Genomic DNA, 55,734 nt, shown 5'->3' with positions numbered 1-55,734 from the left:
CGTCGAGCGTCGTTTTTGGACATATCCGACGTCGTGGCGAGATGAGCCCGCAGGCCCGCACATGCGCATTGTCGCACTACAGCGCCGCGCGTCATATGAGAGGCGCAAAGGTCGCTGTAGCGCTTTAGAGTGCTGCATGTTCTTGGCCTTTGGTCGGAGCCGATTGAAGGAAACATGCAGGGAGGAGAACAACACCCGATGGCAGATCGCATTATCGTCTACTGGCGCGACATTCCGGCCCAGGTCATCATCAAGAAGGGCCGCACGACGGCGAAACGCGAACTGTCGCTGCGCTTCACCGAGGCGATCGACATGTGCGCGATGCGCACGGGTGCCGCCGAAACCGACGACTATCTCGCCGAGTGGCGCAAGGCCGATCCGGTGGCGGTCTCCGACGACCTGGAAACGGAAGCCGACCAGGCTGCCGCCGAACTCGAAGCCGCCTATGACCGCGAGCGTCTTGTGGCTCTGGTCAAGGCCGGAGGCCGCGACAATGGCTGACGCCAAACCGGCAGGCGAACCGAAGATCATGAAGGGCAATGCCGCGCCGGCCGCCAAGGCCGCGACCGGCGCGTTTACGCCATCGGGCGTCTCGCCGAGCCGCCGCTCGCGCCACAAATACACCGTCCGCCTCTGGGCGGTCAGGAACTCCCGTTTCCTCGAATGGTTCTACAACCGCTTCGCCGACCTGTTCCTGCTGCTTCATCCGCTCTGGAACGCCATCGGTTACGGCCGGGTCGAGCGGCCGGTCACCTTCGTCGAGCGCCACGTCAAGGGTTTCCTGTTCGACTGTCGCATGTGCGGCCAGTGCGCGCTGTCTTCGACCGGCATGTCCTGTCCGATGAACTGTCCGAAGCAGTTGCGCAACGGCCCCTGCGGCGGCGTGCGCGCCAACGGCAATTGCGAGGTCGAGCCGGATATGCCCTGCGTCTGGGTGCAGGCCTGGAAGGGCTCGCAGAACATGACAAAGGGTGACGCGATCATGAATGTGCAGAAGCCGGTCAATCAGTCGCTGCGCGAAACCTCGTCCTGGCTGCGCGTGACGGCGGAAGCCGCAGCCCGCCGTGAAGCGGCATCCAAGGAAGGCCAGGCATGAGCCCCGATATCAATCCCTTCGATCCCGGTGCGCCGCTCGAGCCCCTGCCCGGCCATTCCTCCCGCGGCCGTCTGGAACGGGTGCTGCGCCGTGGCGAGTTTGCCGTAACCGCCGAGCTCAACCCGCCCGACAGCGCCAACCCGCAGGACGTCTATGAGCGCGCCGCGATCTTCGACGGCTGGGTCGACGGCATCAACGCGGTGGATGCCTCCGGCGCCAACTGCCACATGTCCTCGGTCGGCATCTGCGCACTTCTGACCCGCATGGGCTATGCGCCGATCATGCAGATCGCCTGCCGCGACAAGAACCGCATCGCCATCCAGGGCGACGTGCTCGGTGCGTCCGCCATGGGCGTGCAGAACATCATGTGCCTGACCGGCGACGGTGTGCAGGCGGGCGACCAGCCGGGCGCCAAGCCGGTCTTCGACCTCGACTGCATGTCGCTGCTCGAAACCGTGCGCATCATGCGCGACAACTCGAAGTTCCTCTCGGGCCGCAAGCTGACGACGCCGCCGCAAGTCTTCCTCGGCGCCGCCATCAACCCCTTCGCCCCGCCCTATGACTTCCGCCCCTATCGGCTCGCCAAGAAGATCGAGGCCGGCGCCCAGTTCGTCCAGAGCCAGTACTGCTTCGACGTGCCGATGTTCCGCGAATACATGAAGAAGGTGCGCGATCTCGGCCTGCACGAGAAATGCTACATCCTCGTCGGCGTCGGGCCGATGGCGTCTGCCAAGACCGCCCGCTGGATCCGCTCCAACGTGCCGGGCATCCATATTCCCGATAGCGTGATTACGCGTCTGGAAGGCGCGCAGGACCAGAAGAAGGAAGGCAAGCAGCTCTGCATCGACATCATCAACGAGGTGAAGGAGATCGAAGGCGTCTCCGGCATCCACGTGATGGCCTATCGCCAGGAAGAATATGTCGCAGAAATCGTGCATGAATCGGGCGTCCTGAAGGGCCGCAAGCCCTGGAAGCACGAGACGCTGCCCGAGGATGCGATGGTGGCCGAGCGGCTGGAACATATTCGCGAGGGCAAGGAAGAAAACCAGCAGCAGATGGCCGAGGCCGCGGCCCATCATCCGCCCCATCATTCACATTGAAACAACCGGCGCCGAGCAAAAGACGCCTATCATCGACTTCACGGGCATGATTACATAGCCCCCGCCAGGACAAAGGACCCTTAATGACCCGGACCATCGTCGCTTCCGCCACCCGCGAGATCATCATCGGCTTTGACCAGCCGTTCTGCGTCATCGGCGAACGCATCAACCCGACCGGCCGCAAGAAGCTTGCCGCCGAGATGATCGAGGGCAACTTCGACACGGTCATCAAGGATGCGCTGGAGCAGGTCGCAGCCGGCGCCACGATGCTCGACGTCAATGCTGGCGTGACCGCCGTCAACCCGAACGAGACCGAGCCGCCGCTGCTGGTCAAGACGCTGGAAATCGTCCAGGGGCTCGTGGACGTGCCGCTGTCGATCGACAGCTCCGTCACCGCCGCGATCGAGGCCGGCCTGCGCGTCGCCAAGGGCCGCCCGCTCGTCAATTCCGTCACCGGCGAGGAAGAAAAGCTCGAAGCGATCCTGCCGCTCTGCAAGAAGTATGACGTTCCGGTCGTTGCCATCTCCAACGACGAAACCGGCATTTCCGAGGATCCGGACGTTCGCTTTGCCGTTGCCAAGAAGATCGTCGAGCGCGCTGCCGATTATGGCATCAAGCCGCACGACATCGTCGTCGACCCGCTGGTCATGCCGATCGGCGCCATGGGCACGGCCGGCCAACAGGTCTTTGCGCTGCTGCGGCGTCTGCGCGAGGAGCTGAAGGTCAACACCACCTGCGGCCTTTCCAACATCTCCTTCGGCCTGCCGCACCGCCACGGCATCAATGCCGGCTTCATCCCCATGGTCATCGGCGCCGGCATGACGTCTGCGATCATGAACCCCTGCCGTCCGCAGGAAATGGAAGCCGTGCGCGCCGCGAACGTCCTGAACGGCACCGACCCGAACTGCACCCACTGGATCAAGACCTACCGCGACCACAAGCCGGCCGAAGGCGGCCATGTGGTTGCCGCATCTCCCGCTCCGGCAGGCGCTGGCGGCGGTCGCCGCGGCGGTCGCGCAGCTCGCACGGGTGCCGGCGGAGCGCGCGAATAGGTTCTGTTTCAGCATTGAGCTGACCCCAAAAAGGGAGAACGACGTTGAAAGGCAGCCATGCCTCTTTTCCGTCCTTCTCCCTTTAGCCGTCGAGAAGCCAATTTTCGCAGCGATGGCGACAGACTTCGAGAATCCATCTGGCAATGCAAAATGGAGACCTCCCATGACACGCCGCCTTCGCCTTGACGCAGCATCCCTCTGGTTCGAAGCCCCTTTCGTGATCGCCGTCCGCCTGCAGGAGATGCAGATGGCGGCGCTGACCGGCAAGACTCAGGACGTGACCGAGCTTCACCGCATGGTCTCCGAGAAGATGGCGGCAACGGCCGAAAGTATCATGGCGGTCAACATGGCGCTGTGGAAGGCCGCCTTCGACAACACGATGCGGCTGATGACCGGGGGCACCGCGTCCGGCCACGGAACGGCGATTGCATCGGCAGCGCTCAGGCCCTATGGCAAGCGGGTGCGCAGCAACGCCCGGCGTCTGTCGCGCAAGTGACCCCCATCTGCTGCGACCTAACTGTTTGAAACAGATGCTTCCATGTCGGGATTGGACAACTATCGGGCGTCGTTCCGGTGCAGTCTGAAACCGTTTAGCCGTGCTTCGCTTGCCCCAGTGAAGCGACCTGATGAAAGACCTTAAGCATGCGCATCGAAGGCACCTCCGAGATCGAGACCAACATGAGCGAAGCCGCGCAAAAGGAACCTCTGGTGCTGTTCATGCCTTCGGGCAAGCGCGGCCGCTTCCCGGTCGGAACCCCGGTTCTCGATGCGGCGCGCAAGCTCGGCGTCTATGTCGAAAGCGTATGCGGTGGCCGCGCCACCTGTGGGCGCTGTCAGATCGAGGTGCAGGAAGGCAATTTCGCCAAGCACAAGATCATCTCGTCCAACGACCACATTTCTGAAAAAGGCGCCAAGGAAGAGCGCTACGAGAAGATCCGCGGCCTGCCCGATGGCCGGCGGCTCTCATGTTCCGCCCAGATCCTCGGCGATCTCGTCATCGATGTGCCGCAGGACACCGTCATCAACGCCCAGGTGGTGCGCAAGGCCGCGACCGACCGGGTGATCGAGCGCAATGCCGCCGTCCAGCTCTGCTATGTCGAGGTGGACGAGCCCGACATGCACAAGCCACTCGGCGATCTCGACCGCCTGAAGGTGATGCTGGAAAAGGACTGGGGCTGGAAGGATCTGTTGATCGCGCCGCACCTGATCCCGCAGGTGCAGGGCATCCTGCGCAAGGGCAACTGGGCCGTCACCGCCGCGATCCACCGCGACATGGATTCGTCGCGCCCCTTCATCGTCGGCCTCTGGCCGGGCCTGAAGAACGAAGCCTATGGCGTTGCCTGCGACATCGGCTCGACCACCATCGCCATGCATCTGGTATCGCTGCTTTCGGGTCGCATCGTCGGCTCGTCCGGCGCCTCCAACCCGCAGATCCGCTTTGGCGAAGACCTGATGAGCCGCGTCTCCTACGTGATGATGAACCCCGATGGCCGCGAGGCGATGACCAAGGCGGTGCGCGAGGCGGTCAACGGCCTGATCGGCAAGGTCTGCGCCGAGGGCGAAGTCGACCGCCACGACATTCTCGACATGGTCTTCGTCGGCAACCCGATCATGCACCACCTGTTCCTCGGCATCGACCCGACGGAGCTTGGCCAGGCGCCCTTCGCGCTCGCCGTGTCAGGCGCGCTGCAATACTGGGCGCATGAGCTCGACATCGACGTCAATCGCGGGGCGCGGCTCTACATGCTGCCCTGCATCGCCGGCCATGTCGGCGCCGATGCCGCGGGCGCAACGCTTTCGGAAGGCCCCTATCGCCAGGACAAGATGATGCTGCTCGTCGACGTCGGCACCAATGCCGAGATCGTGCTCGGCAACAAGGACCGCGTCGTCGCCGCCTCCTCGCCGACGGGCCCCGCCTTCGAAGGTGCGGAAATCTCGTCGGGCCAGCGGGCAGCACCCGGCGCAATCGAGCGCGTGCGCATCGATCCCGTTACGCTTGAGCCGCGCTTCCGCGTCATCGGCGTCGACAAGTGGTCGGACGAGGACGGCTTTGCCGAGGCGGCAGCAAGCGTCGGCGTCACCGGCATCTGCGGCTCGGCGATCATCGAGATCGTCGCCGAGATGTACCTTTCCGGCATCATCTCGCAGGATGGCGTCGTCGACGGCGCGATGGCCGAAAAGAGCCCGCGCATCATCCCGAATGGCCGCACCTTCTCCTACCTGCTGCATGACGGCGAGCCGCGCATCACGGTGACCCAGAACGACATCCGCGCCATCCAGCTTGCCAAGGCCGCCCTTTACGCCGGCATCAAGCTGCTCATGGAAAAGCTCGACATCGAACACGTCGACACCATCCGCTTTGCCGGCGCCTTCGGCTCCTTCATCGACCCGAAATACGCGATGGTGCTGGGCCTCATCCCCGATTGCGACCTCGACGAGGTCAAGGCCGTCGGCAACGCCGCCGGCACCGGCGCGCTGATGGCTCTGCTCAACCGCGGCCACCGCCGCGAGATCGAGCAAACTGTCAGCAAAATTGAGAAGATAGAGACGGCGCTTGAATCAAAGTTTCAGGAGCATTTCGTCAACGCCATGGCGATGCCGAACAAGGTCGACAGCTTCCCGAAGCTCTCGACGGTGGTGACGTTGCCTGAGCGCAAGGTGGGTGCGGATGATGGCGAGGGTGGCGGCAGACGGCGCCGACGCAGCAGGGAGTAGGACCGAGCAAGGTTCTGACAAGGCACGGGGCTTGGCCCCTAAGCTTCCAGACAAATCTCGTCCCTCACGCGCCTCATCGCAAGTTTCGCCCCTCACCCTAACCCTCTCCCCGCACGCGGGGCGAGGGAACGAGACCGCGACATGCTCGGCAAGCCACAGCAATTATCGAGATGGCGGCAAGCCCAGCGGCTCGGGAGCCGAGCGGGCGCGACATGCCCCTTCTCCCCGTCTGCGGGGAGAAGGTCGCGGCAGCGGGATGAGGGGCGGAGCCAGCCGCAAGGCTTTCACCCGGCCAATAAAAAAGGCCGGGGCGAAATCGCACCGACCTTCCTCATCATCGCTCTTACACCAGTGCCAGTACATCCGTGGTCAAAAGTCTAAAGCGACGCGGCAATTTGCGAGCGGCGAATGCATTCAGCGCTCATAGCTATGCCGGTGATTGGCTCTATACGGGGCGATTGTGTTCGAAAAAAGTCCGTAAATGAGCCGCCGACCTCGTACGCAAGCAGACCGGAACCTCACCCGGCCTTTGCCGCAAATGCCTGAAGCAGCCCGGCCCAGCCACCTTCGGTATCGAGCGAGCCACGCGCTTCCTCGGCCTTTGCACCATAGTTCGCGAGGTCGCGGTGCTCCAGCCGCACCGTCGTTCCCCCATCCGCGATGGCCTCGAACGTCACCTCCACTTCGGTCTGGAACTGCGGATCGAAATCCCAATCGGCATTGAGCTGCCAGGCAAACAGGATGCGATGTGGCGGCTCATAGGCAAGCACCCGTCCCCACTCCTTTTCCTCGCCTGCTGTGCCGATCTCGTACCAGCGTCCGCCGGCTCTCGGCTCCACGACGACGGTTTTCTGGCCGCTTGTCGTCAGGCTATGGGTCTTCAGCCACCAGTCGCCCATGCCGGATGCAAAGATCTCGAAGGCGCGCGCCGGTGACGCGCTGACGGTGACGGATTTGACCACCGGGGCCGGTTCGATCCTGTGCATTGTCCTCTCCTCCCGTTGCTCGACGGCTGCAGTTTCCTTGCGGCATGCGGCTGGCCTATGGCTCCGGTTTCGCAGGCCCCGCTGCTGCCGCCGCGTCGCTGTCGGCAAACGCCTTGAAGGCGGCAAGCTGGCCTTCCCAGAAACGGTCGAGCCATTGCCGCAGCGGCCCGAGCCCCGCCGGATCGATCGAATAGATGCGACGGCGGCCCTCAGGTTCGTCGCGGACCAACCCCGCCTCCTTCAGCACTTTCAGATGCTGCGAGATCGCCGGCTGCGAGACCGGCAGCGATCGCGCCACATCGGCAACTGACGAGCCGCCCGTGGCAAGCTTCTCGAAGATCGCCCGGCGTGTCGGGTCCGCCAAAGCCATCAACACTTTGCCTTCATAAGTCATGACTTATTATAAGCCTACACTTATGAAAATCAAACTGGGAACATCCAAACGAAAGTGCCGCGCGTTCGTCGGAACGCGCGGCACCTGGATCAATTAGGAAGATCAGTGGGTTATTGCGGTGTCAGGTCGAAGCCGAACCACTTTTCCGACAGGCGCTTGACGGTACCGTCGGCCTTGGCCGCGGCAATGGCGTCGTCAAACAGTGCCTTCAGCTCAGGATCGCTCTTGCGCAGGCCGACGGAGCTGCCGGCGCCGAGGAAGCCGCCCTGGAAGCGCGGGCCGACGATGACCATGTCGCTGTTGGCAGGCTTTTCGACCGTGGTCTTCAGGTAGCCCATCGAGGCCATGACGAAATCGACGCGGCCGGCAACGAGATCGAGATCATGCTGCTCGGTGGTCTTGTACTCGCGCACCTCGACAACGTCCTTCAGGTATTCCTCGATGAACCGTGCGGCAATCGAGGCGGTCTGGACGCCGATGGTCTTGCCTTCGACCAGCGGCTTCAGTTCGTCGACCGCCTTGCGGGCGCCCGCCTCGTTGGAGGCGAGCGAGAAGAGTTCGCCCTTCATCGGCAGCGTTTCGAGTTCGCCGCCCTTCAGCGTGGCGAAGGCCTGGCCGGTGCTGCCATAGGACATCGAGAAGTCGATGACTTCCTTGCGCTTTTCGGTTGCCGACATGCCGGCCATGATGGCGTCGAACTTGCCGGCGTTGAGCGCCGGGATCAGCCCGTCGAAGGACTGGGCGACGATGGTGCATTCCACCTTCATGTGGGCGCAGAGGATCTTGCTGAGCTCGATCTCGTAGCCGTCGAGCGTTCCGTCCGCCTTGGTCAGGTTATAGGGCGGAAAGGCGCCTTCGGTGGCGATCGTGATCTTCGTCCACTTCTTGTCTTCCGCCTGTGCCGGCATCGACATCAGCCCCGCGGCAACGGCCAGCGCCGAAGCGATAATTGCGGTCGTCTTCTTCATTACAGCATTCCCCTTTTTGTAGATGTTGATTGGCTTGTTTGGCCTGCCTTTGGATGATTGGAGCGGATGCGGGCGGAAAACCGCATACACTTTTCCTCATCCGCTCCCGACAGACCTCAACTCTTGATGAACTGGCGGAACCGTTCGGATTTGGAGCGGGTAAAGACCTCGTGCGGCGGCCCCTCTTCCTCGATCATGCCCTTGTGCACGAAGACGACGCGGCTCGAGACGTCGCGGGCAAAGCCCATCTCGTGGGTGACGACCAGCATGGTGCGCCCCTCCTCGGCAAGGCCGCGCATCACGCGCAGCACCTCGCCGACCAGCTCCGGATCGAGCGCCGAGGTCGGCTCGTCAAACAGCATCGCCTTTGGCCGCATGGCGAGCGCCCGGGCAATCGCCGCCCGCTGCTGCTGGCCGCCGGACAGATGCGAGGGATAGTGGTTGCGCTTGTCGGCGATGCCGACCTTGGCAAGCAGCGCTTCGGCCTCCTCGATCGCTTCCCGCCGCGGCCGCTTCAACACGTGCACCGGCGCCTCGATGACATTTTCAAGCACGGTCTTGTGGGACCAGAGATTGAAGCTTTGGAACACCATGCTGAGTTCGGAGCGGATACGGTCGACCTGCTTCTGGTCGGCCGGGCGGCTGCGCCCATCGCTCAAGGTCTTCAGCCGGATCGCCTCGCCGGCGACCTCGATCGTGCCCGAATTCGGCACTTCCAGCATGTTGATGCAACGAAGCAGCGTCGACTTGCCCGATCCGGTCGAGCCGAGGATGGAAATCACCTCGCCTTCGCGCGCCTCAAGCGACACGCCCTTCAGGACCTCGACCGGGCCGAAGCTCTTGTGCAGCTCATGCACGCGGATGGCGACGGGTGCGGTGACAGCGGCGGACATGTTCAATGCGTTTCTCCCTTGAGTTCTGCGGAGATCGGAAGCGGCGCGCGCAGTTGCGGGCTCAGCCTGTGCTCGGCAAGCGCGACAATCCGGGTCAGCACGAAGTTGATGGCGAGATAGATCACGCCGGCGACGACGAAGACCTCGATCACCCGGTAGCTTTCGGAAATGAGCTTGGCGGCAACGCCGGTGATTTCCATCAGCGTGATGATCGAGGCGAGCGAAGTCGCCTTGACCATCGAGATCATCTCGTTGCCATAGCCGGGCAGCGCCTGGCGAAGCGCCTGCGGCCAGACGATGCGGCGGAAGATCATCAAGCGCCCCATGCCGCAGGCCCTTGCGGCCTCGACCTGGCCGTGCGGCACCGAGATGAGCCCGCCGCGGATGATTTCGCTGGCATAGGCAGCCGTGTTCAGCATCAGCGCCAGCACCGCGCACCAGTAGGGTTCCCTGAGGAGCGGCCACAAGATGCTGTGGCGAACGGCCGGAAACTGGCTGAGGCCGTAGTAGATCAGGAAGATCTGCACGAGCAGCGGCGTTCCACGGAAGAGGAACACGTAGGCGCGGGCAAAAAGATCGAGCGCAAGAATGCCCGACAGCCGCGCAAGTGCCAGAGCCAGAGCCAGCACCGAACCGAGCGCGATCGACGTCGCGGCGAGCTCCAGCGTCAGCGGCAGGGCCGAAAGCAGGCTCCAGAAGGTTTCAAGAGCGAACTGGATATCCATCAGCCCCTCCTGACGCCGCGTGAGAACCGCCGCTCGGTCGCCTGAAGAAGCAAACCCGAGACGGTGGAAATCGCGAGATAGATCATGGCTGCGATAAAGAAGAAGTCGAAGGGACGGCTGGTCGAGCCGGCGCCGATCTGCGCCTGGCGCAGCAGTTCGACCACGCCGGTGACCGACACCAGGGCCGATTCCTTCAGCACCACCTGCCAGACATTGCCGAGACCCGGCAGCGCATAGCGCAGCGTCAGCGGCGCGGTGATGCGGCGAAACTTGAGGAGGCGCCCCATGCCGCAGGCAGTTGCCGCCTCCAGTTCGCCCGGATGCACGGCACGGAAGGCGCCGCGATAGACCTCGGTCTGCTGGGCGCCCGAGGTGATGCCGACCGCAAGCGCGCCGGCGAGGAAGCCCGGGAAGCTGACGAAACCCTCCGCGCCGAACAATTGGCCAACGGCGGTCACGACGGCGCTGCCGCCGAAATAGAAGAGATAGATGACGAGCAGATCGGGAATGCCGCGAAGAATGGTGGTATAGGCCTCGGCTGAGCGGCGCACGACTGGGCCACCCGAGATCTTCGCCCAGGCGCCGAAGGTGCCGATGACGCCGCCAATCGCAAACCCTGCGATCGCGATCAGGATCGTCATCCAGGCGCCGGCCGCAAGCGCCGGCCCCCAGCCGTCAGGCCCAAAGCTGATGATGTCAAGGAAACCGGGCTCAGTCATCGCAGCGCCTCCCTTCGCTTGTGATCGATGAGCTAGCCATGATTGCCCCCGGGGATCGGCGGGTCGACGTCATCAGGGATCGGGTTGACGAAGGGTGTGCCCTCGAGCCGTGCGGCATGGTCGGCCTTGGCGGCGGCAATCAGTGCCGGGTCAAGGATCAGTTCGAGTGCCGTGCTTGCCATCACCTTTGCCGCATGTTCCATGCCCTTGTGGGCTGCCGGCAGCTTGCCTTGGGCGACGAGCTGCCAGGAATGGCCGGGCGTCCCGATGGCATAGGTCGCGCCACGCATCTGCACGGTCGGCACCACCCAGCTCACCGTTCCGACATCGGTCGAGCCGACGAGCGTACCGGCGCCGTTTTCGGGCGGGAAGATGGTGTCGCAGAGAGATACGCCGCGGCGCAGCTTCAGGCCGAACCGCTCGAAGGCCGACGCGATGTCCTCGCCGGTAAAGGTCTCCTGGAACCGCGCGGCCATCGCCCGGTCGCCCTCATCGAACTGAGGCGGCCCCAGACGCTCGAGCTGGCCGTGCATCAGCGTTTCCAGCGGCGTGTTGCCGACCAGATTGGCGTCGCCGCTGACGATCTCGTCGCGGACCGTCGTGCCGGTCATCAGTGCCGCTCCCTTTGCCACGCTGCGCACCCGCTCGACGAGGTCGTGCAGTTCCGGCAGGCTGCGGGCACGCACGAGGTAACGGACCTTGGCCCGCGCCTGCACCACGTTCGGCGCACTTCCGCCCGTGTCGGTCACCGCATAGTGGATGCGCGCCGACGACGGCACGTGCTCGCGCAGATAGTTGACGCCGACATTCATCAGTTCGACCGCATCGAGCGCGCTTCGGCCAAGATGCGGCGCTGCCGAGGCATGCGAGGCGCGGCCGCTGAAGCGGAAGTCGAGTTCGTTGCAGGCGAGCGAGATCGGATTGTTGACACCGGCAAAGGGTGCCGGATGCCAGGAGATCGCGATGTCGACATCGTCAAACACGCCGGCGCGCACCATGAAGCCCTTGGACGAGCCACCCTCTTCCGCCGGGCAACCATAATAGCGCACCCGCCCCTTGATGCCATGGGCTGCGAGGTAATCCTTGACGGCGGTGGCCGCCATCATCGAACCGGCACCGAGCAGGTTATGGCCGCAGCCATGGCCGTTGCCGCCCTCGGTAAGCGACCGCTCCTCAGCCACGCCCGCCTCCTGGCTGAGGCCCGGCAGTGCATCGAACTCGCCGAGAATGGCGATGACCGGACCACCTTCACCCGCCTCGCCCATGACAGCCGTCGGCATGCCGGCAATGCCGCGCGCCACGCGAAAACCTTCGGCTTCAAGCAGCGTGGCGTGTTCGGCCGAGGAACGGAACTCCTCGTAATTGGTTTCCGGCGTGTCCCAGACCCGGTCGCTGAGCGCGAAGAACTGATCGCGCTTTGCCTCGAGCATCTCCCAGACGGCATGCGAATTCTTCATGGTTTACCGGCGCCCCCAATGATAGTATCCAGAATTGGCGCCAATTTACGGAATCATTTTTGGATACACAAGAGAGGATCATGAATTTATTTCGATGGACATGGCGCGGTTGGGAATGGCGGCAGCAACCGGTCAAGCCACCGCGTGGCCTCTCCAATCCCAAGGTGTTGAAACCGACCGAGAAAACCCCCTCGCCCAGATTGAATTGTCCTGGGCGTCATCATAGTTTCTCCAAAAATGGAGCCAATTCCGCCAACTGCACGTTTCCTTCGATCGTAGCCGACCAGAAGACAAAAACACGCAGCAATTCAAAGCGCTACAGCGACCTTTGCGCCTCAGATTGGACGCGCGGCGCTGTCGGGACGGAGGAGTCGACATGAGAACAGCAGGACCGGCGATGAGCGAAGATCTGACCGAAACGGAAGCACTCGAGGAAAAGAAAGACGTCACCGACCTGTTGCTGCACGACATCCTGACCGGCACGCTTCCCGCCGGCACCTGGCTGAAGCAGATCGACCTGGAACGCCGCTACGACTGCACGCGGCCCGAAGTGCGGCGCGCACTCGACCGCCTGTCGCAAAAGCGGCTGGTCCAGCACAATCCGAACCGCGGCTATCAGGTCTATGAGCTTGACGATCAGCGCACGCGGGAGATCAGCGACATCCGCGTGATCCTTGAGACCGGCATCGCTGACCGAATGGTCGCCAATGTCACGCCCGAAGCTATCATCGAATTGCGAGGTCTTGCCGAGAACTTCGACGAGATGTCGTTCCGCGGCTCGATCATGGAGCACTACGACGCCAACCTCGCCTTCCATCGCGCCCTGCTCATGCTGGCGGGCAACGACGAACTCGTGAACATCATCGCCGAAATCCGCCAGCGCACGGCCTCAGCCCCGGTCTCGCAATGGCGCACCCGCGCCCGCATCGAGCAATCGGCGCGCGAGCACCACCTGATGGTGGATGCGTTGGAGGCCCGGGATCTAGACGAGTTGAAACGGCTGATCGAGATCCACATCCGCCAGGCGCCGATCAAGGCGTGAACCTCCGGCCTCCCGGCGCTTCGACGGCGATCATGTCAGCCGTCACGCTAGACCCGTTTGGCGTCACCCACGTTTCACTCAGCCGCGAATTTTACCGTCACGCCGCGCTGGCGAAAATATGCCTGCATCAGCTTCCGGCCGGAACGATTGTTCTGCACCAGCCTCGCCGGGTCGAATACGGCTTCCTTGAGCCCCGCCCGCGCCAACGCTGCCTTGAGGGTCGCAATATGCAAGTCGATGTCGGCATTGTCCGCCTGCAGCGATTCATAAATTCGGTTTGTTGCATCTGCTACGGTCGGTTCGCTCACGGTTACACTCCTGTTGCTGCGTGGCTGGCGCTTGGCCACATTCGTCAGCTTGACCCTATTGTGAAGAAAAATGCTTGCGTCAATGGGTGACGATGGATTGGAGCATCGCCTCCGCTTTCGAAAATGCGGCGCCAGAAGCAGATCAGGAACCAGCCCCTTCGTGAACATCAGCGCCGAAATCCACCAGCGCACGGCCTCGGCCCCGATCTCGCGGTGGCGCATGCGCACGTTACCGAGCAATCGGCACGCGCGCGCCACCTGATCGTCGATGCGTTGGAGGCCAGGGATCTGGCGGAGGTGAAGCGCATGATCGAGATCCACATCGGCCAGGCGCCGACAAATGCCTGAGGCTCTGGCCTCTCGGCGGGTCACTGCTCGGGCGGCATGCAGTGCCGACGAGAGCCAAGAGGAGACGACAACTTTGCGCCAACCGCGATCATCGCTAACTTGTGTCCATAACGTTGAGGTTGCAGGCAGCAGCACGCCTCGAGACCATCATTGAGAGATGAAGATGCGATTGGCTCAGACGCGCGCGAAACGCTTTAGCACCGCCGATCAAGCCTTTGAACTGGAGTTCATTCAAGTGGACACGGATCGGGAGCGGGGCGGATGGATATTAAAGTTCACGTCGAATGCCACCGAAGACCCGACGGTCATGATGGCCACTGTCGCGGTACACACGACGTACTACTTGGACCGGTATTACCACGAGCGCGGACAAGAACTGTTCGATCTGAGACTCGCGGAGATAAGGTCGGCGACCTTGGACTATTCGGAAAAATTCGGACACCGTTTCAGAGTGACTAGCTTCACTGCACCAGTGCGGAAGGGACACGATACAAAAATCATCGTGGCGCAGTTCGTGGAGATGTTTTTTGCAATGTACTCGTCGCACCGGTTCAACAGCGATAGCGACGATGCGGGAGATGGCTTCTATCCCGATATTCTGGAATTCATGCCGGAAGAAATGGACCCCATATATTATCTGACTGCCCAGGCTGGAGCCGCCTCGACGCCTTGATCTCCCGCAATGGATCGAGAGAGTCCCGGGGCACCAACGACCGTACTGGGCTGCTTCAGCCCCTCAATCTGACGCCACGGACGAGCCATGACGCGTCCATCGATTGAGAACGCCGCTTTCGATTGAACGGAGCGCCGCGCCTGAAGCGAAAGCTACCCACCAAGAAAGCTACCCACCAAGCAGGATCGTGACGGCCACCAGAACCGCGCCGATCGCGGCCATCGTAAACGCCATCGGCCAGGGGCTGCGGCCCATGTACTGCCCGAGCCGCGCGCCGATGACGAAGAGCATGACGAGCGCAATGCCGTTCGACAGGCGCATGGCCAGCGCCACATCCTCAGTCAGCAAGAACGGAATGCTCGGCGGCAGCGTCGCGCTGACGACGAGAAGGAAAATGGCGACGGCCGCCTTCAGATCGCCCCCGGTCAAGGCCCTGTGCCTGGGGTCGGCGCCAAGTGCCCTCACCCGCAACAGCAGCGCCTCCGTCTCCTTCGGCGAGGAAACCCGGCGCACGTCGTCCGGCAGGCTTTCGAGAAACATGTCGCGGGCGCGATCGAGCGGCTCGCGCCGAAGCGCATCGATGAAGCCGCGCCGCCGCACCCGCTCCACCACTGTTGCCAGTACATACATGACGCCGTCGACGATGCCCCAGGCGATGTTGCAGCCGAAGGCCGCGACGAGCACGGCGTTGACCCCGCCCTCTGCGCCCGTGACCGTGCTCATCGTCCCGGTGAAGGTGAGCGCCATCAACAGGCCGAAGACGATCTCCGACAGGCGATCGATCGGATCGAGCACGGCCCGTGGTTCATCCTTCACGCCCATGCGTTCACCTGGGGCAACCGGCGGCTATCGCCGAGGGAAACGGGGGCGCCGAGGGCAACGGGAAGCAATCCGGATAAACGCAAGGTGGCCTTCCTATTGCATCTGCAGGTCGGCAAACGCGTCGCGCACATGGTCGGCAACCGCCAAAACCGGCGCCGGCGCATCCGAGATCACCTGCAGGCCGATACTGTAGTGGCCGAGATCCGGCAGGCCGTCGCGTTCGCCAAGCTGCACCATCTCGCCCTGGACGAGGTAGCGCGGCAGCGGCGCGATCGCGAGGCCGGCAAGCACGGCGGCGCGCTGGCCGGTGGTATAGGCGCTCAAGAACGCGATGCGGAACTTGCGGCCGGCGCGCGCGAGCTTCTCCACCGCGTCCGCCCGCCAGACGCAGCCATCCTCCCACATCGACACCGGCAGCGGATCCTTCAGATGCGCATTGCCGCACTTGGCGCCGGCCCAGACGAGCTTCTCCTGCATCAGGATCTCGCCGTTCTTCGGCGTTCCCTCGGTCAGGCTGTTGAAGATGGCGATGTCGAGCCGGTGCTCGTCGACCTTCTTGCGCATGGCGTTGCTCATGCCGATCGACACGTCGATCGTGACATTCGGATAGGATTCGCCGAAGCGCTTCAGCACCTCGGGCAGGATGCGCTCGCCGACATCTTCCGGCGCGCCGACGCGCACGACGCCGTTCATATCAGGCAGAAGGAAGCGCGAGACGGTCTCGTTGTTGAGCGACAAGAGGCGGCGGGCATAGCCGAGCAGCAGTTCGCCCTTCGGCGTCAGCGACACCGAGCGGGCGTCGCGCAAAAAGAGCGTGCAGCCAAGCATCTCCTCGAGCTTCTTGATCTGCATCGAGACCGCCGACGGCGTGCGATAGACGGTCTCGGCGGCGGTGGTGAAGTTGCCGGTCTCGGCAATGGCAACGAAGGTCTTCAGCACGTCCATTTCAAGCAGCGGAAGCGCATGGCGCATCATCATGTTCATGGCGGCATCCTTAATCAAAAAAACTGAAAGAATGGTTCACTTCATTTCGTTTGATTGAACATCAGCCATGACCGATAGTCAAGCTCAAGGACGAGGAAGGAAGGAGACGCCCATGTCCGCCGCCCAGCTAACAGGGATCACATCCAAGAGTTCCCTTCGTAACAGCGCGCAGTCACGCACAGTGGTAGAAAAACGGTATAGCAGGAGCAACGACATGGTCCTCAACGCCCTTACCCAGATGATCGCCGTCCTTGACGGCGTTGCCAGGCAGCGACGCGAAAAGCAGATCGCCCGAAACCGGGTGGAAGCCCGGCGGGAGCTGGCCAGACTGCCACAGAGAGTCCGCGACGACGTGATGTTTGCGGACCCGCCAATCAATCACCATGTTTGATGAATGGCATCAAACATATTCGTTGGAATGATGAATCAGGTTGCGGCATAACTACCATCATGGTCGCGACCTGCTGAGACACTCAGAAGGAGCCATGAAATGTCGAGCATTCAGTTTTCATCGGCCTCGGAACGGGCATCCTCCCACTCGTCCCTTCCGGGTCTGTTCAACCTTCAGGTTCGTGCCTGGGCAGCGTGGAAGCGCCATCGCCAGGAACGGGCATTGGAAAACCTGTCCTATGACACGCTGAAGGATATCGGCTTTCCGTCGGTGGACGACGCCGTGCACAAGACCGAGCAGTGAAGGCAGCGTGCGCTCTCTTTCTGAGCCATGCTGACCGGAAATCGAAGGGCATCGCCGACAGCGCGGTGCCCTTTTCTTTGGGCCCCAATACCCGCCCCGCAGTTCCTGCCGGAAAACCGTCGCTCCCTCTTCCGACGCGAAGACCCCAGCGTCGGCCTGGCCGAATGGGAATCGCGACCTTGTCCGCCACCGCCATCTCAGCCTTTGTCGTGACGGCAAGCGCTCTTCAGCGACGCCAGATACCACGAAATGCTGGTTGCTCGAAGGTGCCTATGACAGCAACTGCAGGAGAAGCGACGGCGAACTGAGGAAGCTGCCGGCGACGAGGCCGACGATTCCCAGGGCCAGCGCCCCCACCAGACCATGGCTCTGCCACCCGATATAGGCCCCGACGGCGGCAGCTGCCGTCATCATCGAAACTGACCACAGGATCTTAACCAGCGAGACCCCTCGACAAACGCCCGTTGGTTCCCCTTGCGTCATGCCAAATCAACCCTTCAGCAGCCCCGTTGCTTTGAATGTAGTATGGCACGCTGAGTTACACAGGGGGGCGCATGATCATCCACTGGACACATCGCAGCTCTGCCTGACCTGCCTGCTGGCCCAACGCGAACCCGACACCTCGGCCAAACCAGGGAAAACTTGTCTCTTACCGACACCGAGAGGGCCCACGCAAAGGGTCGCAATCGGCAAACACAACCTTGGCGCGCGCTTTGCAATTGTTGCGTATCTCTGGCAGTTCTTGTCAGATAGCGTCAAGCGCACTGCGAAAACTGTCGCTTTCCTTACAAAGCCCGCAAAGCCTGACGAAACCGCCTCTTGCCGCCCGATGTCGCAATGCGAAATCTCTTTGCGGTCGCTGCTTTCCATGCCAATGTCGCAAACAGACAAGCCGAAGAGTATCTTCCAAGCGACGAATATACCCGCATCGCCAAGCATGGGAAGCCTCATGAACAAGCCACTGACCAAAAAGCGTTCTCTCGTCTTCTTCCTGGTGCCGAACTTTTCCATGCTGCCCTTTTCGGCGGCGATCGAAACGCTCCGCATCGCCAACCGCATGCTCGGCTACGAGGCCTATACCTGGCGCCTCGCTTCGTCGGACGGCGAAAAGGTCCTCTCTTCGAGCGGCATCGCGCTTGAGGTCAACTCGTCGCTTGCCGACGAGCGCAAGTTTCTCGGCGGCGAAAACCGCCCGTCGATGGTGCTGGTCTGTTCCGGCATCTATGTCGAGGACTTCAACAACAAGTCGGTCAATGCCTGGCTGCGCGAAGTCTATAACCGCGGCGTCGCCGTCGGCAGCCTCTGTACCGGCGCCCATGTGCTGGCGTCCGCCGGGCTTCTGACCGGCAAGCGCTGCGCCATCCACTGGGAAAACCTGCCGGGCTTCTCCGAAGCCTTCCCGCAGGCCGAGGTCTATGCCGACCTCTACGAGATCGACAGCAACATCTACACCTGCGCCGGCGGCACCGCCTCGCTCGACATGATGCTGAACCTGATCGACCAGGATTTTGGCGAAAACCTCGTCAACCGCGTTTGCGAGCAGGCGCTGACCGACCGCGTGCGCGGGCCGCATGACCGCCAGCGCCTGCCGCTGCGCGCCCGTCTCGGCGTGCAGAACGCCAAGGTTCTGTCGATCATCGAGCTGATGGAAGCCAACCTCGCCGAGCCGCTGTCGCTCTTGGAAATCGCCGAGGGCGCGGACCTGTCGCGTCGCCAGATCGAACGGCTGTTCCGCCAGGAAATGGGTCGCTCGCCCGCCCGCTACTACCTGGAAATCCGCCTCGACCGCGCAAGGCATCTGCTCATCCAGTCGTCGATGCCGGTGGTCGAGGTGGCGGTTGCCTGCGGCTTCGTTTCCGCCTCGCACTTCTCCAAGTGTTATCGCGAACTCTACAACCGCTCGCCGCAGCAGGAGCGCGCCGACCGCAAGCTGACGCTGCAGATGGCGCGGTAGGAGCCGTCAGAAAGACAAGCGATTGGAGGGCGGAGTGATCCGCCCTTTTCGTTCCTGGGACATGGGCTGTAAAGTTGCTGACCGCGCGCCCTCCTCTCCGTCATCAAGCCCGAGGATGACGAGGTCAAGCCGACGATGACGAGGTCAGGCCCGAGGATGACGAATGGAGACGCCGGAAAGCGGTGGCATCGTCTGCTGTCACCCATTCCGGGGCACCTGTCGGGTCGCCCTTCGCACTTGCCTTATTGCGACATTTCAAGCCGGCGCGCTTTGCGCGATGGAGCTTGCACCCGCACAACCGAGATAGGAATGTCGATGCCCACGGAGAATCGGCCCGTCCGTCGGGCTTGAGCGCCAGGTGACCCCGCCATCACCCACGAGCAGGAGCAAACATGGCACCCGTCGAGATCAATCCCGCCAAGGTCCGCGAGTTCGAGGACTGCGACAGCTTCTACGACTGGCTCGGCGCCCATCATCAGAGCGAAGACGAGGTCTGGATCAAGACCCACAAGGTCGGCTCCGGCCTTGCCTCGATCACGCCGAAGGAGGCGATCGACGTCGTGCTCTGCTTCGGCTGGATCGATGGCGTGCGCAAGGGCTTTGACGAGCAAAGCTTCCTGCAGCGCTACACGCCGCGCGGCAAGAAGAGCATCTGGAGCAAGATCAATGTCGACAATGTCGCACGGCTGATCGAGGAAGGCCGCATGACCGAACACGGGCTGCGCCAGGTGGACGCCGCCAAGGCCGACGGCCGCTGGGACCGGGCCTATGCCGGCAGCAAGGACATGAAGATCCCCGACGACCTCAAGGCCGCGATCGACGCCGAACCCGCGGCCCGCGAGATGCTCGGCAAGCTCAATGCCCAGAACCGCTTCGCGCTCGCCTTCCGCACCCACAACATGAAGACCGAGGCGGGCCGCAGGAAGAAGATCGAGGCTTTCGTCGAGATGTTGAAGCGCGGCGAGACGATCTACCCGCAGGGGCGGAAATAGCGGTGCGCCCGACGCGCCTGTCAAATCTGCGTTATTGATGCGCGCGGCCGAACCGCTGGACGGACCCGACGGCGCCCGCAACCGCCGGCGGACCGAAGCGGTTGTCACCTTCCTCGCCGGGCAGGAAGCCCAACATCACCAGCCCCAGGAGCGGCCCGACCACCGGAACGAACAAAGCAAGGTTCCACCAGCCGGAACGGCCATGGTCGTGCCAGCGCTTGGTGTTGACGGTGAAGCTGAAAAAGAGGTTGGCGATGAGGATGATGAACACAAGCAAATGCATGAGGCTGAAGCCCGGGGCATAGTTGTCGACGCCCGAGAGCGGGAACAGCGCCCCTGCTGCAAACATCGCCGCTACACTCGCGATCCAGACAACGATCTGCGCCAGCCACCAGGTCTGGCGCCCGATCCGGCCTTCAAAACTCGTAAACGTCTGCGAATTCACGTCGTCCCCTCCCCATCGGCCCGCCCACTTCCAAGCGCGTCTTCGCGCTGACCGGCCCTCATCGTCAATAGAAGGTTTGTTAATAAACGGGTAGATGTCATGAAGACAGAAAGCGCCTCATGGTTGCGCAGACACGTTGCCTCGGGCCTGGCCATTTTGATCGTCGCTGGAGGACGGGCAAGGCTCGCTTGCCGCGCCCTCCACGCACGCACCTGCACCCCCAGACAAGCCAGGTCCTAACCGTTGAAGGCCCGCTCCAGGACGGCGATATCGAGCTTGACCATGCCGAGCATCGCCTCGGTCGCACGCCTGGCCCGCTCGCGGTCCGAATGGGCGATCATGTCGCCAAGCACCCTGGGCGCGATCTGCCAGCAGAGCCCCCAGCGATCCTTTATCCAGCCGCATTGCTCGACCTCGCCGCCATTGTCGAGGATCGCGCTCCACAGCCGGTCGATCTCCTGCTGCGTGTCACACTGGATCATGATCGAAAACGCATGGTTGAACGGATCGAGCGGCCCGGCTTCGAGCGCCATGAACTGCTGGTTGCCGAGGGTGAACTCGATCACCTGCACGCTGCCGGGCGGCCCGCTCGGGCTTTCTGCCGGCAAGGTCGTGATCCGGGTGATCGCCGAATTGGGAACAAGCGAGATATAGAAGTCGACCGCCTGACGCGCCTCCTTCGCAAACCAGAGATTTGAAACAACATTGCTCATCTGTCGGCTCCTCCTTTGGCTCTGGACCTGACCCAGTAAGCAAAGGACGTACGACTTCGTTCCAATCCGACAGTGTGGATCATCTTTTTAGGGAGAAAGGGCGTTTGGTTGCCCCTTTGGTGCCTCAGGACGCCAGCGCGTCGAGCAGCGCCAGTTCCGAGATCACCCGGTTTCGCCCCGCGTGCTTGGCCATGTAGAGAAACTGGTCGGCGGCGTGCAGGTAGTTTTCGAAGGCTTCGGAGCTTTCGATGGTCGCAAGGCCGATCGAGACGGTGATCGTCAGTTCCTCGTCGTCAGCGACGATGCGCGATTTCGCCAGTTCCAGCCGCAGCGCATCGCAGAAGGCGAAGGCGCGCCGCACGTCGCAGCCGTTGAAGAGAATGCCGAATTCCTCGCCGCCGAGGCGCGCCAGCAGGTGCTCCTCGCCGACCAGTGTCGAGAGGCGCTTGGCCACGTGCTTGAGCACGATGTCGCCGATCTCGTGGCCATAGGTGTCGTTGAGACGCTTGAAGTGATCGATGTCGAGCACGGCAATCGCCGTCGGCTCACCGCGCCTGAGGCACTGTTCGACGAGCCTTGGCCCGGCGACGAAGAAATGGCGGCGGTTGTAGAGGTCGGTGAGGTAATCGCTTGCCGCCTGGCGTTGCAGCGTCTGCAGGCGTTTCTGCACGCCCGCGGCCTGGGTGATGCGACCGTTGAATTCTGCCTCGAGGAAGGGCTTCTGGATGAAATCGGTGCCGCCCGCCTCCAGAAAGCGGGCGCCGGCCCTTCGGTCACCGCTGTCGGAAAGCCCGATCACCGGCAGCGCGCCATCGCCCTGCCGCCGCTCGACCTCGGCCAGGAGCACCGCACCGGTCATGTCGGAAAGATCAAGATCGGTCACGACGAGATCGATCGCCTCGCCGCTGTCGAGCACCTGCAGCGCGTCGGCGGCCGAGGCGACCTCGCAAACCGCAATCCGCTGCCGCCTCAGGATGCCGGCCAGTTCGCTGCGCGAGGCGGCATCGGAATCGGCAAGCAGTACCGTCGTCTTGCCGTTGGTCAGCGCCCGGTCGACCGCGCCGATCAGGAGGTTGATCGATTCCGGCTGATGCTTGATGACGCAGTCGAGCACGCCACGCGACAGGATCTCCTCGCGCGTGTGGTCGTTGAAAGCGGCAGTGAAGACGACGGCCGGCACCTGGTTTTCAAGGATGAACTCCAGCGCCTCGCAATTGGGCGCATCCGGCAGGTTGAGGTCAAGCACGGCGAGAGAATAGCTGCCGGGTGCCTGCTCCAGCGCCTCGCGCAACGTCGAGAGCGAACTGCAATGGGTGACGCGAATGCCGTGGACCGTTTCGAGACCGTATTTCAGTGCCGTCGCAAACATCCGGGAATCTTCGACAAGCAGCATGCGCTTGTCGCTGTGTTTTTGCACAGAACTCACCCGGCCCGGCGTGCGGCGCAATCTCACGTCCCTGCAACCCCTCTTGAGCCGCAGGCGTGCTTCCCCTGGGGGGTGACGCTGGCTCCGAATTCTTCATTAAACCCGACACGAACCGCGCCAGCCTGTTAGCCGGCGCGTTTCTGATGTGATCAGGTTCCCCGCTCCTGTTGCGGCGGATTGAAGACCGATCGGATTGCAATTTCGTTAATGCAGCAACCTGTGCGCGGGATTTCCCGCCTTCACTACAAAATTTTAGGGGTTTACTCTCGCATCAGGCCGAAGCCTTCGCCGGAACCCCAACCTTTTCACTGAGCGTGCGGATCTTCGTCAGCGTGTCGAGGTTCTGGTTGACGCGGCAGTAGAACTCCTCGTTGACGAAGGGGCGCACGACGAAGTCGTTGCCGCCGGCCTTGAGGAAGCGTGCCGACAGCAGCCGGTTGGTCGAGGACGACACGCCGATGATGCGCAGCTGGTGCGGTCCGTAGGAGCCGCGGATGCGCCGCGTCAGCTCGAAACCGTCGATATCGGGCATGTTGTAGTCGGTGATGACGAGACCGATATCCGGATTGTTCTTGAGGAGATCGAGTGCGGCGGCACCGTTTTCGGCCGAGCTGGTGCGGAAATTGTAGCGCTTGAGCTGCGTGGTCAAAAGCGCGCGTGCCGTCGGGCTGTCATCGACGATCAGCACATGGTGCTTGTGGTTGGTGAGGAAGCGGCAGACCGATTCCGCCAGCATGTCGACGGCAAAGACGCTGTCCTTGATGACGTAGTCGACGATCTCCTTGGCAAGGATCTTTTCGCGCGTCGATTCCTGGAACGAGCCGGTAAAGACCACCGTCGGCACGCTCATGTCGATCAGGTAGTTGAGCGCCTCGCCATTCTCGGCGCCCGGCAGGTTGATGTTGGAGATGGCAAGCGATGCCGGAAACGTGGCGTTTTCGACCGCAAACTGCAGGTCGTCATAGTCACGGCAGACGATGACATCGATGTCGAACAGCTCTTTCAGCCGCTTCGAAACCATCGACGAGAAGAGGTTGGAGTCCTCGGCAAGCACGATGCGGTGCTCGGCAAGGGATTCGCCGGAATAATACATTCCGGAAACGCCGAAAAATGACATGGATGGCCTATGTGAAAGAGTGTCCCCCTACAGCGCCGTCCGATCGTCATGCCCGCGAAGTCGCTGTAACTTGCAGGCACCATGCTAGAGGAGAAAGACTTTCGCTGGTGTTAATAAGCAGACGACGAAATGACGTGGCGTTGCGCCATTCCCGGACACCCCGTTTCTGCCGTGCCTTACCCCTGCCCGGCGCCGCCGCGTCGCTCCTCGGCCGTCCTGCGGATGACGTCGGCGATCTCCGGATTGCTGCTCGACAGCATCTGGAAATCCTCCGAATAGAGCGACAGCAGCGACACCTCGGTGACCGCGCTGACGGTCGCCGAGCGCGGCTCGCCCGTCATCAGCGCCATTTCGCCGAAAAAGCTGCCGGGGCCGAGTTCCACCGGTATCGGCGACGGTGTCTGGATGCTGACGCGGCCCTCGACGATGAAGAACATCTGGTCGCCCGCCTCGCCCTTGCGGCAGATGATGGCGCCGGCCGGCACCACGCGGGGCCGGAGCGCCCGGACGATCTCGACGAAGGCGGCCGAACCGAGCTTCTGGAACAGGGGCACGGCGGCCACCAGTTGCCAGTTGCGCACGAAATCCTGGCGGCGCACTTCCTCGAAGAAACCGGTGGCTAGGATGCCGGCCCAGAGCGCAAAGATACCGATGCCGCTCATCATCACCAGGCCCGCCAGCACCCGGCCGGCAAAGGTCATCGGGATCTCGTCGCCATAACCGGTGGTCGAAAGTGTGGTCACTGCCCACCACATCGCCAGGGGGATGCTGCCAAACTTGTCCGGCTGGACATCACGTTCGATCAGATAGGCGATAAGCGAGGCGCCGAAGAGCACGATGCCGAAGACCGAGGTGACGCCGACGAGATTGGGCGCTGCCCGCGCCACCACCCGGCCAAGCATGCGAAAGAAGGTGAAATGACGCAGCGGTTTCAGCAGCCAGATGCCGCAGTAAAGGCCCTGGTCAGGCGAGCCCGCAAGCAGAAAGCCGATGAGCGGTACCACCACGGCCATCAGATCGATGACAAGTTCGGGCGTGAGCCCGCGATCATCCGTCGCCCGCCGCCGGATCAGCGTATCGACGAGTTGCAGCACATAGACGGCCCAGATCGCCGCAAGCACAAGCTCCAGCGACAGCCTGGTGGTCGACCCGATCTCCCGCGCCGTCAGCGCCGCGACCGTAACGAGCCCCACCGCTGCCAGAAGCCCGTTCAGCGGCGCGGTGATTTTCAGGAAAGGCCGTGCCGACATTCACTCCCCCAGCGACCTGCGCGCGTCACGGCGATGTCCCGGCCCGACACGCCGAATGCGCTGTAATGCTTTGATCTTAAGCACAACGTCATGAAGGAATCGACGCCTATTTGCGGCGGAACACGGTGATTGCGGCGCGGGTCTCAGTAGCGCGTTCCGACCGGCCCGCCATCGGCTGGGCGTACGCGATCCTCCTGGTATTGTTCGGCCCCTTCGACCGGTCGAAGCCATGGCTCGCGGCGCTTGACCCAGAGCTCGTAGCCCGGTTTGAACGCGGTCGGCGCATCGGGCAGGATGCCGAGCTTGATTTCCGCCTCTTCTTCATCGGCCGAGAAGACCCGCGAGCCGCAATGCGGGCAGAAGCACCGCCCCTGGAACTGCGCGGTCTCGCCGGAATACTCAAACTGATCCGCCGGCCAGATGCCATAGAAGGTAAACGCGGAGCCACTTTCCTGCCGGCAGTCGGTGCAGTGGCAGATCCCGACCCGCAGCGGCGCGCCGCGCACCGAAAGCCGCACCTGCCCGCAAAGGCATTTTCCCGAAAGAACGGTCATGGTTTTGTCCTGACCCGAAACTGTTGGTGCCGAAACCAGAGAACGATGGACGTGGGCACCGGGTTCCGCTGGCGCGCACCACAACTCACCTTGCATGTTATCCGGCCGGCCATCCTACCAGGTCGGGCGTCGCGACGCGCGATCCCCAAGGACCAATCAGTGGAACCTTTCGCTCGTCCACGTCTTCTGCCTGTGTTGCAAACGGAGGATATCAGCCATGGCACATGCCGACGAACAGGAGATCATCGATCTCGAGCAGGAATTCTGGCGGACCATCCTGGAGAAGGACACCGAGGCGTCGGTGGCGATGCTGCCCAATCGTTCGATCGTCGTGGGCGCGCAAGGGGCCGCCGTTCTCACCCGCGATGATTATCGCCGGATGGCCGAGCAGGCCGAGAGCGCCTGGAGGCTCAAATCGTTCCGCCTCGACGATGTAAGCGTGATCTTTCCGCATGAGGACGTGGCGGTGATCGCCTACACGGTGACCGAAGAGATGGATGTCGACGGAAAGCCTTTGACGTTGAAGGCTGCCGACGCGACCACCTGGGTGCGCAAGGACGGCGGATGGCTCGCCTCCCTGCACACGGAATCCGTCCTTGGTGATCCCTTCGGTCGCGACCGCAATGCAGCCTGAGGCGAGCTTGAGCCGAAGCGGCGAAGCATCGGGCAGTACTGATGGCACTGCGAACTGAGGTCACTGCAACCGCTTCAATGCCGCAACAGCCAGCGCCGAATTCCGGCATTCGAACCACGCGACAAACCGGCTGCCCTGCAACTGATTTTCAGTATAAGATGCCGCCATGAGTGAAGCCCAGCCTCTGTTCGATATGCTGCGCCAAACCGTGCAGCCTGAAATCGCCGGCGTAATGGAGCGATTTGTCCGGGACGCGCCGGATCGCAAGCTCTGCCGTATCAATGCACTCGCCTTTGCCGCCGAGCACCGGCTCGACGAGGAGAAGGTCATTGCCGCGTTCCTGCACGCCTCCCGCCTCGGCCTCTTCGAGCTTTCGTGGAATGTGCTTTGTCCCGGTTGCGGCGGCGTGCTCGACAGCAATACTTCGCTGAAGACGGTGCAGAGCGACACCTATACCTGCTCGCTCTGTGCTGCCGGCTACGAGCCGACGCTGGACGAGATGGTGGAGGTGACCTTCACCGTGAGCCCGCGCGTCCGGCATATCGAAGCCCACAACCCGCATGAGCTGCCGCCGTTCGAGTATTTCCGGCAGATCTACTGGGGTTCGGGCATCGAACTGCCGGAGGAGGACTACGAGGAGCGGATCGACGATTTCGTGCTGGAGGCGCTGGAGCTGCCGCCCGGCGAAAAGGCGGTCATCTCGCTGCAACTGCCGCCGGAGTTCATCATCGTCTTCGAGCCGGTGACCCATGCGGCGCAATTCATCGACGTCAAGGGCGAACCGACCAAGGAGCGGCGCACGCTATCGCTGGTGTTCGATCGCGGCCACCGCCACGACGAGGCGCTGACCATGCAGCCGGGGCCCTTGCGCATCCAGGTGGAAAACCACACGGATGTGCGCACCCTGCCCTCCGTCTGCATTGCCAACGACACGCTGCACGACATACTCGGCCAAAGGCGCCCGTTTCTGACAGCCAAGCGGCTGCTCTCCAACCAGACCTTCCGCGACATCTACCGCACCGACACGATCGACGTCGACCAGCGACTGAAGATCACCAGCCTCACCTTCCTGTTCACCGACCTGCGCGGCTCGACCGAGCTTTACGAGCGGGTCGGCGACCTTGCCGCCTTCGACCTGGTGCGCACCCACTTCACCGTCGTCAACGAGATCGTTGCGGCGGAAGCCGGCGCGGTGGTGAAGACGATCGGCGATGCGGTCATGGCCACCTTCCCGACGCCGGACCGGGCGGTCGCCGCCGCCATGCGCATGCGCGACGCGATGCGGGAACTCAACGAACAGCGCGGCGCCGAGGACCTGTTGTTGAAGATCGGCATCCACGAAGGCCCGTGCATTGCCGTCAACCTCAATGAGCGCCAGGACTATTTCGGCCAGACCGTCAACATCGCCTCGCGTGTGCAGCACCTTGCCACCTCGCGGGAAATCTTCGCCACCAGTGCCGTGCTCGAGGATCCGCGCGCCTCGAGCCTTCTTTCCGACCGCGGGCTTAACCCGCAGTCGTACAATGTGGCGCTCAAAGGCATCACCAACGAGATCAGCATCTTCTCGATCCCGTAAGCGCTCCGGCTGGTTAATTGCTTCAGACCACCGGCGGGATCAGCGTCAGCACCTCGCCGTCGTCGGGGATCACCAGCTTCGTCACGGGGATGCCATGCGCATCGGCGGCAGCTCTGAGCTCGCTCCGGCTGACCGTGGCATGGTCGAGCGCTTCCATATGGGTGGCAACCACGATGCTGTTTTTGGCCGTTTCGCAGACCGCGATCGTCTGTGCCGCATCCATCACGATCAGGTCGCCGCTCCACTTCGCGCCGCAGGAATGGGTGACGATGACATCCGGCCTCGTCTCGCGGATGGTTTTTTCGATAGCCGGATAATAGACCGTGTCGCCGGCCCAGTAGACCGTCGGCTCGCCCCTGGCTTCGAGCGTAAAGCCGATGACCGGCCCCATGTCCTGGACCACGGGCCCGAGCCCATGGCTGCCATCGCGCCGGGTGAGCTTGAGGTTTTGCCAGCTTGCGGTGTCGGAAAGCGGCGTGACGTCGCGAAAACCGGCGGCGCGGATCGCCTCTTCGTCACCCGGCTGGCAGAAGATCGGCAGCCCCTTCGGCACCCGTTCCTTGGCGGTGTCGTCGAAATGGTCCTCGTGCAGGTGCGAGATGACCACGAGTTCGACGCCGGCGAGGATCTCGTCGATCGCGACCGGTAGGTCGACCGTCGGGTTGGGTGAACGCCCGGCAAAGGACGGCAGGCTGTCCTTCGGCCCGAGGAAGGGATCGATGAGCACGGTATGGCCGGCATAGTCGAGTTTCAGGGTGGCGTTGCGAATAAGCTGGAGTTTCATGGGGGACCTCCCTTGCCGGAGAGCGGCTTTGACCTTCGCCGTGATCCTTGCGCACGCAGCGATGAAATCAAGTCCTGAAATTGAGCCCGACGCACAAAAGAGCAGTCAGAATGCCAACGCCGATGCGCCGGCATGCAGCCGTTGAATTTGCAGCCTGTGCCCCTGCCACGCGTTGCACATGGATGCCGGAAATACCAGGCTTAACCGCGAGCGCCCACTGCACCGTTGTGCCGCTGCGACTCTGCCAAGGCACAACCCATCAAGTTGCATTGCCGCGCAAAACGTAACTTTAACGGTATTCCGTCAAATGTGTCGGCCAATACAACCAAAGGGTGGAGAGACATCGTGGACAAGTCGATCAGTGGCGGAGCCTACGCGCGGGCATGGGGTTGGCGGTTCGCCCTTTTCGTGTTCGTCACCCTGGCGTTTCCGTTCTTCGTCTATGCCCTCGTGCAGATGACCGGCGCTGCCAAAACGGACGCGGCTGGCGCATTCGCCGTCGTGCTTGGTGTCTATTTGAAGCCAATCATCTACCTGACCTTTGTCGTCTCATTGGCTCGCATTTCGATCGCAAGGGGCAAGGCGATTGGCATGCCGGGCAAGTTCGGCATCTACATTGTCCTGCTCGCCTTGGCCGACCTTCCCTTTGCGCTCATCTTCGGCACGCATTGGGGTGTCTCCTTCGTTTACGGCCTGTCCGGGCCGCAGCTGCCCTCGTCACTCCTGAGCGCGCTGATCGCGCTTGTCACACTAAGCCTGGCGACCAAACCACACGATCCGCTGTATGAACCCTATGCCACGGCCTATCGCATCTGGTCGGCTCTGCTGCACGTGCTGCTGGCCTATGGCCTTCTCGGGCTTGCGATCATGATGTGGCCATTCTTCTTTGGCCTGGGCGGCATGGGTCTCTTCAGTGTGCTGAGGCGGGCCAAGATCTACCTGGGCTACTTCACCTTCTATCCGGGTCTACCCTTGTCGCTTTTCCTCGCCGCCTCCGTCTATCTCGTGTACGCCAGCCGGAAACACACGGGCGGAGCAGCAGACAGTGCGGGCGCAGATGGGGGCGCCGGAACGAGCTTCGGTCTCCGCCGCGACTGAGTATCGCGACAGAAGGCCTTTGATTTCTCGGCGAGGACATCGGCGCATCCGCCGACAGGAGAGGTGGAGACATCTGATGCGGCGCGAGCCAATGCACCGGCTCGCCGCGTCTCTCCTCACCGCCAGCCGCAATCCCAGGGCTGCCCGCGGGCCACCCGGTGGCAGGCAAAGGCGCGGCCGCAGGAATGGGTGGCGGCGATCGTCGTGCGGCCGCGACCGGAGCCGCGGGCGAACATCTGCCGGAACGCGACATCCGCATTGGCGGGGCAATTGGCATAGCTCTTCTTCTGCAGATCGGCCGGCGGCGTGATGGTTCGCGTACCCGTGCTCCTGGCCGGTGTCTTGGTGGTGCCCTGGGTCGCGCTCGCCTCCGGCAGCTTGGCCTCGCGCCGGATGGTGACGCAGGCGCCGTCCTTGACCTCCTGGTTGCGCGCGCAGGCGAGCGGGCAGATCCGCGCCTTTTGCGCCTTCAGCCGTTCGAGCACGTCGTTCGACGGTTCCAGGGTCGCAAGCTGGAGTTTCCCATGCTTGGCAAATGCCTCCAGCGCCTTGCGGCTGCCCGTGCCCCACAGGCCATCCTCGCTGCCGGCGCGGCAACCGAGCCGGTTGAGCTCCACCTGCACCGAGCGGGCAAGCGCGCGGTCGGCAACCTCGTCCGGGATCGTGCCAGCACCGGGGTCGGCCACCGCACCGTCATCCGGTGCCGGCACTGCAGGATCGGCTTTCGCCACCGAAGCGCGTTCGATGATCTCGATCTTGGCCTTCGCCAGTGATGCGAAAATCCCTTGCGGATACTGCTGCAGATAGGCGTCGAACAGACCACGATCGGCCGCATCCTTGATCGTGTCCCAATAGGCAAGCTCCGCGGCCTGCGCCCCGCTCTCATCCGTTGCCGGTGCAGGCTGCGCAGCTGTAGCTGGCTTCAGCACCACCTCGCCGGTGAGCGAAGAATTGTCCCAGGGCACCTGCTTGCCGCCGGTTGCCGCAAGCACGTCGCGGCGCACGTCGATCAGCTCGCGGGTGATGTCCCGCCCCGGCTGGCCGAGATGCTTGATCAGCGCCGACGTGAAGGGCGAATTTCGCCCCGATCCATCGAGCGCGACATTGCCGGGCTGGGTGGCAAAGGCGATCAGCGTGCCGATGCCGGTGTCGACCTTGGCAAGACCGCGACCAACGGAGGCGGAGCGCGTGCCCATGGAGCGGGCGAGATTGACGGCGAGCGGATTGTCGCGGCAGGCATCAAGCAGCACCACGTTCACCCGGGTGCTGCGCTCCATCGCCGAAAGGACGAGGTTCATCGGCACCGCCTCGAATTCCAGATCGAGATGCGAGGCGAGCTTGGCGTCGACGGGCGCGAGGTAGTTTTCACCATCCACCTGCAGGCCGTGGCCGGCATAGTAAAACAGCGCCAGGTCGGCGCCATCGAGCCGGCCGACGAAATCGCGCACCGCGCGGCGCACCCCGTCAAGGTCGAGATCGCGGCCGCTCACCACCTCGAAACCAAGCCCTTCAAGCTTTGCCGCCATGTCGGCGGCGTCGTTGCCGGGATTGGGCAAGGGCGCCACGTGCTGGTAGGCGGAATTGCCGATGACCAGAGCCACGCGCCTTTCGGCGAGTGCCTGAGATGCGCAAAGCACCAACAGAACAGACAAGGCGATGCGAAGGAATGGCATGGCTCCCCTCCGGCAATCCGCAGATGATCGCGACGGCCCCCATGACGGAGCGTGCTACCCGCGGTCGGTCGTGTCAACGCAGCGGCAGCTCGATCCTCTGCCTCACCCGCGCTTCATTGCCATGACGCGCAAGGTGCGCGGTTCATTCGATCAACCAATGGGATTAGCGTCTCAGGGCGCCAAGGCTCAGCCGCTCGCCGGCTTGGCGAGCGGAACATTGGGCGGACCTAGGGATATCTTGCCCGGCAACGCCATGACGCGTTGCACCGGGAGACGGAGGGTTACTTCACCACCACGTTGCCGTTGACGATCTCGACGTTCTCGTCGCCCTGCAGGCCGATGCGGTCACCGCTCGGCGCAGTGACGAAGCAGCCGCTCGGGCAGATCATTTCGGTGGCTCCGGATGCAATCGCCACTTCCACGCGGCTCTCGCCTTCGACGACGATCAGCACGGCGGTCTCGCCGTCCTTGTTCGTGACGGTCGCGGCAGACGCTGCCTCGGCCGCCATCACGCCCGACACCAGCACGCCAGAAAGCAAAGCAATCACAAATTTCTTCATTGCCCATCGGCGCCAGACGCGCCGCCCTCTTGCCGAGCCGGCCGCCCCGTCGGTTTCGCGACGCTGCGCCGGCCACCTCTTCAGCCGGTGCCAGCCTACTGCATAATCTCTTAAATCGGAATCGATTTAAGAATTAGGATTATGCAGCAAATCAAAGTGCTACAGCGACCTTTAACGCGTCTGTTCAGACGCGCGGCGCTGTATGCGCTCACCAGAAGAATTGCATGCTTTTTATGGCAGGGCGGCTGAATAGCGGCTGAACGGGCCGTTTATCAGCGGTTTGGATTCGAACGCCGGCTGGCGGCCCGGCGATTGCCCGCTTCCTCCACCGCGCGCTCCTCGTCGAGCGGGGCGGCGGAGGCGGTTTTCCTGTCGGACGTGGTCGCCTTGGTCGACGCCCGAGCCTCGGCGGTGGTGGCCCCCTTCGGCTCGCCGACCAGTTCCGGGTGGTGGCTCTCGATGCCCGTCTGGTCCTCGACCGGAACGTCCTCGATCTTGACCGGGAACGGCGCGCCGATGCCCTCGTCACGGAAGCGTTCGTAGATCGACACGCGCAGGTCGTTGCGCACGCCGCCGCCGGTAAGCACGTCGGCAACGTAGATCCTGAGCTCGAAGGTCATGCGCTCGTCGCCAAAGGCGGTGAAGCCGACGGTCGGCGAAGGGTTCTTCAAGACCATCGGATGCGCGGCGGCGATTTCGGAAAGCAGGTCCATGATCCGGCGCGGGTCGCTGGCATAGGTGACGGTGACGGCGATCTCGGAGCGGCCGAGCTTGTTGCGGTGCGTCCAGTTGCCGACCGACGCGTTGATGAGCAGCGAGTTCGGCATCATGATCGACTGGTGCTGGAAGGTCTCGATCTCGGTCGCGCGAACCGAGATGCGCTTGACGAAGCCTTCGGTCGTGCCGCTGACAATCCAGTCACCCACCTTGAACGGCCGCTCGACAAGCAGGATCAGGCCCGAAACGAAGTTCGAGACGATGTTCTGCAGGCCGAAGCCGACGCCGAGCGAGAGAGCACCGGCAACGAGCGCAAGGTTGGAGAGATCGATGCCCGCCGCCGAAAGCCCGATGAGGCCGGCAAGCCCGACGCCAGTATAGCCGATGCCGGTACGGATGGAGTTGCGCACGCCGGCGTCCACACGGCTGCGCGCCATGATGTTGCCGTCAATCCAGCGCTGCACGAAGCGGGTGACGACATAGCCGAGCGCGAAGAACAGGATGCCCGCGAGGATGCCGACCAGCGAGATGGTGATCGAGCCGATCTTGATCTCGGTCACCGCCCGATAGGCCCAGGACTCGATGTCGGCGATCTGGAAGCCCCACTGCAGAAGGATCAGCGGAATGAAGAACAGCACGACGAGCGCATAGATGCTCAAGCCCGCGGCAAGGCCGATCTGGTCGAGCGCCACCTGCTCCAGATTGTAGCGCCGCTCGAGATAGCGACCGGCCGCCGTCTCGCCAAACGCACCCTGCTTCGCCACGGCCCGGCCGGTGAGGATGCCGATATACATCGTGACGAGGACCGCACCGGTGATGATGATCTGCGTGGCGATGAAGCGGGCGAGCCCGACATATCCGGACGCCGCAGCGATGATCAGCGAGAGGCCGATGAGCACAAGCCCGATCGAAACCACCCGCGGCCAGGACCGGCCATGCGCGTCGAAGTCATCATCCTTGCGCAGCGTCGGCCGGATCCACGCCGAGGCGATGATGATGAGGCCGATGACGATGGAGGCGACGAAGCTCTTGACCACCGTCAGCACCACCGGCGAGCCGAGCGCTTCGCTGACACCGCCGAACAGATAATCGAGGCCGTTGACCAGCGCCATGGCGAAGATCGCGATCATCAGCATCCGGGCGCCGCGGTCGGAGACCCTGACGAGCCGCCAGCGGGCATCGCGCGGCGACAGCACCGCCTGGGCAAGCCTTGTGATGAAGAAGACCACGACAGAGACACCGAGGGTGATGGCGACGATCGGCGCGATATCGGAGCGCAGCACGTTGAACGAGTGCAGGAAGAAGAAGCTGGAGACGGCAAAGGCAGCCGAGGCCAGCGTCGGGATCATGGTCGACCAGAAGGCGACCGAGAGGCGCCGGAAGTAGCTCGGTTCCTCATCGGTGATGTCGTGCTCGATCAGCGGGCGGAAGAGCCTGCGGCTGCCGGCGAGAAAGACGAGGGCTGCCAGAAGCGACAGGAACAGCGCCGTCAACAGGTGCACGCGCTTGTAGTTCCAGGCAAAGCTCAGCCAGCTTGTGACGCTGCGCGTGAGGACGCGGGTCTCGTCGGCCGTTGCCGACACGGCATCGTTGAACATGGCGCCTGAAACTTCGGTGTTCTTCAGGAGCGTGTTGGAAAACAGCGCGCGGCGGGTGGCGGTGATGGCGTTGGAGAGCTTGGTTGCCTGGATAGACAGGCCTTCCGCCTCGCCGGTCAAGGCGTTGATCGCGCTGCGCTCGGCCACCAGCCGCTTGCGCTCGGCCGTCACGATGTCGGCCTCGGGCGGCTGCCCCTCGCCCGGCGGGTCGCCGAGTTCGGTGAGGCGCGCCTTGATCTCGTCGAGGCGCGGCCGGGTCGAGACCGAAACGCCGATGATCTGCTTGGCGAGCGCGTCGACCTGCACCTTGATCTCGGCAAGGGCGATGTCGTCGTCCTTGGCCTTCTCGACGCGGTCGGTCAGGCCCTTCAGCTCATCGCCGGCCTTGGCAAGCTGGTCGGCCGCCTGGGTCTGGGCCGGCGGCGTCGCATCATCCGGCACTGCATCCGGCGCCGGCTGCCCGGCGTTGGTTGCCGGCTGCTGGCCATTCTGTACCGGCTGCTGGCCATTCTGCGCAGGCTGCTGCCCGTTCTGCGCCGGTTGCTGCGTGTTCTGTGCCGGCTGGGTGGCCGTGGCGGCCGGCTGCTGCGCAGGCGTCGCCGGCTTGTCACCGGCCGGTTGCGTCGCTTTCTGTTCGGACTGTGCCGTCGCCTCGGCCGGCTGGGTCGCCGGCGCCGGCTGCTGGGCCATGACCGGGCCTGAGGCACAAAGCGCCAGCAGGCAGAGGAGAATGGCAGGCAGTTTTCCGACAGAACGCAATTTCAAGATCCTTGCAGGTTGAGGCCGCGATCCGGAATCGCTTCGGCCGCCAATCCGATGTGAATACGAAAGACGGCGGAAAGATGCAAAGAACGCCGATAAATGCCGGTCGAGGCCGGCTTTTGCGTCAAAAACCGGCGCCAGGGGTCGCCAGATAGGCCAATTCCGCCTCCGTCGAGTGCCGTGCCAGGAAGGCATTGCGGTGCGGGAAGCGACCGAACCGCTCGATCACCTCGCGATGCCGGATGGCATAGTCCAGGTATTCGGCATCGCCGAGCTCGGTAAAAAGCTTCACCGACAGGGTCTGGTCGGTGAGGTTTTCCGAATGCTCGAATGGCAGATAGACGAAGGCGCGCCACTCCGGCTTGATCGCCATGTCGGCGCCGGTACCGATCGCAAGCTTCGCCTCGTTGAGCGCCAGGCAATCGGTGGCAAAGGCGAGCGGCGTGCCGCGATACATGTTGCGCGGCATCTGGTCGAGCAGAACGATTGCCGCCAGCCGGTTTTCCGGGCTCGCCCGCCAGATCTCGCCCACCCCGCGGGCAAGCGCCATGTGCGACGCCTGGAAGCGGCGAAGGCAGGTCTGGTCGAGCTCATGCTTGCTCGCCCCGAACCAGTCGTCATAGGTGAGCTCGCCGAACCAGAAGTTCAGAACGTCTTGCGGCGTGCAGATGTCAGCTTCGTTCGCCATATGCCCCTCGTGCGGCTCAATCCCGCGCGGTGTTTGCCCCGGTATCCGGCTTAGACATAGGCCCGGATCGGCCCATGTCCATGCCCTATATCCATGTATGGATGCCATGTTCGCGCACGCTTTACGCGCGTCGCTTCAGAATGGCAACGAAGGCGATGCCGCCCACAAGGCCGGTGACGACCCCGATCGGCATGTCCTCCGGCGCCATGATCACGCGGGCGACGAGATCGGCAAGGATGAGCACGAGCGCGCCGAAGAAGGCCGAAAGCGGAATGACCCGGACATTGTCGCTGCCGGCAAAAAGCCGCACGAAATGCGGCACCATCAGCCCGACGAAGCCGATCGCGCCGGAAAAGGCCACCATCACCCCCGTGAGCAGCGCCGTGACCACGAAGAGCGTCAGGCGGAAGCGGCGCACCGGAATGCCGAGCGTCATGGCGGTTTCGTCGCCCATGGCCAGCGCATTGATTTCGCGCGCCCGGATCAAGAGCCAGGCAAGCGAGCCGACGAGCACCAGGCCGGGATAGACAAGCTGCGACCATTGCGCCAGCCCAAGGCCGCCGAGCATCCAGAAGATGACCGTATGGGTCGCCCTTGGATCGCCAAGGAAAATCATGAGGTTGCCGATGGATGTTAAGACGAAGGCGACGGCGACGCCGGCGAGCACGAGGCGGTCGGCGCTGGAGCCGAGCACACGCGCCACGTAGGCGACAAGCATGGTTGCGGCGAGCGCCCCGGCAAAGGCAAAGAGCGGCACCGTGGCAAGGCCGAGGATGAGCCCGGTGTGGAGCAATGCAATGATCGCGCCGAGCGCGCCGCCGGAGGAGACGCCAAGCAGGTGCGGATCGGCGAGCGGATTGCGGGTCACCGATTGTAGCACGGCACCGGTCAACGCCAGCCCGGCGCCGACGAGGCCGGCAAGGATCACGCGCGGCAGGCGCACGTCCCAGACGATGCTCTCGCGCCCGGCCGACCAGAAGACCTCGACGCTTTCGGGCGAGATCTTGCTGGCGATGATCGACCAGACGGTTGAAACCGGGATCGGCGCCGAGCCGAGCGACACGCCGGCCGTCACGGTCACGGCAAGCAGGAGCAGCGCGGCCACGAGACCGATCCCGGCCCGGAGCCCCCGGGCCGACACTAGGCGCGAAGCCGCCAGGGGACGAGGCGACGTATCCTCAGCCAGCATCGATTACAGGCCCTGCCCGTGAAATGCCTTGGCGAGACGCGCAATGGCGTCGATGTTGCGCGGCCCGGGTGTCGCTTCCACATATTCGAGCACCACGAAGCGGTCGTTCTTGACGGCGTCGACATTGGCGAAGGCGGGATTGTTCTTCATGAAGGCGATCTTGTCTTCGGCCTTCACCTCCCCGTAATTGACGATGACGACCACCTCGGGATTGCGCTCGATCACCGGCTCCCAGGAAACCTCCACCCAGCTCTTTTCGACGTCCTCCATGATGTTGGCGCCGCCGGCAGCCTCGATCATCGCCGTCGGAATGCCGAAGCGACCCGAGGTGAACGGCTTCTCCTCGCCGGAATCATAGACGAACACACGCGTCGGCTTGTCGCCGCCGGCCGATGCCTTGACGATGTCGGCCAACTGGCTGCGATAGCCCGCAACCAGCGCTTGCGCCCGATCCTCGACGCCGAAGATGCGGCCAAGATTGAGAAGATCGACGAACATGTCGTCCATCGTTGGCTTTTCCTTGGCCATCACGTGGATGCAGGATTCGGTAAGTTCGTAGACACCGATCTTGAAGGGGGCGAGCGTCTCGGGCGTCACCTCGCCGCCGACCTTCATGCCGTAGTTCCAGCCGGCAAAGAAGAAATCGGCGTCGGCGTTCAAGAGCACTTCCTTGGTCGGATACTTCTCCGAAAGCTCCGGCAGTTCCTTCACGCCCTCGCGCAGCCTTTCATCCAGTGTCTTCCAGCCGGAGACGCCGGTATAGCCGACCATGCGGTCCTGCAGCCTCAAGGCCAGCATCATCTCCACCAGGTTGACGTCGTTGGCGATCGCACGCTTGGGCGCCGCATCGAAGGTCACCTCGCGGTTGCAGCTCTTGATGGTGACCGGATGGGCGAGCGCCGGCGTTGCCGCGGCGAGAAGGAACAGGACGGTGGATGAGGCAATATTGATCTTCATGAAATAAATCCTATCGGGGAAGTGAGAAGGAGAAACGGGCGCTGCCGGCAGCGGCCGTGCTGTGGACGGTGGCGGTGACGCCGAAGGCTACGGAGAGCGCCCTGGGGCTCAGGACCTGCTCCGGTGTCCCAAAGGCCGTCAGCCGCCCGGCCGTCACGATCGCGACGTCGGTGGCGAACTCGGCGGCAAGGTTGATGTCGTGCAGCGTCGAGACGATCGTCAGCTTCAACGTCTGCAGCAGTTCGAGGATTTCGAGCTGGTGGCGGATGTCGAGATGATTGGTCGGCTCGTCGAGGATGATGATGCGCGGCTCCTGGGCAAGCGCCCGGGCGATCAGCACCCGCTGCTTCTCGCCGCCCGAAAGCGTGGCAAATTGCCGGCCGGCGAGATGGGCGAGATTGAGATGCGACAGCGCGTGAGCCACGCGCTCGCGATCAAGCTCCGACCAGCCGCTCAGGCCCTCGCGTCTCGGGATCCGCCCCATCATCACCACATCGCGCACGCTGAAGGGAAAATCGCCGGGCATTTCCTGCAGCACGACGGCGATTGTCTTTGCCGCCTCGCGTGCCGAAATCGACCAGAGGTCGACGCCATCGACGGCAATGCGGCCGGCATCCGGCTGCACGGCGCGATAAAGGCAGCGCAAAAGAGAGGTCTTGCCGGCACCGTTCGGCCCGAGGATCGCAAGCCGGCTTCCCGCCGCGATCGAAAAATCGACATCCTCGACCAGCGTCAGGCCCGGACGCGGTCCCCAACGCAGGCCCTCCACCCTGAGCGTGGCTCCTGTCGACGTGCAGCTCATGATCCTGTCCCTCCCCGCGGTCTCACTGGAACCGTCCGGCGATGTCTTCGGAGACGAGCATGGCCGCCGGGATGCGGGCGAGCGTCTTGCCCTTCAGCCCGCGCGGGCGCTCGACGGCACGCGTCATGCCATCACCGCGCTCGGCATAGGTGGTGGCGAAGCTGACGAGATCGTCGATGTCTTCCTCCGGCGAAATGTCGCCGAAGAGATAGGTCGCCTTGCCGGTTGCCTGGAAGGCGATGGTGCAGGGTCGGGTGCAGGCGGCCATGCAGACGGTGCCGGCGATCGAGAAGTCACGGTCGAGCGGTGTCCCGAGCGTGGCGATGCTGCGGTTGAGGCGCTGAATGAGCTCGGCACCGGGCGCGCAAGGGCCACCGGTAAGGCGGCAATCGGTGCAGACCGTTATCTTGTGCTGTCTTGAAGTCGGCTCGGCCATCTTCTCTCTCCGCCGGAGTGACGGCAGGAGATGGCGAAGCGGCAGAAGGACGGAAAGCCGTCGTGCGAAAGCCAGTTCTTTTCCATCGGAACACCCCGTCCGTTGTGGTTGATCGGTTCGATGGCAGGTCTCCTGGCTCGCGGGTCGCGGCGCATCCACGTCTTCCCGGCTTGATGCCAGTGACATGGTGTGAATGCGCTTTCCGCTCACAGTTGCGGGGGCAGCCACGGTTTCGGTCCCGTCAGGGTCGTCCGTTCCGTGTTCCCTTTTCAGCCGCCTCCGCATTGTCGCGGACGCAGCACCATCAACGCCTTCCTCGCATGAATCGGCTGAAGTGACAACCGCGCGGGCGTCTGCTTCGGGCTCTATCAACATGCGGCGTTTCGTCATGCGTGACTGTTATAAAATAACATTACACAAATCAACAAGGAAATGATCGTCAGGCATTCGGCCGCCCGCTCCGGGCGAGAGCCTCGCGTGACGGCGGCGACCGGCGTATCCTTGGCTTCGCTGAAGCCCGGCGGCAAGATCCTCGATGTCGCCGCCCAGCCTGCCACGCAACGGCATCTGCGTGAAGCAGCGTTGCGCATGTCGAAGGAGACCTCGACGGCAAGCATAGCCGGCAAAGGTTTCATGCGCGGGACGCCGCCAGACAACGCGACAGCTACAACACCATAGTTGAAATGCCGACGAGGGATCTGGCGGGAGCAACGTTCTTGGGCATCGAGGACACCGCCACCTGGAAGCCGCATTCCCGGCAAAGCACTGAAACGTAACGTACGTTACGCTCACGTAACCCCATGACCGTTGAGAAAATCACCGACCGAAGCGACAATCGCCGAAGCTGGGATTGGCGCCGAAGCTGGGATTGGGCATCGATACACCACCACCACATCAACCTGGCCGCGCAAGTCCCGAAATGAAGTGACGGCAATTCAACTTTCGACAGGGGATAGCAGTGAACCCAATCGATTTCTTCGTCGAGACGCTTCGGACCTATCCTCCGGTTGCCGTCTTTCTCGCCCTCGGCATCGGCTTCCTGATCGGCCCCATCAAGGTCGCAGGCTTCAACCTCGGCAACGTCACCGCCACATTGCTGGCGGGCGTTCTCATCGGGCAACTGGGCATCCAGGTTTCCGGTGACCTGAAATCCACCCTGTTCTTGATCTTCCTGTTTGCCGTTGGTTATGGCGTGGGACCGCAATTCGTGCGCGGCTTGAGCACCGATGGGCCGAAACAGATCGCCTTTGCGCTCTCGGTCCTGGTGCTCTGCCTGATCGTGCCCTATCTCTGCGCGCTGATCGCCGGCCTGCCGCTCGGCTATGGCGCCGGCATGTATGCCGGATCGCAGACGATTTCGGCCGCGATCGGTGTTGCGACCGACCAGATCAATTCGCTCGGGCTGACGCCCGAACAGGCCAAGACCTTTGCCGACCAGATTCCGATCGCCTATGCGGTCACCTATATCTGGGGCACGATCGGCTCGGCGATCATTCTTGCCCAGCTGGGCCCGAGGCTTCTCGGCATCGACCTTCCGGCCGCCTGCAAGGAATATGAGGCCAAGCTCGGCGGCGGCACCGAGGCGAGCGAGCCCGGCATTACCCGCGCCTATCATGATTTCGGTCTTCGCGCCTACCGCGTCGACCAGGCAAGCGGTCTCACCGGGAAACCGGTCAAGGACCTCCTTCCCGGCGTCCGCGTCTTTGTCGAACGCCTGCGGCGCGGCAACCAGATCATTGAGGCCGACGGCAACACCGTGCTGCAGCCGGGCGACGTCGTCGCCTTCTCCGGCAGGCGCGCCGTGCTGGTCGAAAACCTCGATTCGAAGCTGGTCGAGGTCGAGGACAAGGAACTGCTGAACGCCGAGGCCGAGGTCGTCGACGTCTATGTCACCAACAAGGCGCTCGCCGGCAAGACGCTTGCCGAAGTCAGCACCATGGATTGGGCGCGCGGCGTCTATGCCCGCAAGATCATCCGCTCACTGGTCGAGATCCCGGTTCTTCCCGGCACCACCGTCGAGCGCGGCGACATCGTCACCATCGGCGGCGCCAAGCGGCACGTTGAGGCCGCCATCAAGGCATTGGGCTTTGCCGATCGCCCGGTCGAAACCACCGATATCGCCTTCCTCGGCTGGGGCCTCTTCATCGGCGCGATGATCGGGGCGCTGACGATCACGATCGGCGGCATCCCGATCGGGCTTTCCACCTCCGGCGGCGCGCTGCTTGCCGGCCTCGTGCTCGGCTGGCTGCGCACCACCTACCCCGCCTTCGGCCGCATCCCGTCACCGGCGCTGTGGCTGATGAACACGCTCGGCCTCAACATCTTCATTGCCGTCGTCGGCATCGGCGCCGGCCCGGGCTTTGTCGCGGGGCTGCAGGAAGTCGGCATTTCGTTGTTCATCTGGGGCGTGGTCGCAACCTCGATCCCGATGATCGCCTCGGTGCTGATCGGCCACTATGTCTTCAAGTTCCACCCGGCGATCCTGTTTGGCGCCTGCGCCGGCGTCAGGACCACGACGGCGGCGCTCGGCATGATCCAGGAGGCGGCCAAGAGCAAGGTGCCGGCCCTCGGCTACGGCATGCCCTACGCCATCGGCAACACGCTGCTTACCATTTTCGGCCTTGTCATCGTCATCATGCTCGCCTGAGGCGAGCCGGCGAACACGGACCATCGTTCAGAGTTCAAGGGAGTGTTTATCATGTTGGACCGCAAATTCTACGACAGCATTTCCGATCTCAGCCCGTTCGAAATCAAGGACGAACTGATCAAGCTCGCCAAGTCGAGCTCGCAGAAATCCGCCAAGGCCTTCCTCAACGCCGGTCGCGGCAACCCCAACTGGACGGCGACGCGCGCCCGCGAGGCCTTCTTCCTGCTCGGCCAGTTTGCGCTGACGGAAGCCAAGCGCGCCTATTATGATCCGAAGGCCGGTGTCGCCGGCATGCCGCCGCAGGATGGCGCCCATGCCCGCTTCCAGAAATGGATCAAGAAACAGCTCCAGGCCACGGAAACCGTGGACGAAGAGGATGAAGGCATCCCGGCGGCAAAGACCCTTGGCGATGCCGTCGCCTATGCCATCAAGACCTTCGGCTTCGATCCCGATGGCTTCGTGCATGAGCTGACGGACTCGATCATCGGCGACAACTATCCGGTGCCCGACCGGGCACTGCACCACAACGAGATCATCACCCACGAATATCTGATGTGGGCAATGTGCGCCGGCCACCGGCCGAAGGTGAAGTTCGACCTCTACCCGGTCGAAGGCGGCACCGCCGCCATGTGCTACATCTTCAAGGCCTTGAAGAACGCCCGCCTGCTCAACGCCGGCGACACGATCGCGCTCGGCACGCCGATCTTCACACCCTATCTCGAAATGCCGGAACTGGAGGACTACGACCTCAAGACCATCAATGTCAGCGCCGAGCAGGAGGACCGCTTCCAGTTCACCGACGAAGACATCAAGGCGCTGGAAAACCCCAAGGTCAAGGCGCTGTTCCTGGTGAACCCCGGCAACCCGTCCGCCGTTGCAATGGATCCGGATTCGATCAAGCGCCTAGTCGACCTCGTCAACAAGAAGCGCCCCGACCTGATCGTGCTCACGGACGACGTCTACGGCACCTTCGTTCCGGGCTTCCAGTCGCTGCTCGGCCATCTGCCGCGCAACACGATCGGCGTCTATTCCTATTCGAAGTATTTCGGCTGCACCGGCTGGCGCCTCGGCGTCATTGCGGTGGCTGAGGACAACATCTTCGACGAAAAGATCAAGGCCCATGCCGAGCCGATCCAGAAGCAGCTCGAAAAGCGCTACAAGGCGATGACGCCGAAGCCGCGCGAGGTGAAGTTCATCGACCGCATCGTCGCCGACAGCCGCGACGTGGCGCTGAACCACACCGCCGGCCTGTCGCTGCCGCAGCAGGTGATGATGACGCTCTTCAGTGTCGTCGAACTGATGGATGTCGAGAAGCTCTACCAGAAGGCTTGCATCGCCATCTGCACAAAACGGTTCTGGAACCTGGTCGAGGGCATGGGCGTCGAGTCCAATCCCGGCATCTATTTCGACCACTATTACGGCATCATCGATTTCGAATTCTGGCTGCGCAAATATGTCGGCGAAGATGTCGTCACCTGGGTGAAGGACAACATCCACCCGCTCGACATCCCGTTCCGGCTGGCCGAGGACCACGGCATCGTGCTTTTGAACGGCTCCGGTTTCGATGCGCCGAACTGGTCGGCGCGCGTCTCCTTCGCCAACCTCAATGACGATGCCTATTCGCAGATCGGCCGCGCGGTTCGCTCGGTCGCCCGCGGCTATGTGCAGACCTACCAGGCGGCCAAGGGCCTGAAGATCAGCTAAGGACTGCGGCGGCCGGGCTGCCTGCCCGGCCGCCGCACCCGCGCCTGGCCAGCGCTTGCCTCGGCCATCGCATCCCCGCGTTCCGACGTGAATGTCTTGCATGCCGCTGCAGGTTCCCTCTCGCGCTTCGCCAAGCAAGAGTGAGGACACGCAGAAAACGTACAGTGCTGCGGGCACCCGTCAGCGTTCCATCGACCGCGGGGCTTGAGCAGGCAGCGTATCATCCGGCTGGAGAGCGCCCTCTTCGGCAGGCAAACAAGAGGCACCGCGCGCGTGATCGACACCGTTTTCAACATTCTGCGCATGCATCCGGAACTGGCCCTGTTCCTGGCGCTCGGCATCGGCTACGCGATCGGCAAGATCACCATCTTCGGTGTCACCATCGGCGCCGTCACCGGCTGCCTGCTCGCCGGCGTGCTGATCGGCCAGACCGGCGCGGAACTGTCAAACGACGTCAAGCAGGCCTTCTTCCTGCTCTTCCTCTTCGCCATCGGCTATCGCACCGGCCCGCAATTCTTCCAGAGCCTGAATGCCGACGCCCTGCCGCAGATCGCCGTCACCGTCACGCTCTGCGTCGTCGCGCTGGGTGTCGCGATCTCCCTCTCCATCCTCTTCGGCTTCGATCTCGGCACGGCGGCCGGCGTGCTCGCCGGCGGGGCAACGGAATCGGCAACCGTCGGCGTTGCCATCGACACGTTCCGCAAGACGGCGCCGACACCGGAGGCTGCCAGCCAGTTTGAATCGGCCGTCGCGACCGGCTTTGCCGTCGCCTATCTGGTCGGCGTCGTCAGCGCCATCCTGGTGCAGTCGCAGCTGGCGCCGCGCCTCTTCGGCCGCAGCCTGAAGGATGCCTGCGCCGAACTCGAGGCAGAGCTGAACATAACGCCGCAGACCAACGGCGACACTGCCCGCCGCGAGATCGAGGCGCGCGCCTTCGTGATCGCCGATGCGCTGGTGGGCCTGACTGTCGCCGAGGCGGAGGCGAAAGTTCCCGAGAGCCAGAAGGCCTATATCGAGCAGATCCGGCGGGGCCAGGACATCATCACGCCCACGCCCAAGGAGCGGCTTCAGGCCGGCGACATCATCGCCGTCGCCGGCCTGCGCGGCTTCCTCGTCGAATACGCCAGCAGGATCGGAACCGAGGTCGACGATCGCACGCTGCTCGACATTCCCGTCGAAGTGCTCGACGTGGTGGTGACGAACAAGGAAGTGGGCGGCAAACGCCTGTGGGAGCTGAGGCAACGGCCGGAGGCGCGCTCGGTCTTTTTGCGCGGCATCCTGCGCGCCGGCCAGCCGATCCCGATCTTTCCGGGCTTGACCGTCCGGCGCGGCGACGTGATGTCGATCGCCGGCGCCAGGCGCCATGTCGAGGATGCAGCGGCACTTCTCGGCTATGCCGACCGCGAGACGTCCGCCACCGACATGGTCTTTGTCGGCGTCTTCATCTTCCTCGGCGGCCTCATCGGCATCCCCGCACTGAAACTCGGCGCGCTTGAGATTGGCCTCGGTGTCGCCGTCGGCGTCCTGATCGCCGGCCTCGTCGCCGGCTGGCTGCGCTCGGTCCGGCGCACCTTCGGCTTCGTGCCGGAGGCGACCCTCTGGTTCTTCGACAGCGTCGGGCTCTGCGCCTTCATCGCCTGCGTCGGCATTTCGGCCGGTCCGAGTTTCGTCGCCGGTCTCGTCCAGTCCGGTCCGGCGCTGGTCATCGCCAGCGCGCTGATCTGCGTGATCTCGCACCTCGCCGCTCTTGCCCTCGGTCGCTGGGTCTTCCGCATGAACGAAGGCGTGCTCGCCGGCACCTGCTGCGGCGCCGGCACCTCGGCACCGGCGCTCGCCGCCGTGCAGGAGGCGGCGGGAAGCAAGGTCCCGACATTGGGTTATGGCCTCGGCTACGCGATCGGCAACGTGCTGCTTGCGCTCTGGGGTGCAGTGCTCGTTACGGTGCTTGGGTAGAAACAGGCTCGGCAGGGCACCGATATTTCGCGCGCTTGCCGATCGTGAAGGCCGAGACGGCACGGCCTGCACCTTGGCGAATGCAACACTATCGCCTCACGCAACACTGCCCCTATGGGCAACGCCGGCAATCGCGCATCGAATGCTTCCGTCCGTCTGGCAACTCACCGGATCTATGCGCCTTCCAGATAGTGCGCTTTCTGCGAGGGGTAGTAATCTGCGAACGACGGCAGGGCCTTGCCGGCGTATGCAGCAACCAGCATGTCGAGGTAGTATTCCCAGCCCGGCCCCACGTCACCCGCGAGCTTCGGATCGCTCAGGCGTTGCACCAGGCGCAATTCGGTCGTGTCGTCCGTCTGCGTGAACGTCAGCTCGATGCGCCACTCGCCGTAGTCGTCCTTCATGACCACGACCAAGCGTCGGGGCGCTTCGCAGTCTTCGATCAGCACATCCGTCCACGGCTGCCCCTTCTCATGGAGCAGTTGCAGCCGCACGGTCTTGCCCGGACCTGCTTCGCCTTCCCACCGGCCGAACCAGAGCGCGGTCTTCTCGGACTTGGTCACGCTCGTCCAGACGCCATCGATGGGTGCGCTGAAGGTGCGTATGAGGATCAGGTCATTGCCACGCACGTGGCCGGTGGGCTTAGGGCACATGCCGTCTTCTCCCCATTGTCGCTCACGGGCAGGCGGGCCTGCGGCTCTCGCCGCCTGACGCTTACCTGTACATGGTAACTGCTTTCTCTGCGAGAGAATGGATCATGCCTAACGCAGCGGCCACACCAGCATCAGCGTCGGGATGCTGACGATGACGATGACGAACGAGAGCGGCAGGCCGAGGCGCGGATAGTCGCTGAACCTGTAGCCGCCCGGCCCCATGACCAGCGTGTTGCACTGGTGGCCGATCGGCGTGAGGAAATCGCTACCGGCGCCGATCGCGACCGCCATCAGGAAGGCTTCCGGCTTGTAGCCGAGCGTGCCGGCAAAGCTCGCGGCGATCGGCGCCATGACGAGCACGGTCGCCGCATTGTTGAGAAACGGCGTCACCGCCATCGCCGCAAGCAGGATGATCGTCAATGCGCCCGCCGGCGGCAGGCCGGCCGCAATGGTGCCGAGCCACCCGGCGATGACGTCGGTGCCACCGGTCGTGCGCAAGGAATCGCTGACCGGGATCAGTGCTGCCAGCATCACGAGGATCGGCCCGTCGACGGCGCGGTAGAAATCGCGCAAGGGGACGATGCGCAGGACGACCATGGCAAGGGCGGCGGCGAAAAAGGCGATCGGCACCGGCACGAGGCCGACGGCCGTCGAGCCCATGGCGGCGGCCAGCACCAAAAGCGGCAGCGGCGCCTTGCGGGTCGTGCCGAGCAGGATCTCGCGCTGGGCGAGCGGCAGGCAGCCGAAATCCTGCAGAAACAAGGTCAGCTCGCGCCGCGCGCCCTGCAGCACCACGACGTCGCCGGCCCTCAGGCGTATGCTGCCGAGCCGCTGCTTCAGCCTTTCTCCCTGCCGGCTGACAGCCAGCAGGTTGATGTTGTGGGTGTTGAACAGCGCCAGCCGTTGCGCCGACATGCCTTCAAGCGGCGAACCGCTGCCGACAACCGCCTCCACCGCCTCGATCTCGGCATCCGCCTTCTCACGGGCGTTGGGCGAGCGGTCGCCGGCGATTTTCAGCTTGCCTTGCGAAACGATGCGGTCGAGCGCTGCGGGCCCGCCTTCGAGCAGCAGGATATCCTCGGCCTCGAGCGTGACATCCGGCAACGGCGCCAGGTGCAGGCCGCGGCGAAAGATGCCGATGACGACCGCGCCGCCGTCGCCAAGCTTGACCAGATTGTTGAGCGGCTTGCCAATCGCCGGCGAACCGGCGGCAACCACGGCCTCCGACGTATAATCGGTGATTTCGATCGCCGAGTGCACGGAAACCTGGCTGCTGGAGCGCTGCGGCACCAGCTTGTAGGCAAAGAGCAGGAAGATCACGCCCACCAGTGCCAGCGTCGCACCGACGGGCGTGAAGTCGAACATGGTGAAGCTCTCGCCGGTCAGCTCCTGGCGCACGCGCGAGACGACGATGTTCGGCGAGGTGCCGACCTGGGTCATCAACCCGCCGATCAGCGAACCGAAGGCCATCGGCATCAGGAACACCGAGGGCTGGACGTTGGAGCGCCTGGCAAACTGGAAGGCGACCGGCAGCATGATCGCCAGCGCCCCGATGTTCTTGATGAAGGCGGAAAGCACCGTCACGGTGATGACGAGCAGCGCCAGCTGTGCCCTGACCGACGAGATATTGGGCAGGAACCGCTGGATCGCCGCATCGACGATGCCCGAGCGCGCAACGCCGGCGCTGACGATCAGCGCACTTCCGACGATGATGACGATATCGTCGCTGAAGCCGTCAAAGGCATGGTCATAGGGCACGATGCCGACGGCAACCGCCAGCATCAGCGCCGAACAGGCAATCACGTCGTAGCGAAACCGCCCCCAGATGAAGAAGGCCATCATGGCGCCGATGACGATAAACGCGAGAGACTGTTCGGCTGTCATGCAATATCCGGATCCGGCAAGAGGATTGGCGGCGACGGGAGTGCGCTGCCGGCGCCAGGCCGAAACGCGCGATCCACGCTGAAGTACAGTGAAGACGTAACCCATGTTTCACAAAATCGGAATTCGCCTCAGCGACAAATCTGGGTATGGGCGCGAAACCGATGGCCCGCTGGAACGTCGAAACATGGAAATGACGGCCTCGCCGCAACATCGCTCGCTGGTTTCGAGGACGGCGGCCTCCGATGGATCGAAGCCAGCGTCGCGCGTCTTGCCGTTTGGAAACAGGCCCACCACCCGCCAGGCATTCTGCCCGCGCAGGGCAATGGTCATTCCTCGCGACAAGTTCGGCTCAAACCGTTGCTGCCGACCGGCCCATGCCTCCCTGCCTCGATCGCACAACGCCACGCTGCCATTGCGCCCCCCAAGCTACCCCCGTCGCGATCCAGGAGCATGGGAACGGCAGGTTGCGCCAATACCGGCCGCAACCAACGAAATGCAACTTTGCACAGACGCAAGCATGCCGGAGGCGCGCAAGCAGCGCGCACCGCGCGCGCATGGCCGGAACTTGGAAATTTCCATTTAAGCGCTACACTTTAGAAGAAAGTTCTGGACCTTGCCCGCAACGACCGTTCATCACGCTTTCGCGAGGAATCGCCAGGCCAAACGCAACCGAGGATCGCCGACATGAAACATGCCCTTGCCGCACTCTCCGTCGCTCTCATTCTCGGCGGCTGCACGGCCTCTGCCGGTCCCACCTACTACGGCTACTCGCCCAATCTCGAGCCGATCCCCGGCAGCATCACCTATGGCGGCCAGCCGCGCACCAAGCTGAAGAAGGCGCCGGTTGGCAGCATCGTACCGCACCAGTTCATTGATCAGTACGGCCGCAAGGTCTACGAGACCTACATCATCGAGCCCGATCGCTCCCTGCGGCTGACCAGCCGGCGTTGGCAGCCGGACGATATCTTCGACTTCGACTGATGCTATCAAGGAGAGGTGCCGGAAGAGCCTGATGGCAAGGAGCGGGATCCTTCGCCTTGCGAGCAGCCGCATCCGGAGCGCATCGGCCGCACGGGGGCCTGACCGCACGGGTCAAAGACCTTAAGCGCGCGACTTGTGGCCGAACACGCGACGAAGCAACTGTGCGCAAATGAAATCGGATCCGGGCAGAAACACCGGATTGGCAGCGACCGTGGGTCGCATTGCAGCCGATCCACGCCCGGCGGCGATGCCGCGGCAAGCGGGCCGGAACCTGGGCACGGCGACAGACATCTGGCGGGAAACCGCGGCTGCCGGTCAACCGTGTGGAACGGCCCTAGGGATGCAGCTTGGGCATGACGCCGCGGTTGGCGAGCCATGCCTCGAACGTGCCCGGGCATCCTTCATTGGTCCAGATGCCGCGATAGGAGAAGCCCGGATAACGGCGCCCGAGGTAGCTGATGCCATCGTCGATACGATCGATGGCTCCGCTGACCTTGTGCATTTTTCCGGGATGTTTCTTCTTCGACTTTGAGAACTTCATGTTCGCCTCCGACGCAATACAACCGCGAGGCCCCAGCGTCTCACAGCTATGGTTGTGGTCAAGGATTAGACGGGAGCGCAAAAGGGCTAACCCTTCGGCGGATAGAGCGGCCGCTTGCGTATCCGCGCAGCGTTCACGGCCTGCAAGGGATTGAAATCCGGCCGGAATCGTCACGGCCCATGCGTTGCCCGAAATGGCGACAGGCGGTTCTGCCGCGCGACGCCTCAGATCCTCGGTGGATCGACGTTGGCCCCGCCCCAGGCGGAGCCGTCCGGCGGCGCGTTTGTGCCTGCGCGTTAGCGCGCAAGAGCGCTGTTAGCGACCGCGACCACCGCCGCCGCGTCCGCCCCCACCTCTGGGCATGCCACCTCCGCCGCGGCGACCGCCTCCACCGCTGAAGCCACCGCCGCCACGATTGCCGCCGCCGTGGATGCTGCCACCGCCGCGATGCCCACCGCCGCTGAAGCTGCCGCCTCCACCGCCGAAGCCGCCGCCGCCATAGATCCCGCCGCCACCACGGTCGAAATTCTGGAAGCCGCCGCCGGCTTCCGGGAAACGCCGGCCATAGCTGCGGCTCAGTTCATTGCGGTTGCCGAACTCTCGTCCAAGCCGGTCGATCGCGAGATAGTCCGGCGCACGCTCGCGCACCTGTGGCCGGTTGCGACCAGTGGCAGGCCTGTTGACGGCGCCACCCTCTCTGCGCTGCACGGCCTGCGGGCGATTGGCTATTGCGCCACCGGCGGCATTCCTCAGGTCTTCGCGCTGCGGGCGTTCAACGGGTTGCCAGCCATCCGGCGTATGCTTCTGCCACTGGCCGTTCTCGCGGCGATAGACATTGCCGTTGCGCCCGGCATAGACATCGCCACCCTTGTCGCCAACGACAAAGCCGCTGTTGCCCCCGGTGTTCTTCCAGCGAAGGCCGCCGGCCGAGCCGGTCGAGCCACCGCTGATCTTGGCGAACTCGCCACCATGCTTGACGGAGACACTTCCCCAGGAGCCGTAGACGCCCTGCCCGCCTCGGGCAATTGCCGCATTGCCGGTGCTTGGATTGTAAGCGGCGACGAAGCCTCTCTGGCCAGCCGGCCCCGCCACCGCACCACCGCGGAAATAGGTGCCGGTCTTCGGATTATAGCCGGCACCGACAACGAGACCCCGGTTCGGGCCATAGGCGTATCCATAGCGCCCGAAGGTTCCGTAGGCGGGATTGTAGAACGCGCCGACGCCATAGCTGATCGGCGGCGGATAGTAGGGCGGCCAGTCTCCGCCGTCGTCGTAGTCCCAATAGGGCGGATAGTACCAGCCAGAGCCCCAGACGAGCGTATCCCAGGCCAGATACATGTAGAGATAGCCGAGTGTGTAGCCATACCAGACGGCGTCGGCCTCGGTGTCGTAGACCCTGACATAGGTCACGTTGTAAACCGGCGAGGACGGCGGGATCGTATAGATCTCGTCTGCCACCGCACGGGCAACCGCAAAGGGTCCGGTCGGCGTATCGCCGACGAACCAGATCCCGTCCTTGAGCACGAAGTACTTGTCGCCGACCTTGATCACCTGTTCGTTCGAATTGACCGCATAGAACATCGACGTGCCTTCGATCGGCACGAACTTCGGCTCGCCGCTATAGGTCGGCTCCACCTTGACGGAGCCATCGGTCGAAACACGCGCCATGCGCGGGATGCTGGCCCTGAGCCGCGCCTCGGCACTTTCAGAGGTTCCAGGGATCGAAGCGCGGGCGACAGAGTATGGCGCGTCGCTTGGCAGGTTCACGAAATCGGCGGGCAGACTGGGCGTGGCAAAGGTCCAGGGGCCGTCAAGCGAAGCCGACGAGAACCACCGCCCGGAGAGCAGCGTGTACCAGGCCTTGCCTGGCTTGTCGTAAAAAACGCCGCTCCTCGTGTTCGACGCCCATTCGAGCTCCGTACCCTTGACCGGCTCAAGCACCGGTTTTCCGTCGAAGATGATCAGCTCTGCCGGTTTGTCCGAGTAAAACACCCGCGGCACGGCCTTGTCGGCAGCAGCGGTCGGCGGCAGCGCCGCCTTTGCCTCCTTCCAGCTTTCATCGTCGGGCAGAGTGGAAAAAAGCTCCGGAAGCGTGTCGGCGGCAACCCAGCCGCTTTCGAGCGTATTGGACTTCAGCCAACTCTTCTCGTCGCGAAGATAGTATGTGTTGTCGGCATCGACCTTGAACAGATCCCAGTTGGTGTTGGTGACGAAGGACAGACCCTTTACCCCCTTGACCGGGGCGAGAACCGCAGCGCCATTCGTCTGAACCAGGATCGCAGACGCTTCGCTCGTAAAGATCGGCGGCGGATCTGCCTTGATGTCGGGGACGTCGGCAAGCCGCTTGTAATCCATCAGGCTGGCCGACAGCCGTTCCTGCGAGACAATGATCGGGTCGGTCGGCAGGATCTTGCCCACCTCGAGCGCGAGATCGGAAAGCTGCTCACGTTCGAGCGTCGAGAAGTCGACGCGCGTGACCTTCACGTCGGAAAGCGTCACGTTGCCGCTGTCGTCGTCAGCCACGGTTTTGGCGGTGACGGCGATGATGCCATAGGCGGGCTTCGCATCGGCAGTCATCTTGAGCTCGGTTGCAATCAGGGCGTCGAGCTGCTTGAAATCGGGCCAATCGGAGACCTGCGGCTGATAGAGCGTCAGCGTCGCCCCGGCATCCGAGGTGAAGACCTTTGGCCAGGCCGGCGTCGCGGCATCGGACTGCTGCAGGTACTTGCCGGCGACAAAACCATTTGTCCCCGAGTAGCTCACGGCACACCACGTCGCCGCGGTATCGCAGTCCTTGATATCGACCTCCTCGCCCTGGGGAATGACCCGCATCGAGGCAAAGCCCGTGTCCGGACCGGTCCTGAAATTGACATTGGCCGTCAGCGTGGCGGGATCGGCGAAGGCAGATGTGGAGACAAATGAAGCAACGGTGAGATAGGAAATCACTCTACGCATGGCTGCCTCTGTGTTGAATGCAGCTCTACTTTCAAGAGCGTAGGCAGGTTACGCCGCAATACAGCGTTCGTCCAGACGATCACCCGGCCGTGGGCGCGGTGTTTGTGTCACCCGCACCATCGGCGGCGGTGTCCGCGTCCGCCCGCAAAGACGGCGCCATGCCGCGACGTCCAGAAAACTGCTCCGCCACCCAGGCGCGCAGCACCTTGGTTGCCGGCCGGTCCGCCATACGCGGGCTGTAGACGAGATCGTAGCGGTCGCTGTCGAGCGTCAGCTCGAACGGCTGGACGAGAATCCCCGAGGCGAGTTCTTCCGCCACAAGGGTAAGGCTCAAGAGAGCGATGCCTTGACCCGCGACCGCCGCCTGGACGGCGTGGATCTCGTCGGTAAACGAAAGTCCCGCATTCGCATCGACATCCGTGATGCCGGCCCGTTCCAGCCACTGCCGCCAGACCGGCGCGCGCGGATCATTGCGGCGTGAGGCGCCCCAGTCGAAGTGAATGAGCGTCGATCGTTTGAGCTCGGCGGCACTTGCCGGCGCCAGGCGCGGCGCACAGACCGGCGCGAAGCGATCGGCAAACAGCGGTTCGGTGACGAGGCCGGGATAGTGCCCGCCACCATAGCGGATGGCCGCATCGGCATCCGCCTCCAGATCGACCGTGCGATTGGAGGCATCGAGCCTCAGCGTCCAGTCGGGATAGGCTTCGCGAAAGGAGCCGGCAAGCGGCGCCAGCCGCTTGGCGACAAAGGCTACGGTGGAGGTCAGCCGCGCCACCTGGCCAGCCTGCTGGCGGCGCACATCCGCGATCGCCTGTTCGAAGCGATCAAGACCCTCGCGCAGCACCGGGAAAAGCGTCTTTCCGGCAGCCGTCAGGTGCACCTGCCGCGTCTCGCGCTCGAAGAGCTTCACCTCCAGCAATTCCTCCAGTTGCCGGATCTGGTGGCTGACGGCGGTTGCCGAGACGTTCAGCTCTTCGGCGGCATGCTTGAAGCTCAAGCGACGGGCAGCAGCCTCGAAGACCCTGAGTGCACCGAGCGGCGGCAGTTTCCTCATCACGTCCCCATGCATGAATTCAGCTCATCTATCGGCTGAGAAATCGTCCTTTGTCAGCGCGCTTGCGCCCCAGCATATTGCCCTCAACAGCCAAGGCAACAGCGCCAAGCTGAGAAAATCTCACGCATGAAAGGACCATTCCATGTTTCTCGAACAGGTCGTCACAAAGCCGGACCCCTACGCACCCTTCCTGCTTTCCCAGGCAATCAAGGCCAATGGCTTTGTCTTCGTTTCCGGCCAGGCTGCCATCGGCGATGACGGCGAACTCGTCGGCAAGGGCGACTTCGACCGCCAGGCCGAGCAGGCCTTCCGCAATCTCGGCCGGGCGCTGAAGGCCGCGGGCTCCGGCCTCGACCGGATCGTCAAGGTCACGATCTTCCTGCGCTCCATGGAGAACTTCGGCAAGATCATCGAACTGCGCCGCAAGTGGTTCTCCGCCCCCTACCCGGCCGACAGCATCATCGAGGTTTCCTCGCTCTATTCGCCGGACGCCCTGATCGAGATCGAAGCGATCGCGCTCGATCAGGGCCGCTGACTTGAGCGCGCCAGGTGACACGCCCCATCGCTCTTGAAAGGACATCCCATGCCACTCGAACAGGTCGTCACCCGGCCTGATCCCTATCAGCCCTTTCTCCTGTCGCAGGCGATCAGGGCCAATGGCTTCGTCTTCGTCTCCGGTCAACTCGCGATCGGCGATGACGGCAGGATCACCGGTATCGGCGACTTCGATCGCCAGGCCGATCAGGCCTTCCGCAACCTCGAGCGGGCGCTGAAGGCGGCCGGGTCCGGGCTCGACCAGGTCGTCAAGACCACGATCTTCCTGCGTTCCATCGAGAACGCCGGCAAGATGGTCGAACTGCGCCGTACATGGCTTTCGGCGCCCTATCCTGCCGAAAGCATGGTCGAGGTTTCCTCCCTCTCTTCATCGCAAGCGCTGATCGAGATCGAAGCGATCGCGCTTGACGGAGATCGCTGACATGAACGCACCACTTTTCCCACCCTCGCCGGTTTTCGCCGGCACCAGGCTCAAGCAGCTCGACTTTGCCAATCGCCTGTCGGTCGCGCCGATGACCCGTATCAGCGCCTCGGCCACGGGTGTGCCGGGTGACCGCATGCGACGCTACTACGAACGCTACGCCCGCGGCGGCTTCAGCCTGATCACAACCGAAGGCATCTACACCGACAAGGCCTATTCCCAGACCTATAGGAACCAACCCGGCTTGACCGACGCCGAACAGGCAGCCGCCTGGCGGCGCGTCACGGATGCGGTCCATGCAGCCGGTGGGCGGATCTTCGCCCAGCTGATGCATGGCGGCGCGCTGGCGCAGGGCAATCCCTACCGTCCCGACACAATCGGCCCCTCGGCCATCCGCCCCAAGGGCAGCCAGATGACCGGCTACCACGGCGATGGCCCCTATGCCCTGCCGCGCGAGATCAGCGAGACGGAGATTGCCGAGGCGATCGAGGGTTTCGCCAATGCAGCACGCCTGGCCATGGAGGTCTCAGGCTTCGACGGCATCGAGGTCCACGGCGCCAACGGCTACTTGCTCGATCAGTTCTTCACCGACTTTTCAAACAGGCGCACCGACCGCTGGGGTGGCGACATCGTCGATCGGCTCGGTCTCTCGCTCGACGTGTCGAAGTCCGTTCGCGAAGCGATCGGCCCGGGCGTGCCGCTCGGCCTGCGCCTTTCGCAAGGCAAGGTCAACGACTTCAGGCACAAGTGGGCCGAGCGCGAACGAGGTGCTGCCCGCGTGTTCGAGGCGCTGGCCGAAAGCTCCTTGGATTTCGTTCACGTGACGGAGTTCGAGGCTTGGCAGCCGGCCTTCGAAGGCGGCGACACCTCGCTTGTGACGCTTGCCCGCCGCCATGCGCCAAAGCTGTTCCTCATCGCCAACGGCAGCCTGCACGATGTTGCACGCGCCGAACAGGTGATCGCTGACGGAGCGGACATGATTGCGCTCGGCCGCGGCGCGCTCGTCAATCCCGACTGGCCGCACCGCATGTCAGGTCGAGGCGAGTTGCGGCCGTTCGAGCTGCCGTTCCTGGCCCCGATCAGCGACATCAAGGACAGCGAACTGGGGCTTTGAAACGCGAAATGGCGGGCACCACGATGCCCGCCATTGCTTCCGTCTCCATTCCATCCGGTCAGGCCGCCGCAACAAAGCGGTATGCCGTGCCGTCTCGTTCGGCCCGCCCGATGCCCGGATAGGCCCAGTGATAGCCGAGCAAGGTCAGCTTTTCCGAAGCCGCCCGGTCGATCAGCGCCTTGCGGTTCTTCAGTGCCAGTTCGGCATCCGTATCAAAACCGAAATGCCAGTCGGGGTGCTCGAAGAAGACGATGTTGCTGGTTGCAGCGTCGCCTGTGATCACCAGCCCATCGCTGCCAGCGCCGTCGCCACCGCCGAGCTGCAGCGAGATGTGGCCCGGCGTATGGCCGCGCGTATCGAGCACTTGCATG

At 63.5% G+C, this 55,734-nt stretch carries 56 protein-coding genes, 1 pseudogene and 1 riboswitch (1 of these 58 only partly in view); of the genes and pseudogenes, 24 read left to right on the top strand and 33 right to left on the bottom strand.

What is annotated here, in order from left to right; all coding sequences use genetic code 11:
* The first annotated feature begins 198 nt into the window (after positions 1-198).
* The 6 genes from MKZ91_RS02010 to MKZ91_RS01985 all read left to right on the top strand — a co-directional run bounded on the left by MKZ91_RS02010 (position 199) and on the right by MKZ91_RS01985 (position 5,963).
* Entirely contained in the window at positions 199-501 is a 303-nt protein-coding gene (locus MKZ91_RS02010) for a virulence factor (RefSeq protein ID WP_336167433.1), read from the top strand.
* Positions 494-1,096: a methylenetetrahydrofolate reductase C-terminal domain-containing protein gene (locus MKZ91_RS02005; protein WP_336167431.1), complete on the top strand. Its 603-nt coding sequence runs from the start codon at positions 494-496 to the stop codon at positions 1,094-1,096. Before MKZ91_RS02010 ends, MKZ91_RS02005 begins: the two co-directional genes overlap by 8 nt.
* Entirely contained in the window at positions 1,093-2,196 is a 1,104-nt protein-coding gene (locus tag MKZ91_RS02000; RefSeq protein ID WP_336167429.1) for a methylenetetrahydrofolate reductase, read from the top strand. The genes MKZ91_RS02005 and MKZ91_RS02000 overlap by 4 nt, the downstream gene beginning before the upstream one ends.
* Positions 2,197-2,279: 83 nt before the next feature.
* Positions 2,280-3,248, top strand: a complete 969-nt coding sequence (locus tag MKZ91_RS01995) for a methyltetrahydrofolate cobalamin methyltransferase (RefSeq protein WP_336167427.1) — start codon at positions 2,280-2,282, stop codon at positions 3,246-3,248.
* A gap of 163 nt (positions 3,249-3,411) precedes the next feature.
* On the top strand, positions 3,412-3,744 hold the full coding sequence (locus tag MKZ91_RS01990) for a hypothetical protein (protein ID WP_336167425.1): 333 nt from the start codon (positions 3,412-3,414) through the stop codon (positions 3,742-3,744).
* A 146-nt stretch (positions 3,745-3,890) separates the two neighbouring features.
* The gene (locus tag MKZ91_RS01985; protein ID WP_336167423.1) at positions 3,891-5,963 is read left to right on the top strand and encodes an ASKHA domain-containing protein; all 2,073 of its coding nucleotides are present in this window, start codon (positions 3,891-3,893) and stop codon (positions 5,961-5,963) included.
* Between the two features lie 518 nt (positions 5,964-6,481).
* On the opposite strand, the gene MKZ91_RS01980 is transcribed toward MKZ91_RS01985, so the two are convergent.
* From MKZ91_RS01980 to MKZ91_RS01950, 7 genes are all read right to left on the bottom strand, one after another.
* Entirely contained in the window at positions 6,482-6,949 is a 468-nt protein-coding gene (locus MKZ91_RS01980) for an SRPBCC family protein (RefSeq protein WP_336167421.1), read from the bottom strand.
* A 55-nt stretch (positions 6,950-7,004) separates the two neighbouring features.
* On the bottom strand, positions 7,005-7,343 hold the full coding sequence (locus MKZ91_RS01975) for an ArsR/SmtB family transcription factor (protein ID WP_336167419.1): 339 nt from the start codon (positions 7,341-7,343) through the stop codon (positions 7,005-7,007).
* 110 nt (positions 7,344-7,453) lie between these two features.
* Complete coding sequence (locus tag MKZ91_RS01970; RefSeq protein ID WP_336167417.1) at positions 7,454-8,311, bottom strand: transporter substrate-binding domain-containing protein; 858 nt, start codon at positions 8,309-8,311, stop codon at positions 7,454-7,456.
* 116 nt (positions 8,312-8,427) lie between these two features.
* Positions 8,428-9,204, bottom strand: coding sequence for an ABC transporter ATP-binding protein (locus tag MKZ91_RS01965; protein WP_336167763.1), 777 nt, complete (start codon positions 9,202-9,204; stop codon positions 8,428-8,430).
* Between the two features lie 2 nt (positions 9,205-9,206).
* Positions 9,207-9,929, bottom strand: coding sequence for an ABC transporter permease (locus MKZ91_RS01960; protein WP_336167416.1), 723 nt, complete (start codon positions 9,927-9,929; stop codon positions 9,207-9,209).
* Complete coding sequence (locus MKZ91_RS01955) at positions 9,929-10,648, bottom strand: ABC transporter permease (RefSeq protein WP_336167415.1); 720 nt, start codon at positions 10,646-10,648, stop codon at positions 9,929-9,931. The genes MKZ91_RS01960 and MKZ91_RS01955 overlap by 1 nt, the downstream gene beginning before the upstream one ends.
* A 32-nt stretch (positions 10,649-10,680) precedes the next feature.
* Positions 10,681-12,105 carry a M20 family metallopeptidase gene (locus MKZ91_RS01950; protein WP_336167413.1) on the bottom strand — a complete coding sequence of 475 codons (1,425 nt, stop codon included), beginning with the start codon at positions 12,103-12,105 and terminating at the stop codon, positions 10,681-10,683.
* A 376-nt stretch (positions 12,106-12,481) separates the two neighbouring features.
* On the opposite strand from MKZ91_RS01950, the gene MKZ91_RS01945 reads away from it, so the two are divergent.
* The gene (locus tag MKZ91_RS01945; protein ID WP_336167411.1) at positions 12,482-13,147 is read left to right on the top strand and encodes a GntR family transcriptional regulator; all 666 of its coding nucleotides are present in this window, start codon (positions 12,482-12,484) and stop codon (positions 13,145-13,147) included.
* A 74-nt stretch (positions 13,148-13,221) separates the two neighbouring features.
* Here MKZ91_RS01945 and MKZ91_RS01940 read toward each other — a convergent pair whose 3' ends face one another.
* Positions 13,222-13,455, bottom strand: a complete 234-nt coding sequence (locus tag MKZ91_RS01940) for a hypothetical protein (RefSeq protein ID WP_336167410.1) — start codon at positions 13,453-13,455, stop codon at positions 13,222-13,224.
* 123 nt (positions 13,456-13,578) lie between these two features.
* Between MKZ91_RS01940 and MKZ91_RS01935 the strand changes: the two genes are divergently transcribed.
* Together MKZ91_RS01935 and MKZ91_RS01930 are read left to right on the top strand one after the other, a co-directional pair.
* Positions 13,579-13,803, top strand: coding sequence for a hypothetical protein (locus MKZ91_RS01935; RefSeq protein WP_336167409.1), 225 nt, complete (start codon positions 13,579-13,581; stop codon positions 13,801-13,803).
* Positions 13,804-13,972: 169 nt separating this feature from the next.
* Complete coding sequence (locus tag MKZ91_RS01930) at positions 13,973-14,476, top strand: hypothetical protein (RefSeq protein ID WP_336167407.1); 504 nt, start codon at positions 13,973-13,975, stop codon at positions 14,474-14,476.
* A 168-nt stretch (positions 14,477-14,644) separates the two neighbouring features.
* On the opposite strand, the gene MKZ91_RS01925 is transcribed toward MKZ91_RS01930, so the two are convergent.
* Positions 14,645-15,298: a VIT1/CCC1 transporter family protein gene (locus MKZ91_RS01925; RefSeq protein WP_336167405.1), complete on the bottom strand. Its 654-nt coding sequence runs from the start codon at positions 15,296-15,298 to the stop codon at positions 14,645-14,647.
* A gap of 93 nt (positions 15,299-15,391) precedes the next feature.
* Entirely contained in the window at positions 15,392-16,282 is an 891-nt protein-coding gene (locus MKZ91_RS01920; RefSeq protein ID WP_336167403.1) for a LysR substrate-binding domain-containing protein, read from the bottom strand.
* Positions 16,283-16,496: 214 nt separating this feature from the next.
* On the opposite strand from MKZ91_RS01920, the gene MKZ91_RS01915 reads away from it, so the two are divergent.
* On the top strand, positions 16,497-16,673 hold the full coding sequence (locus MKZ91_RS01915) for a hypothetical protein (protein WP_336167401.1): 177 nt from the start codon (positions 16,497-16,499) through the stop codon (positions 16,671-16,673).
* Positions 16,674-16,772: 99 nt separating this feature from the next.
* Complete coding sequence (locus MKZ91_RS01910) at positions 16,773-16,976, top strand: hypothetical protein (RefSeq protein WP_336167399.1); 204 nt, start codon at positions 16,773-16,775, stop codon at positions 16,974-16,976.
* Between the two features lie 270 nt (positions 16,977-17,246).
* On the opposite strand, the gene MKZ91_RS01905 is transcribed toward MKZ91_RS01910, so the two are convergent.
* On the bottom strand, positions 17,247-17,390 hold the full coding sequence (locus MKZ91_RS01905) for a hypothetical protein (protein ID WP_336167398.1): 144 nt from the start codon (positions 17,388-17,390) through the stop codon (positions 17,247-17,249).
* A gap of 535 nt (positions 17,391-17,925) precedes the next feature.
* Here MKZ91_RS01905 and MKZ91_RS01900 point away from each other — a divergent pair.
* On the top strand, positions 17,926-18,930 hold the full coding sequence (locus tag MKZ91_RS01900) for a GlxA family transcriptional regulator (RefSeq protein WP_065774535.1): 1,005 nt from the start codon (positions 17,926-17,928) through the stop codon (positions 18,928-18,930).
* A 392-nt stretch (positions 18,931-19,322) separates the two neighbouring features.
* On the top strand, positions 19,323-19,922 hold the full coding sequence (locus MKZ91_RS01895) for a YdeI/OmpD-associated family protein (RefSeq protein WP_336167394.1): 600 nt from the start codon (positions 19,323-19,325) through the stop codon (positions 19,920-19,922).
* A 31-nt stretch (positions 19,923-19,953) separates the two neighbouring features.
* On the opposite strand, the gene MKZ91_RS01890 is transcribed toward MKZ91_RS01895, so the two are convergent.
* The 6 genes from MKZ91_RS01890 to MKZ91_RS01865 all read right to left on the bottom strand — a co-directional run bounded on the left by MKZ91_RS01890 (position 19,954) and on the right by MKZ91_RS01865 (position 25,427).
* Positions 19,954-20,367, bottom strand: coding sequence for a DUF805 domain-containing protein (locus MKZ91_RS01890; RefSeq protein WP_336167392.1), 414 nt, complete (start codon positions 20,365-20,367; stop codon positions 19,954-19,956).
* A 236-nt stretch (positions 20,368-20,603) separates the two neighbouring features.
* The gene (locus tag MKZ91_RS01885; protein WP_336167390.1) at positions 20,604-21,080 is read right to left on the bottom strand and encodes a VOC family protein; all 477 of its coding nucleotides are present in this window, start codon (positions 21,078-21,080) and stop codon (positions 20,604-20,606) included.
* 124 nt (positions 21,081-21,204) lie between these two features.
* Positions 21,205-22,497: a diguanylate cyclase gene (locus MKZ91_RS01880; protein ID WP_336167388.1), complete on the bottom strand. Its 1,293-nt coding sequence runs from the start codon at positions 22,495-22,497 to the stop codon at positions 21,205-21,207.
* A gap of 280 nt (positions 22,498-22,777) precedes the next feature.
* Entirely contained in the window at positions 22,778-23,623 is an 846-nt protein-coding gene (locus MKZ91_RS01875) for a response regulator (protein WP_336167386.1), read from the bottom strand.
* A 176-nt stretch (positions 23,624-23,799) separates the two neighbouring features.
* A complete protein-coding gene (locus tag MKZ91_RS01870; protein WP_336167385.1) occupies positions 23,800-24,873 on the bottom strand; it encodes a cyclic nucleotide-gated ion channel in 1,074 nt (357 codons plus the stop codon).
* A 143-nt stretch (positions 24,874-25,016) separates the two neighbouring features.
* On the bottom strand, positions 25,017-25,427 hold the full coding sequence (locus tag MKZ91_RS01865; protein WP_336167384.1) for a GFA family protein: 411 nt from the start codon (positions 25,425-25,427) through the stop codon (positions 25,017-25,019).
* A 217-nt stretch (positions 25,428-25,644) separates the two neighbouring features.
* Between MKZ91_RS01865 and MKZ91_RS01860 the strand changes: the two genes are divergently transcribed.
* Together MKZ91_RS01860 and MKZ91_RS01855 are read left to right on the top strand one after the other, a co-directional pair.
* Positions 25,645-26,061: a nuclear transport factor 2 family protein gene (locus MKZ91_RS01860; protein WP_336167383.1), complete on the top strand. Its 417-nt coding sequence runs from the start codon at positions 25,645-25,647 to the stop codon at positions 26,059-26,061.
* Between the two features lie 166 nt (positions 26,062-26,227).
* Positions 26,228-27,637: an adenylate/guanylate cyclase domain-containing protein gene (locus tag MKZ91_RS01855; protein ID WP_336167381.1), complete on the top strand. Its 1,410-nt coding sequence runs from the start codon at positions 26,228-26,230 to the stop codon at positions 27,635-27,637.
* 22 nt (positions 27,638-27,659) lie between these two features.
* Here the strand turns inward: MKZ91_RS01855 and MKZ91_RS01850 are convergent, their stop codons facing one another.
* Positions 27,660-28,421 (bottom strand): MBL fold metallo-hydrolase, encoded by a 762-nt coding sequence (locus MKZ91_RS01850; protein ID WP_336167379.1) that lies wholly within the window; start codon positions 28,419-28,421, stop codon positions 27,660-27,662.
* Between the two features lie 345 nt (positions 28,422-28,766).
* On the opposite strand from MKZ91_RS01850, the gene MKZ91_RS01845 reads away from it, so the two are divergent.
* Positions 28,767-29,519 (top strand): hypothetical protein, encoded by a 753-nt coding sequence (locus MKZ91_RS01845; RefSeq protein WP_336167377.1) that lies wholly within the window; start codon positions 28,767-28,769, stop codon positions 29,517-29,519.
* A gap of 116 nt (positions 29,520-29,635) precedes the next feature.
* On the opposite strand, the gene MKZ91_RS01840 is transcribed toward MKZ91_RS01845, so the two are convergent.
* From MKZ91_RS01840 to MKZ91_RS01805, 8 genes are all read right to left on the bottom strand, one after another.
* Positions 29,636-31,192, bottom strand: coding sequence for a caspase family protein (locus MKZ91_RS01840; RefSeq protein ID WP_336167374.1), 1,557 nt, complete (start codon positions 31,190-31,192; stop codon positions 29,636-29,638).
* Between the two features lie 281 nt (positions 31,193-31,473).
* On the bottom strand, positions 31,474-31,752 hold the full coding sequence (locus MKZ91_RS01835; protein WP_336167373.1) for a hypothetical protein: 279 nt from the start codon (positions 31,750-31,752) through the stop codon (positions 31,474-31,476).
* Positions 31,753-32,024: 272 nt separating this feature from the next.
* Positions 32,025-34,757 (bottom strand): mechanosensitive ion channel domain-containing protein, encoded by a 2,733-nt coding sequence (locus MKZ91_RS01830; protein ID WP_336167761.1) that lies wholly within the window; start codon positions 34,755-34,757, stop codon positions 32,025-32,027.
* 196 nt (positions 34,758-34,953) lie between these two features.
* A complete protein-coding gene (locus tag MKZ91_RS01825; RefSeq protein ID WP_336167371.1) occupies positions 34,954-35,517 on the bottom strand; it encodes a DUF924 family protein in 564 nt (187 codons plus the stop codon).
* A 121-nt stretch (positions 35,518-35,638) separates the two neighbouring features.
* Complete coding sequence (locus tag MKZ91_RS01820; RefSeq protein ID WP_336167369.1) at positions 35,639-36,622, bottom strand: FecCD family ABC transporter permease; 984 nt, start codon at positions 36,620-36,622, stop codon at positions 35,639-35,641.
* A gap of 87 nt (positions 36,623-36,709) precedes the next feature.
* Positions 36,710-37,663, bottom strand: coding sequence for an ABC transporter substrate-binding protein (locus MKZ91_RS01815; RefSeq protein WP_336167367.1), 954 nt, complete (start codon positions 37,661-37,663; stop codon positions 36,710-36,712).
* Between the two features lie 10 nt (positions 37,664-37,673).
* Positions 37,674-38,465, bottom strand: coding sequence for an ABC transporter ATP-binding protein (locus tag MKZ91_RS01810; RefSeq protein WP_336167365.1), 792 nt, complete (start codon positions 38,463-38,465; stop codon positions 37,674-37,676).
* A gap of 22 nt (positions 38,466-38,487) precedes the next feature.
* Complete coding sequence (locus MKZ91_RS01805) at positions 38,488-38,901, bottom strand: DUF1636 domain-containing protein (protein WP_336167364.1); 414 nt, start codon at positions 38,899-38,901, stop codon at positions 38,488-38,490.
* A gap of 105 nt (positions 38,902-39,006) precedes the next feature.
* A riboswitch (cobalamin riboswitch) is annotated at positions 39,007-39,222 on the bottom strand.
* A 156-nt stretch (positions 39,223-39,378) separates the two neighbouring features.
* On the opposite strand from MKZ91_RS01805, the gene MKZ91_RS01800 reads away from it, so the two are divergent.
* From MKZ91_RS01800 to MKZ91_RS01785, 4 genes are all read left to right on the top strand, one after another.
* On the top strand, positions 39,379-39,579 hold the full coding sequence (locus tag MKZ91_RS01800; RefSeq protein WP_336167363.1) for a hypothetical protein: 201 nt from the start codon (positions 39,379-39,381) through the stop codon (positions 39,577-39,579).
* A 280-nt stretch (positions 39,580-39,859) separates the two neighbouring features.
* Entirely contained in the window at positions 39,860-41,548 is a 1,689-nt protein-coding gene (gene aspT, locus MKZ91_RS01795; RefSeq protein WP_336167361.1) for an aspartate-alanine antiporter, read from the top strand.
* A 51-nt stretch (positions 41,549-41,599) separates the two neighbouring features.
* The gene (locus tag MKZ91_RS01790; RefSeq protein WP_336167359.1) at positions 41,600-43,252 is read left to right on the top strand and encodes a bifunctional aspartate transaminase/aspartate 4-decarboxylase; all 1,653 of its coding nucleotides are present in this window, start codon (positions 41,600-41,602) and stop codon (positions 43,250-43,252) included.
* A gap of 273 nt (positions 43,253-43,525) precedes the next feature.
* Positions 43,526-45,205: an aspartate:alanine exchanger family transporter gene (locus tag MKZ91_RS01785; protein ID WP_336167357.1), complete on the top strand. Its 1,680-nt coding sequence runs from the start codon at positions 43,526-43,528 to the stop codon at positions 45,203-45,205.
* Positions 45,206-45,378: 173 nt separating this feature from the next.
* Here MKZ91_RS01785 and MKZ91_RS01780 read toward each other — a convergent pair whose 3' ends face one another.
* From MKZ91_RS01780 to MKZ91_RS01770, 3 genes are all read right to left on the bottom strand, one after another.
* Positions 45,379-45,858 (bottom strand): SRPBCC family protein, encoded by a 480-nt coding sequence (locus tag MKZ91_RS01780; protein WP_336167355.1) that lies wholly within the window; start codon positions 45,856-45,858, stop codon positions 45,379-45,381.
* 108 nt (positions 45,859-45,966) lie between these two features.
* Positions 45,967-47,742, bottom strand: a complete 1,776-nt coding sequence (locus MKZ91_RS01775) for an SLC13 family permease (RefSeq protein WP_336167352.1) — start codon at positions 47,740-47,742, stop codon at positions 45,967-45,969.
* 108 nt (positions 47,743-47,850) lie between these two features.
* Positions 47,851-48,072, bottom strand: a complete 222-nt coding sequence (locus MKZ91_RS01770; RefSeq protein ID WP_336167350.1) for a hypothetical protein — start codon at positions 48,070-48,072, stop codon at positions 47,851-47,853.
* 354 nt (positions 48,073-48,426) lie between these two features.
* Between MKZ91_RS01770 and MKZ91_RS01765 the strand changes: the two genes are divergently transcribed.
* Complete coding sequence (locus MKZ91_RS01765; protein ID WP_336167348.1) at positions 48,427-48,723, top strand: hypothetical protein; 297 nt, start codon at positions 48,427-48,429, stop codon at positions 48,721-48,723.
* 334 nt (positions 48,724-49,057) lie between these two features.
* On the opposite strand, the gene MKZ91_RS01760 is transcribed toward MKZ91_RS01765, so the two are convergent.
* The 3 genes from MKZ91_RS01760 to MKZ91_RS01750 form a co-directional block, all read right to left on the bottom strand.
* Positions 49,058-49,264 carry a hypothetical protein gene (locus tag MKZ91_RS01760; RefSeq protein WP_336167347.1) on the bottom strand — a complete coding sequence of 69 codons (207 nt, stop codon included), beginning with the start codon at positions 49,262-49,264 and terminating at the stop codon, positions 49,058-49,060.
* 315 nt (positions 49,265-49,579) lie between these two features.
* On the bottom strand, positions 49,580-52,219 hold the full coding sequence (locus MKZ91_RS01755; protein ID WP_336167345.1) for an SH3 domain-containing protein: 2,640 nt from the start codon (positions 52,217-52,219) through the stop codon (positions 49,580-49,582).
* 79 nt (positions 52,220-52,298) lie between these two features.
* Positions 52,299-53,288: a LysR substrate-binding domain-containing protein gene (locus tag MKZ91_RS01750; RefSeq protein WP_336167343.1), complete on the bottom strand. Its 990-nt coding sequence runs from the start codon at positions 53,286-53,288 to the stop codon at positions 52,299-52,301.
* 127 nt (positions 53,289-53,415) lie between these two features.
* On the opposite strand from MKZ91_RS01750, the gene MKZ91_RS01745 reads away from it, so the two are divergent.
* From MKZ91_RS01745 to MKZ91_RS01735, 3 genes are read left to right on the top strand one after another with little or no spacing between them, the layout of a single operon-like run.
* Positions 53,416-53,808: a RidA family protein gene (locus tag MKZ91_RS01745; RefSeq protein ID WP_336167341.1), complete on the top strand. Its 393-nt coding sequence runs from the start codon at positions 53,416-53,418 to the stop codon at positions 53,806-53,808.
* 48 nt (positions 53,809-53,856) lie between these two features.
* Positions 53,857-54,249 carry a RidA family protein gene (locus tag MKZ91_RS01740; RefSeq protein ID WP_336167339.1) on the top strand — a complete coding sequence of 131 codons (393 nt, stop codon included), beginning with the start codon at positions 53,857-53,859 and terminating at the stop codon, positions 54,247-54,249.
* A 1-nt stretch (position 54,250) separates the two neighbouring features.
* Entirely contained in the window at positions 54,251-55,363 is a 1,113-nt protein-coding gene (locus MKZ91_RS01735) for an NADH:flavin oxidoreductase (RefSeq protein WP_336167336.1), read from the top strand.
* 58 nt (positions 55,364-55,421) lie between these two features.
* On the opposite strand, the pseudogene MKZ91_RS01730 reads toward MKZ91_RS01735, so the two are convergent.
* A pseudogene (locus tag MKZ91_RS01730) lies at positions 55,422-55,734 on the bottom strand (MBL fold metallo-hydrolase) (its annotated part continues 53 nt past the right edge of the window); the annotation flags it as partial.

Source organism: Ensifer sp. MJa1 (assembly GCF_037026475.1).
Classification (GTDB): domain Bacteria; phylum Pseudomonadota; class Alphaproteobacteria; order Rhizobiales; family Rhizobiaceae; genus Ensifer.
Note: the sequence above shows the minus strand (reverse complement) of the source record. Positions and strands in the feature narration are given on the sequence as shown.

What these genes read in the sequence shown, in the direction of transcription:
- MKZ91_RS02010 (WP_336167433.1), top strand. Translation starts at nt 199, where the DNA reads ATGGCAGATCGCATTATCGTCTACTGGCGCGACATTCCGGCCCAGGTC.
- MKZ91_RS02005 (WP_336167431.1), top strand. Translation starts at nt 494, where the DNA reads ATGGCTGACGCCAAACCGGCAGGCGAACCGAAGATCATGAAGGGCAAT.
- MKZ91_RS02000 (WP_336167429.1), top strand. Translation starts at nt 1,093, where the DNA reads ATGAGCCCCGATATCAATCCCTTCGATCCCGGTGCGCCGCTCGAGCCC.
- MKZ91_RS01995 (WP_336167427.1), top strand. Translation starts at nt 2,280, where the DNA reads ATGACCCGGACCATCGTCGCTTCCGCCACCCGCGAGATCATCATCGGC.
- MKZ91_RS01990 (WP_336167425.1), top strand. Translation starts at nt 3,412, where the DNA reads ATGACACGCCGCCTTCGCCTTGACGCAGCATCCCTCTGGTTCGAAGCC.
- MKZ91_RS01985 (WP_336167423.1), top strand. Translation starts at nt 3,891, where the DNA reads ATGCGCATCGAAGGCACCTCCGAGATCGAGACCAACATGAGCGAAGCC.
- MKZ91_RS01980 (WP_336167421.1), bottom strand. Translation starts at nt 6,949, where the DNA reads ATGCACAGGATCGAACCGGCCCCGGTGGTCAAATCCGTCACCGTCAGC.
- MKZ91_RS01975 (WP_336167419.1), bottom strand. Translation starts at nt 7,343, where the DNA reads ATGACTTATGAAGGCAAAGTGTTGATGGCTTTGGCGGACCCGACACGC.
- MKZ91_RS01970 (WP_336167417.1), bottom strand. Translation starts at nt 8,311, where the DNA reads ATGAAGAAGACGACCGCAATTATCGCTTCGGCGCTGGCCGTTGCCGCG.
- MKZ91_RS01965 (WP_336167763.1), bottom strand. Translation starts at nt 9,204, where the DNA reads ATGTCCGCCGCTGTCACCGCACCCGTCGCCATCCGCGTGCATGAGCTG.
- MKZ91_RS01960 (WP_336167416.1), bottom strand. Translation starts at nt 9,929, where the DNA reads ATGGATATCCAGTTCGCTCTTGAAACCTTCTGGAGCCTGCTTTCGGCC.
- MKZ91_RS01955 (WP_336167415.1), bottom strand. Translation starts at nt 10,648, where the DNA reads ATGACTGAGCCCGGTTTCCTTGACATCATCAGCTTTGGGCCTGACGGC.
- MKZ91_RS01950 (WP_336167413.1), bottom strand. Translation starts at nt 12,105, where the DNA reads ATGAAGAATTCGCATGCCGTCTGGGAGATGCTCGAGGCAAAGCGCGAT.
- MKZ91_RS01945 (WP_336167411.1), top strand. Translation starts at nt 12,482, where the DNA reads ATGAGAACAGCAGGACCGGCGATGAGCGAAGATCTGACCGAAACGGAA.
- MKZ91_RS01935 (WP_336167409.1), top strand. Translation starts at nt 13,579, where the DNA reads ATGCGGCGCCAGAAGCAGATCAGGAACCAGCCCCTTCGTGAACATCAG.
- MKZ91_RS01925 (WP_336167405.1), bottom strand. Translation starts at nt 15,298, where the DNA reads ATGGGCGTGAAGGATGAACCACGGGCCGTGCTCGATCCGATCGATCGC.
- MKZ91_RS01920 (WP_336167403.1), bottom strand. Translation starts at nt 16,282, where the DNA reads ATGAACATGATGATGCGCCATGCGCTTCCGCTGCTTGAAATGGACGTG.
- MKZ91_RS01915 (WP_336167401.1), top strand. Translation starts at nt 16,497, where the DNA reads ATGGTCCTCAACGCCCTTACCCAGATGATCGCCGTCCTTGACGGCGTT.
- MKZ91_RS01910 (WP_336167399.1), top strand. Translation starts at nt 16,773, where the DNA reads ATGTCGAGCATTCAGTTTTCATCGGCCTCGGAACGGGCATCCTCCCAC.
- MKZ91_RS01905 (WP_336167398.1), bottom strand. Translation starts at nt 17,390, where the DNA reads ATGATGACGGCAGCTGCCGCCGTCGGGGCCTATATCGGGTGGCAGAGC.
- MKZ91_RS01900 (WP_065774535.1), top strand. Translation starts at nt 17,926, where the DNA reads ATGAACAAGCCACTGACCAAAAAGCGTTCTCTCGTCTTCTTCCTGGTG.
- MKZ91_RS01895 (WP_336167394.1), top strand. Translation starts at nt 19,323, where the DNA reads ATGGCACCCGTCGAGATCAATCCCGCCAAGGTCCGCGAGTTCGAGGAC.
- MKZ91_RS01885 (WP_336167390.1), bottom strand. Translation starts at nt 21,080, where the DNA reads ATGAGCAATGTTGTTTCAAATCTCTGGTTTGCGAAGGAGGCGCGTCAG.
- MKZ91_RS01875 (WP_336167386.1), bottom strand. Translation starts at nt 23,623, where the DNA reads ATGTCATTTTTCGGCGTTTCCGGAATGTATTATTCCGGCGAATCCCTT.
- MKZ91_RS01870 (WP_336167385.1), bottom strand. Translation starts at nt 24,873, where the DNA reads ATGTCGGCACGGCCTTTCCTGAAAATCACCGCGCCGCTGAACGGGCTT.
- MKZ91_RS01865 (WP_336167384.1), bottom strand. Translation starts at nt 25,427, where the DNA reads ATGACCGTTCTTTCGGGAAAATGCCTTTGCGGGCAGGTGCGGCTTTCG.
- MKZ91_RS01860 (WP_336167383.1), top strand. Translation starts at nt 25,645, where the DNA reads ATGGCACATGCCGACGAACAGGAGATCATCGATCTCGAGCAGGAATTC.
- MKZ91_RS01855 (WP_336167381.1), top strand. Translation starts at nt 26,228, where the DNA reads ATGAGTGAAGCCCAGCCTCTGTTCGATATGCTGCGCCAAACCGTGCAG.
- MKZ91_RS01850 (WP_336167379.1), bottom strand. Translation starts at nt 28,421, where the DNA reads ATGAAACTCCAGCTTATTCGCAACGCCACCCTGAAACTCGACTATGCC.
- MKZ91_RS01840 (WP_336167374.1), bottom strand. Translation starts at nt 31,192, where the DNA reads ATGCCATTCCTTCGCATCGCCTTGTCTGTTCTGTTGGTGCTTTGCGCA.
- MKZ91_RS01835 (WP_336167373.1), bottom strand. Translation starts at nt 31,752, where the DNA reads ATGAAGAAATTTGTGATTGCTTTGCTTTCTGGCGTGCTGGTGTCGGGC.
- MKZ91_RS01830 (WP_336167761.1), bottom strand. Translation starts at nt 34,757, where the DNA reads ATGGCCCAGCAGCCGGCGCCGGCGACCCAGCCGGCCGAGGCGACGGCA.
- MKZ91_RS01825 (WP_336167371.1), bottom strand. Translation starts at nt 35,517, where the DNA reads ATGGCGAACGAAGCTGACATCTGCACGCCGCAAGACGTTCTGAACTTC.
- MKZ91_RS01815 (WP_336167367.1), bottom strand. Translation starts at nt 37,663, where the DNA reads ATGAAGATCAATATTGCCTCATCCACCGTCCTGTTCCTTCTCGCCGCG.
- MKZ91_RS01810 (WP_336167365.1), bottom strand. Translation starts at nt 38,465, where the DNA reads ATGAGCTGCACGTCGACAGGAGCCACGCTCAGGGTGGAGGGCCTGCGT.
- MKZ91_RS01805 (WP_336167364.1), bottom strand. Translation starts at nt 38,901, where the DNA reads ATGGCCGAGCCGACTTCAAGACAGCACAAGATAACGGTCTGCACCGAT.
- MKZ91_RS01790 (WP_336167359.1), top strand. Translation starts at nt 41,600, where the DNA reads ATGTTGGACCGCAAATTCTACGACAGCATTTCCGATCTCAGCCCGTTC.
- MKZ91_RS01780 (WP_336167355.1), bottom strand. Translation starts at nt 45,858, where the DNA reads ATGTGCCCTAAGCCCACCGGCCACGTGCGTGGCAATGACCTGATCCTC.
- MKZ91_RS01775 (WP_336167352.1), bottom strand. Translation starts at nt 47,742, where the DNA reads ATGACAGCCGAACAGTCTCTCGCGTTTATCGTCATCGGCGCCATGATG.
- MKZ91_RS01770 (WP_336167350.1), bottom strand. Translation starts at nt 48,072, where the DNA reads ATGACCATTGCCCTGCGCGGGCAGAATGCCTGGCGGGTGGTGGGCCTG.
- MKZ91_RS01765 (WP_336167348.1), top strand. Translation starts at nt 48,427, where the DNA reads ATGAAACATGCCCTTGCCGCACTCTCCGTCGCTCTCATTCTCGGCGGC.
- MKZ91_RS01760 (WP_336167347.1), bottom strand. Translation starts at nt 49,264, where the DNA reads ATGAAGTTCTCAAAGTCGAAGAAGAAACATCCCGGAAAAATGCACAAG.
- MKZ91_RS01755 (WP_336167345.1), bottom strand. Translation starts at nt 52,219, where the DNA reads ATGCGTAGAGTGATTTCCTATCTCACCGTTGCTTCATTTGTCTCCACA.
- MKZ91_RS01750 (WP_336167343.1), bottom strand. Translation starts at nt 53,288, where the DNA reads ATGCATGGGGACGTGATGAGGAAACTGCCGCCGCTCGGTGCACTCAGG.
- MKZ91_RS01745 (WP_336167341.1), top strand. Translation starts at nt 53,416, where the DNA reads ATGTTTCTCGAACAGGTCGTCACAAAGCCGGACCCCTACGCACCCTTC.
- MKZ91_RS01740 (WP_336167339.1), top strand. Translation starts at nt 53,857, where the DNA reads ATGCCACTCGAACAGGTCGTCACCCGGCCTGATCCCTATCAGCCCTTT.
- MKZ91_RS01735 (WP_336167336.1), top strand. Translation starts at nt 54,251, where the DNA reads ATGAACGCACCACTTTTCCCACCCTCGCCGGTTTTCGCCGGCACCAGG.